Source organism: Yersinia sp. 2553 StPb PI, assembly GCF_052217105.1.
Lineage (GTDB): Bacteria > Pseudomonadota > Gammaproteobacteria > Enterobacterales > Enterobacteriaceae > Yersinia > Yersinia enterocolitica_E.
The window spans coordinates 284,806-342,476 of record NZ_JAZGPX010000002.1 but is presented as its reverse complement, the minus strand read 5'-3'; the positions used below and the strand labels follow the sequence as shown (position 1 = coordinate 342,476).

Sequence of the window (57,671 nt, the reverse complement as noted above, 5' to 3'; positions counted from 1 at the left end):
CATAACCGTATCTGAATCTGATCCCCCAAACTCACTACGTAGTTTGGATTGAAACCGATGCTGGAACCACTATCTGCCGCCGAGACCGAGGTAAAGAGTTGCGCGCCAAACATCCGACTCATCACCACCGGGATCACCGGAGGGGGGGTATCGTCAAACTGGCTATCGCTATAAGGTCTCTGGCTTTGACCTGAAATAATCGACGGTAACGGTGCGGCCCCGGTCATATTGGGATCGGCATTCAGATCAACGGCCTGAGCGGGTGTTGCCTGTATGGCAATAATCAGAAGAACAGATTTCAATAATTTCATAGCATGCTCTGAGTTACTGCCTGCGGTGTCATTCCGACAAGCTAGAAATAGCGTTAAAACGGCGTCAATCTTTATGATCGTCAATCACCGCCAGCAATAATTTGACAGTACCAAAAAGTAAGCCACAAACCAGTAACCAACTGATAAGCAGATACAAACTGTTGGGGAACTTTGACTCCTGCGGTAGCTGAGGAGAGCTGATCACTGACAACATTTTCAGTTTTCTTGCCGCATCAACACGGGTTTTTTCAATCGATGTCAGGGTCAATTTGTAGATATCAGTATCGAACTGTACCTTGGCTTTAATCTCTTCAAAATCTACCGCCATACGGTTCAATTTGTGACCATCGGGCGCAGTAATTTTGCTTTTTTCATTATCAATCTGGCTGGAGAGCGACTTGAGTGCGTTCTTCGCACTGATGACCTGAGGTGCATCTTCACGGAGAAAAGTCAGTAGGTTACGCAATTCTGCTTCCATCTGAATGCGTTGGCTAACCAAGGTGTTAATCAACGTAGTGGCAGCCAAAGCCTGAGCTTCAGGGTCAAGAATATTATTGCTGTTCTGGTAAGTGAGTAGTTCGGTTTTGCTGCTATTCAAACGAACGCGCGCTTCCTGCATTTCGTTTTCGGCAAACAGCAACTGCTCGCGGGCAATTCGGTGTGAGATCTCATTGATAAATCTTTCGGATTCTTTCAAAACAGCCTGATTGAACCGTTGAGCAAATTCAGGCGAGAATCCTTGGGTACCAATGGTGAGGAAACCTGTTTTGTCATCGTAAGAAACGGAGATACGGTTACGGTAATAATTAAGGAATTGCTCGCGAGTGGCACTATCTGACAAATGATAGAAAAAATCCCAGCCGCTATGACCGAATGCCTGACGAAAATCGAGCTGTTTATCCAAGACCGCCAACATATCAGGAGAATTAATATATTCCTTCAGATATAAGGCATCTTCCGCAGAACTAGGGCTGCCAGCACCCATCAGCAAAGCGACATTCAGATTACTGCCATTGATATCGTTGGAATGTTTGATGGCGACTTTAGATTCACTGAGATAGCGTGGTTGGCTAAAAATTAACAAGTAGAGAATCAGCAGCAACATCGGTATCAGAATCATAACCTTACCTAAATGGCGCTGTAGCTTGGACAGAGTTAAGTGTGACATGCGCACGCGCTTCAACATATCACCTGGCCAAGCCGACTTTATTTTTTCAATAAACATGGGTTTCATCATTTGTTATTTGCGCGGGCATTTCCCCATCACGTCTAATGCAATCATCAACAGAAAATTCGAGTAATAAAATGATCATTACCCAGCTCAGGTAAATTAAGTTCGTCGATCGTCCGTATCATGTTCAATCAACACATGTCGCAACATACGACTAGCCCAGAGGAATAAGCCCACATTGGGCTAAAATACAGACGTTTTGCCAGCAAAACTCTAAATGAAGGGGTAAATCAATAAAAATTGCGGCTACAACACTGTTGATAATTATAATTTACATTTAACGAGTTTTAATAAATATTACAACCCGTTAACTTGCTAAAATCAGTGAAATAAATACTCATACAACTAAAACATCAAATAAAATCTATATGTGATTCCAATAGAAAATATAAGCAAAATACGAACAGCAGCAGTATAGGAAGAATAGACAGCTAACACCAATTGGTTAAATGTTACAGAATGTAACCATTGATAGCCAAATAAATTAGATATAGTTAGTTGATTTATAAGAAATTTCTCAAAATTAAATTAAAATACCCTTATAACTCATACCTGTAAACAACTCACATTCAAATTCACCACGGAATCAATGAAGCTAATTGTACGAATATTCCTACAATATTTATTCTAACAATGTGACGTGAATTAACTATATTAGCAAAGCAGGCTTGTACTAATAGCCACAGTTGATTGCATAAATTTCATTTACCACTAGATAGCCTCTAGCAGACAATTTGCTTACAGGGAAAGGACAGCAACGGGGTTCTGAGGCTTTTAAATATGATTAATTATAAATCAAAATCTCTGGCACCAAAGCTCCGTTCCTTTTTATAATTTATAGGTTCAAAACTATAAAAGTTGAAGTATTGCGAGGAAGGCAAAATATCATATCAACCCCATCTGATAGCGCGATCAGATAGAGTTGATACGTAACGCTCGGCCTACTTAATCAAAAACACCTGTCGACAAGTATCGGTCACCACGGTCACAAATAATCGCCACGATCACCGCTGCGGGGTTCTGTGCCGCCACTCGCAGCGCGCCGGCAACCGCACCGCCAGAACTGACACCACAAAAAATGCCCTCTTCCGTGGCCAGCCTTCGTGTCGTTTTCTCTGCTTCGCTCTGGGTGATATCCAGTACCTGATCAACCAACTCCGGGCGGAAAATCCCCGGCATGTATCCCGGTGACCAACGGCGGATACCAGGAATACTACTTCCTTCTGCCGGTTGCAGGCCGATAATGGTAACTTGCGGGTTTTGGCTTTTCAGATATTGGCTAACGCCGGTAATCGTCCCGGTAGTTCCCATGCTGGACACAAAATGGCTCACTTTACCCGCGGTTTGTTGCCAGATTTCTGGCCCAGTACCGGTGAAATGTGCGTAGGGGTTATCGCTGTTATTGAACTGATCCAACACCTTACCCTGCCCTTCAGCCTGCATCCTTAGCGCTTCATCGCGCGCCCCTTCCATTCCTTGCTCACGACTAACCAGAATTAACTCCGCACCGTAGGCACGCATTGCGGCCTGCCGCTCTTGACTCATATTTTCCGGCATCAGTAGCTTTAGCTTATAGCCCTTCATCGCGGCGATCATCGCCAGCGCAATACCAGTATTGCCGCTGGTCGCCTCGATCAACACATCACCCGGAGCTATTTCTCCACGTAATTCTGCCTGCCGGATCATGGTTAGTGCCGCACGGTCTTTGACCGAGCCTGCCGGATTATTTCCTTCCAATTTGACCCAAATCTGCGCATCCAGCCCTTGGCTTAAACGTTGCAGTTTGACGAGTGGGGTGTTGCCGATGCATTGTTCGAGGGTTGTCACTGTAAATACCTATTAAATACCCTTCCTCCTTGAAGTGGCAGCTATGTTCACTGCTCTCACGAACCCGAATCACTTACTTATGTAAGCTCATCGGGATTCGCTCGTTAGCTGCCTTGCTGCCACTCCAATGACGTTGGGTATAATTCTATGTTTACCAAAAGAAGAAAAACTTATCAGGCGCTTTGGGCTAAAGCAATGGGTTGTAATAATTGGTCGCCAGAATATAAGCGTGCATTTAACCCGCCCACATAATAACGGTTACCGCGCACCGGGGCGTCAATTTCGCCTTCCGGCAGTACCACGCTGATAGGATCCTGATGCCAACCAATAGGTTGCACCGTCAGTTGCCAGAAGTGACCACGCGGGCTGACTTCAAGCACTTGTACTGGCAGTGGGCAACGATCACTGGCGTGTGTATTGACTTCCATCTCCCACGGACGCAAGAATAAATCAACACTGCCCTGATGCATTGGGGCCAAATCCAGCGGCCAGTGGTGCGCGCCAATATAGAGTTGTGAGCCTCGAATCTCCCCACTCAAGCGATTAACTTCGCCCAGGAATTCCAGCACAAAGCGGGTCGCAGGGTAGCGCCACACTTCATCTGGCGTCCCGACCTGCTCGATATTACCCTGACTCATCACCACCACCCGATCAGCAACTTCCATGGCTTCTTCCTGATCATGAGTGACGAAGACGCTGGTAAATTTCAGCTCTTCATGTAACTGACGCAACCAGCGACGTAACTCTTTACGCACCTGTGCATCCAGCGCACCGAATGGCTCATCCAGCAACAGAATTTGTGGCTCGACGGCCAACGCCCGCGCCAGGGCCACACGCTGTTTCTGCCCACCAGAAAGTTGTGATGGGTAACGGCTGGCAAGATGACCTAATTGCACCATCTCCAACAGTTGCTCCACCTTCTGTTTGATAGCTGCCGCATTCGGCCGTTCACGGCGCGGTAACACCGTCAAACCAAATGCAATGTTATCGAATACTGTCATATGGCGGAACAAGGCGTAATGCTGAAAAACGAACCCGACACGTCGATCACGGGCATGCAGGCGGCTAACGTCAGTGCCATGGAAACTTAAACGTCCAGCGTTCTGGTTCTCCAGCCCGGCAATAATGCGCAGAAGGGTCGTTTTCCCCGAGCCGGAAGGACCAAGCAAAGCCACCATCTGGCCAGAAGGAATATCAAGCCGGATGTCATTCAGTACCTTGGTGCGACCAAAATACTTGCTGATATTATCAATCTCAATGCTCATGCTTTTGCTCCTGTTCGAGACGAACAACCTGACGCGCTAAGCGCCATTGCAGGCCGCTTTTCAGAAAAAGGGTCAATATTGCCATCAGGGTCAGTAACGCCGCGGCGGTAAATGCCCCGGCAGTATTGTAATCCTGATGCAACAACTCAACTTGCAGTGGCAAGGTGTAGGTTTCGCCACGAATAGAACCGGATACCACCGAGACTGCCCCGAACTCGCCAATGGCGCGGGCATTGGTCAACACCACGCCATACAATAATGCCCAGCGAATGTTCGGTAACGTTACCCGGCGGAACATCTGCCAGCCGGATGCACCCAGTAATACTGCGGCTTCATCTTCCTGGCTGCCCTGACTCATCATCACCGGCACCAGTTCACGCACCACAAATGGGCAGGTGACGAAAATGGTGACCAACACCATACCGGGCCACGAGAACATCAATTGAATGTCGTGAGAATCTAACCAGCCCCCCACCACACCATTTGAACCGTAAAACAGCAGATACATCAGGCCGGCGACTACCGGTGAGACCGCAAACGGAATATCAATTAGGGTCATCAATAGCTGGCGGCCGGGAAATACAAACCGCGTCACCAACCATGCCAGTACCACACCAAACACCAAATTCACCGGCACCGTAATCAGTGCCACCAGCACTGTCAGCCAAATGGCATGCAACATGTCCGGGTCTAATAAATTCTGCCCGACCACCGCTATCCCTTTGGAAAAAGCAGTGATAAAGATCCACACCATCGGGATCACTAACAGTAAAAATGAGAACACCGCGCCGATGGCGATCAGGGTCCATTTACCCCAATTGATGGGTGGGCGAGCTACGCCGTTAAATTCAGTGATATCAGCCATCAGTGCCCGCCTATCCGCCGACCAAAGCGGCTTTGTAACGTGTTAATACCAAACAGCAATACCAATGAAACGGCCAGAATAACGGAAGCAATTGCACTGGCAGCCGGGTAATCAAATTCTTGTAGTCGGATGAAGATCATCAGCGAGGTCACTTCGGTCTTCCAGGCAATGTTACCGGCGATAAAGATAACTGCGCCAAACTCCCCCAGACTGCGGGTAAAGGATAAAGCAGTGCCTGCCAGTAATGCCGGAGCCAGTTCTGGCATCACCACCAGCCGGAAGCTCTGCCAACGGCTGGCGCCGAGAGTTTCCGCGGCTTCTTCATATTCGGGACCCAATTCTTCCAACACCGGTTGTACTGTGCGCACCACAAACGGCAAGCTGGTAAACGCCATCGCCACGGCAATCCCCAACCAGGTAAAGGAGACTTTAATCCCCAGTTCGTTCAACCAGGCACCGTACCAACCGGTGGTCGAAAATAGCGTTGCTAATGTCAGACCCGCCACCGCCGTGGGTAAGGCGAACGGCAAATCCATCAAACCATCCAACAAACTGCGGCCGGGGAACTGATAGCGGGTCAGAATCCACGCCATCAACATACCGAAAACCGCATTAAATACGCTGGCGACGCCTGCGGCCAGTAAGGTCACTTTATAAGCAGCGACCACTTGGGGGTTAGTAATCACCTCCCAGTACTGGGTCCAACTCATCTGTGCAACCTGCATGACTAACGCGCTGAGCGGTAATAATAAGATCAGGCAGGTGTAAAGCAGGCTGCTCCCGAGACTGAGGGTAAATCCGGGCAGAACCCGTTTACTGGATGCCGACAACATTACTGATGCCCTTGCGCTAACAATTTATCCAGCACGCCGCCAGTCACGAAATGAGTACTCATCACCTGCGGCCAGCTACCGAATTGATCTTCAACACGGAATAGTTTGGTTTGTGGGAATTGAGACTTGGCCGCTTCCATTGCCGCTTTGTCGTAAACCCGATAATTAAAGCTGGTGATCACTTGCTGTGCTGGCGGACTGTAGAGATAGTTGAGATAAGCTTTAGCCGCTTTCTCAGTGCCATTCTTCTCGACATTTTTATCCACCCAGGCCACCGGGAATTCAGCCAAAATATCTACCGGCGGGACAATTACTTCGTATTTATCACTGCCATACTCTTTACGGATATTGTTAACTTCCGATTCAAAACTGATCAGTACATCACCCAACCCGCGTTCAACGAAGGTGGTGGTAGCACCACGGCCACCAGTATCAAACACCACTACATTGGTCAGGAAACGCTTCATCCAGTCGCGGGTTTTAGCCTCATCCTTACCATTCGCTTGTTGGGTAGCACCCCATGCCGCCAGATAGGTGTAACGGCCATTACCGGAAGTTTTTGGATTCGGGAACACCAGTTTGACGTCTTCACGCACCAGATCATCCCAGTTGTGGATATTCTTTGGATTACCCTTACGTACTAGGAATGCCATGGTGGAATAAAACGGTGAGCTGTTATTAGGTAACCGCGCCTGCCAGTCGGCCGGGATCAGATTGCCCCGGTCATGTAGGATCTGCACATCGGTGACTTGGTTATAAGTCACCACATCTGCTTTCAAGCCCTGTAAGATAGCCAGTGCCTGTTTAGACGACCCAGCATGAGATTGTTTGATGGTCAGCTTGTCGCCGGGATTTTGCTGCTCCCACTGTTGCTGGAAGCCGGGATTGAGGGCCGTGAATAACTCGCGGGAAACATCATAAGAGCTGTTAAGCAACTCAGTAGCAGAGGCAGTTGCACTGCCGAAAATTAACGCGCTTAATAAGGCAACACGGTGCCATCCTTTACGTGTACCGTTCTTCACTGAAGTCTGTTTCATGCTGCACCTTATTCACTGAGTTCATCCGACAGGCATGTCATTAAATGTGAACAGTGCCTTTAATATCTTCAGTGTATTTATAACTAGGTGCATACCTATAATGCTTTTATATACCGTTTAGTGATGTTCAAGTATCAAATGCTCTAAGCCAGCAACAACGCTGGTCGCAAGCCACTCCCTTTTGCCCATTAAAAAACCCGGCCAACCGGCACCGGGTGATAGAAAAGACTTATTGAGTAAAAATTGTCGGTTGCGAAAAACCGGCCCTTCAGCCTTTCGTCATTACAACGATAATAATTGAGTCAGCGACGGTGCGAAGTAATAACTACCGGTCACTGGCTTACTGAAACCTAATAACAGATCGTGCTTACCGTCTATCGAGCCAAACATACTTAATAATTGTTGTTCGATATTATGTAAGCGTGCGCAATAAGCAATAAAGTACAAACCGTGTTTGCCACTGGCGGTACCGTAAGGCAAGCTTTGACGCAGAATTTTCAATCCTTTGCCATTTTCTTTTAAATCGACCCGGCTAACATGGGAGGTCTCCGGGCGCTTATCTGATGGCAATTCTTCGCTGGCATGCTTGGTACGCCCAACAATTTGCTCTTGCTTATGTTCAGGAATACGCTGCCATTTTTTCAGGTCGTGCTCATAACGCTGTACTAACACATAGCTGCCACCGGCATCTTCTTCACCGTCCGCAATCACCGCCACTTCCGAGCGGCTATCCCCTTGTGGGTTTTCGGTGCCATCAATAAAACCAGTAAAATCACGTTCTTCTACCCAGCGAAAGCCATGTGTCTCTTCTTCAACGGTGATCACATCGCCAAAAGCAGCCATCGCGGCCTGGGCTAAAGTAAAGTTGATATCCTGACGCAATGACTGAATATGAATCAATAAATCGCGTTGTGTTGCGGGGGCAACCATTGGTGCTTTGCCTAATGGCACAAAAGGTTTTAACTCATTAGCCCCTTTACCACCGGATAGGTCATGCCAAATATCAGAACCAAAAGCAATCACAGCACCTAAATACTCGTTAGGAAATTTTTGCTGTAACTCCTGCAATGACTGACAGAATTGTTTGCACCCCTGACGAATAGCATCTAGCTCGCCCTGTACTTTTGCTTCCATAAAAATGGCAAAACGACAATGTTCCATCAGAATGCCACTCTGAACTTGAGTCATGTTTGGTTCCTCACAAAATATCGGTGTTAATTATGGCGAATATAATAGCTGAACCGATTAGGATTACCTTGCGGCAACGCAAAATAAATTTAGGCGGAGGAAATGAGACCAAAGGTGGGAATATTATTAGCTAATTCACAGAAGAGAGCCAAAGTAATGATAAATCTGCCAGAAGCCAATTTGGACGCGGTTTGCAGCGGCCTCACCTTCAGATGCCCAAATAATGGGCCGAGTAATGAGTGCCGCTAACACTGCTATAACGTCAGGAACTAAGGGATGGTTATTCGCCTTTAGCTCGCCAGATAATCTTGCTCACTTTCCAACTTTGCAATGTATCATCGGATGGCATTAAACCTTCAGGACCATGCCAGTCGCCATCAAATAAATAGCTGACGTGCTTGCTGTCCGGTGCCGCACACTCTATTTGCGCACTATCATCACCGCTACCTTTGCGGCAAACACCAAAGGCTTTTTTATATAGTTCACTAAATGGTGTACCAATCGTAACACCCCATTGGCTGGGAATAGACTTATCCAAAACATCAATGCGCTCTACCGTGCCTTTCGGTTGCCCTGAGATAACCAGTTTGATTTGGTTCTCTTTCATCGCCTGATAGAAGGAAATCAATTTACCGTCGTTGGTCGCCATACCGCTACGCAGCCGGAAATCGCCTTTTAACCCCTCTTTGATGTCACTCTCAGTCAACGCAGTAGTGGCGGTAATTCCGCCAACACCCTGATCAGTCACCTGCATACTGCTGCTGCCAAACCAATTCAGTGGTGACAGACTGGACCAGGAAAAACCTGACATGGTTGAGCACCCGGCTAACAACAAAGGGGCACCCAGTAATAACAATCTCACCCCAGATAACCGTGGGCGAATATTCATCTAAAGCTCCTTATAAAACCACCGCATCCGGTAAGCTGTTCTGCATTGTACAAGCTACAGAGGGCATCTACATGCGCAGTTTAAAAATGATAACCAGTGGTTTGAGTCCACACAGCTAAAAAAGTGCCATAACACTACCGGCTTTAATTGTTATAACCAATAAATAGGTCTAATCGGATAGACTCGCGGCCATCGTATTGCAATACTTCAGCACGCCTTAACGCAAATTTGGTCTACTATTGGGTACCACAAAGGCTTGTGTAATTTTTGTTTTCAAACCTAATAATTCATGCATTGAAGGAGCAATAAAATGAAGAAATTAACCTTAGCGGCAGCCTTGGTTATGTTATGCAGCACGCCATTGCTGGCACAGAGTGCCACAGCACAAGGGGGCTTCGATGGCCCGGCAGCAACACAGACACAACCGACGACTCATGGCGGATTCTCGGGTCCAAGTGCGACCAATACCACGGTAGATAAAGTCAAAACCATGCGTGATGACACCCATGTCACTCTACAAGGGAATATTGTCGAGCGCCTTGGCCACGATACTTACACCTTCCGCGACAGCACCGGTACCATTACCGTTGATATTGATAACAAGCGCTGGAACGGTCAAACCATCTCGCCACAAGATAAAGTCCAAATCGAAGGCGAAGTTGATAAAGACTGGAACTCGGTAGAGGTTGATGTGAAAAGTATTACCAAGATTAAGTAATTAATCTTTACCCTATCCTCTGCGGCTTTATCAGCTTTTGGGGATAGGGTTATTGCCATATTAAGGGTGAGGCCAATAGGGCGACCTCAATATTCCTGATCCACAATCAGCCGTTTGCCCAGCATGATGCTGTCTTGGGTTTCGTAATCGAGCTTTTCATACATGCCAATGACCGCGTCGTTATCTTCGCGCACCATGATATTGAGTTTTGGGCAGCCGCGAGCGATAAGTTTCTTTTCCAGCCGGCTGATCAGCGCATTGGCAAAGCCACGGCCACGGAAGTCAGGATGGACCCCCAGATAATAAGCCGAGCCACGGTGGCCATCGTAACCGCCCATGATTGACCCCACAATCGCCCCACTCACTTCCGCTACTAAAAACAGTTCGGGCGAGTGATTCAACTTACGCTCAATATCCATTTCTGGATCATTCCAAGGCCGCAGTAAGTCGCAATGCTCCCACAGCAGAATCACTTCTTCAAAATCGTCTTGCTGGAATACGCGGATTTCCATGGATGTTCGCACCCTTGAGTAATATGGATATTCTGATTATCGTGGCAATATTATATCACGCAATATTAAAGTGATATTTCCCACCGTGATAGTGAGTAATGATATTTGAGAAGAAGCAGATAAATCTTGCCGATCTTGTAGCTTAATAGCCGCTAATCCACACAGAAAGTACAATAATGGCGGCGAATCGGGGTATACTTGGCCCCTAAATATTTGCAAGCTAATAGAACCCTCGCTGATGAATTCACCCGATATCACCCAAATCAAAACCTACCTGCTAGCTTTGCAGGATAAAATCTGTGCCGCACTGACACATGCCGATGGCGGTGCAAGCTTCACAGAAGAGAGCTGGACCCGCGAAGAAGGCGGCGGCGGGCGCAGTCGGGTATTGGTTAATGGGGTGGTATTTGAACAGGCGGGGGTTAATTTCTCTCAGGTATCTGGTGCAGCATTACCCGCATCCGCTACTGCGCATCGCCCCGAATTGGCCGGTCGTAGTTTTCAGGCACTTGGGGTGTCGCTGGTGATTCATCCACTAAGCCCTTATCTGCCCACCAGCCATGCCAATGTGCGTTTCTTTATTGCTGAGAAACCTGGCGAAGATCCAGTGTGGTGGTTTGGTGGCGGTTTCGATTTAACCCCTTACTACGGCTTTGAAGAAGATGCTATTCACTGGCATCAGACCGCCCATCAGTTGTGCCAACCTTTTGGTAAAGAAATCTACCCACGCTATAAAAAATGGTGTGACGATTACTTCTATATCAAGCATCGCAATGAAGCGCGAGGTATTGGTGGCCTGTTTTACGATGACTTGAATAGCCCTGATTTTGATACCTGTTTCCGCTTCACTCAGGCGGTAGGTGATGGTTTCCTTGATGCTTATATGCCAATTGTTGCACGGCGCAAAGCATTGAGTTGGGGGGAGCGCGAGCGTCAGTTCCAACTTTATCGCCGTGGCCGTTATGTGGAATTTAATCTGGTGTGGGACCGTGGCACCTTGTTCGGTTTGCAAACCGGTGGTCGTACCGAATCTATTTTGATGTCGCTACCACCCCTGGTGCGCTGGGAATATAACTATCAGCCGGCAGAAGATAGCGCTGAAGCGGCGCTGTATCGCGATTTTCTGCCCGTAAAAGAGTGGCTAGCGACCGGAGAACAGCACTGATGCAAATTTGGGTTGATGCGGACGCCTGTCCGAATGTGATTAAAGAGGTGTTATTTCGCGCCGCAGATCGTACCGGCATGATGGTCACGCTGGTGGCTAATCAGCCATTGAAAACCCCGCCATCAAAATTTATCCGTACCTTACAAGTCGCCTCCGGTTTTGATGTTGCCGATAATGAGATCGTGCAACGGGTGGAGAAAAATGATCTGGTTATCACGGCAGATATTCCCCTGGCCGCCGAAGTGATAGACAAAGGCGGTATCGCCCTGAATCCACGGGGTGAGCGCTATACGCCAGATACCATTCGTGAACGGCTGAATATGCGTGACTTTATGGATACCATGCGCGCCAGCGGTATTCAAACCGGTGGGCCTAACACCTTAAATCAGCGTGACCGCCAGCAATTTGCCAACGAACTGGATAAGTGGTTACAGCAAGCGGCCAGAAGCCTATAAGCAAAAACCCGCCGAAGCGGGTTGAGGTTAGTAATAGGAATACTCAAAGTCATTGGCATTGCAGTCAGGCAGCAGTTGAGTAAATCCCGATGAGCTTACACAGGTAAGTGACTCGGGTGAGCGAAAGCCGCTAACAACGCGGCAATGCCAAGGATAAAGCATATTTATAAAGGCTCGGTTTGTGCTTCAACCACCGCTAACGCCACCATATTCACGATCCGACGCACTGAAGCAATTGGCGTCAAGATATGCACCGGTTTCGCCACCCCCATCAGCACTGGCCCAACCGTCACCCCTTCCGATGATGTCACCCGCAGCAGGTTGTAACTGATACGTGCCGCTTCCATATTCGGCATAATCAACACGTTGGCAGCACCTTTCAATGGGCTGTCTGGCATCAGGTTATGGCGAATACTTTCCACCAGCGCGGCATCACCATGCATCTCACCGTCAATTTCCAGCTCTGGTGCCATCTGATTAACCAATTCCAACGTGCGGCGCATTTTACGCGCGGCTGGGCAGTCTGAGGTGCCAAAGCTGGAGTGAGATAACAGTGCCACTTTCGGTTCAATCCCGAAGCGACGCACAGTTTCAGCGGCCATTAAGGTAATCTCAGCCAACTGCTCTGGTGTCGGATCATCATTGACATAAGTATCCGCAATAAAAGTGTTACCGGTGGGTAGCAACAGTGCATTCATCGCACTCGCCACATGAGCACCTTCACGGAAACCGAATACTTTCTCTACCACATCGTAATGTTCATGGTAGGTACCGATAGTGCCACAAATCATTGCATCAGCTTCACCACGATGCACCATGATCGAACCAATCAGTGTGGGATTACCAATCACTGCACGACGGGCTTGCTCTTGCGAGACGCCACGACGTTTCATGATTTGATAATACTCTTGCCAGTACTCGTTAAAACGCGAATCGGATTCATTGTTAACCACCTCAAAGTCTTTACCTGCTGTAATTTGCAGGCCCAACTTCTTCAGTCGGGTCTCAATCACACTCGGGCGGCCAATCAGAATAGGATAAGCCAGTTCCTGCGAGATCAACTCCTGAGTAGCATGCAGCACCCGCTCTTCTTCCCCTTCCGCCAATACCACCCGTTTCATCTCTTTCTTCGCCTGCGAGAAGATAGGTTTCATAAACAGGTTAGTTTTGTAGACAAACTCAGACAGCTTTTCGATGTAAGCACTAAAATCGGCAATTGGCCGGGTTGCCACACCAGAGTCCATCGCCGCTTTGGCCACTGCCGGTGCAATTTTTACAATCAGACGCGGGTCGAATGGTTTAGGAATTATGTACTCAGGGCCAAAGGAGAGGTCTTGCTCACCATAAGCGGATGCCACCACATCACTCTGCTCAGCCAGCGCCAGATCCGCAATGGCATGCACACAAGCCAGTTTCATCTCTTCATTAATGGTGGTGGCACCGACATCCAGCGCGCCACGGAAGATGAATGGGAAGCACAGTACGTTGTTAACCTGATTTGGATAATCCGAGCGGCCAGTGCAAATAATCGCATCAGGGCGCACCGCTTTCGCCAACGGCGGCAGGATCTCTGGTTCCGGGTTCGCCAGTGCCAAAATCAGTGGGTTCGGTGCCATGGTTTTCACCATGTCCTGAGTTAAAACCCCCGGGCCAGAACAGCCGAGGAAGATGTCCGCACCTGGCATCGCATCACCCAGCGTGCGTTGACCGTTATCTTCAATCGCATACGCCGCTTTGGTTTGTGCCATATTGGCCTCACGGCCTTTATAAATCACACCTTTGGAATCGCATGCAGTAATATTGTGATGTTTTAATCCCAGCGCCACCAGCAGGTTTAAACAGGCAATCGATGCCGCCCCTGCCCCTGATACCACCAGTTTCACATCGCTGATGTCTTTCTTCACTACCCGCAGGCCATTGAGTACCGCAGCGGTGCAGATAATCGCCGTGCCATGCTGATCATCGTGGAATACCGGGATCTTCATGCGTTCACGCAATTTTTGCTCAATATAGAAACATTCCGGTGCTTTGATATCTTCCAGATTAATGCCACCGAATGTCGGTTCCAGCGACGCGATAATATCAATCAATTTGTCTGGATCGAGTTCATCCACTTCAATATCAAATACATCAATACCTGAAAATTTCTTAAACAGAACGCCCTTACCTTCCATTACCGGTTTACCGGCCAATGCGCCAATATTGCCCAGTCCCAGCACCGCAGTACCATTGGAAATCACAGCAACCAGATTGCCGCGCGCCGTGTATTTGTAAGCAGCCAAAGGATCAGCGGCAATTTCTAAACACGGAGCCGCCACACCAGGCGAGTAAGCCAGCGCCAAATCCCGTTGGGTTGCTAGCGGTTTGGTTGGCGACACCTGAATTTTCCCTGGGGTTGGATATTGGTGAAAATCAAGCGCACTCTGTTTCAACTGTTCGTCCATTGTAGGTTCCCTTTGATTTTATTCTTCGAGGTTATACCCAATAAACTTGAAATTGCAGGTAGGCAGCAAGTGAACCAATCCCGATAAGCGCACGATGATAAGTGATTCGGGTCAGTGAACGTAGCTAACACCACGGTGGTTTCAAGGTCGAAGGGTATATATGACCAATAACAGAACCAGTATAGTGAGTGATTTATCACAATCTATGAAGCAGGCCATACTCTGCATAACATTTTTGCTTCAATTGAAGAATTTACTTATCAATCAGAGAGGATGGTCAACAATCGGGGGAGTGAATGCCGCTAACATCACGGCAATATTGGTAAGAAAGGTATTTATTTGAACCAATTATGAATTTGGGCGTATTGCAATAACATAATCGTCTTACCATCTTTAATGCGGCCATCAGCAATCATGGCAATGGCTTCGCTAAACGATAATTCAACCACGTCGATCACCTCATCCTCCACGCCGACATCATCAGTAATTTTCTGATCTGGATGATATTCCGCCGCAAAGAAATAGACGATTTCAGTCACGCCACCTGGCGACATATAAGCTTCAAACAGCTTCTGCACTTTATCAACCTGATAACCCGTCTCTTCCATCGCTTCACGGCGGATACACTCTTCCGGTGAGTCGTTATCCAGCAAACCGGCACAGGCTTCCAGCAACATGCCACTAGGATTGCCATTCACATAGGTTGGCATGCGGAATTGTTCAATCAGTACCACGGTACCCTTCTGGCGGTTATACAGCAGAATGGTTGCGCCGTTACCCCGGTCATACACTTCGCGAATCTGTTGTACCGGAGTCCCGTTATCAGTTATTAAATCAAAGGTGTATTTGTGTAGTTTGAACCAGTTTTTGGATAATAATTCACTCTGAATATTTTCAATTTTGACTGACATAAACCCTTCTCTAATCTGGTTAATAGTCATTAGCGTAATCGGTCACTTGCAAGGTTATACACCTCGCTACGATCTCTTTTTCCTACTGCAACCACAGCAACGATCAACACATCATCGATAACTTCATACACTAATCGAAATCCAGAGGATCGTAATTTAATTTTGTAGCAGTTTTTCATACCACGTAGTTTAGCGCTTTCAATATGTGGATTATCGCTGCACTTTTTTAATTTCTTGGCAAATTGCTGTTGTATCGTCTTATCCAGTTTGTGCCATTCCTTTAGCGCTTCTTCTCTGAACTTAACGGCATAGGTCATAGATAGCTATCCAAATCGATATCAAGCAAGGGTTGATGGCGCCGCCTGTTAACCAACTCAGCTAATTCGTGATCATCAAGCGCTTCCATTATTTGTTCATACAGTTCTGCGGGTACACAATAGAATGCGGGTTGATTGCGGTTCAGGATAGCTACGGGGAAACCGGCCCCAGCGTTCACTGTTGCCATTGGATTTTTTTTCAGTTCGCTCACGCTGGCACTGGTATCAGTCAAAATTATACTTGGCATAGGCACCTCAAAAAGACCTGTTAACAGGTCTCATTATGCGAGCAGTGACACAATAAAGCAATAAAAATGCCCTGTCGACACAACGTCAACAGGGCATCTCAACAGCGAAAAGCACGACGAAAGAGGTCGGTTAGAAGCCGGTAGGAATATCCTTCATATCCGGTAACTTATGGGCTATCCCTTTGTGGCAGTCGATACAGGTTTTCCCTTCGGTTATCGCCTTACTGTGCATTTTCGCCGCGACCGTTTTTTGTGCGGTGAAGTCCATATTGTCGAAATTATGGCAGTTACGGCACTCTTGCGAGCCATTGGCTTTCATTCGCGCCCACTCATTTTCGGCCATGGTTAGGCGGTGAGCCTCAAACTTTTGCGGGGTATCAATCAGGCCGAAAGCCTTGGCATACAGCTCTTTACTCGCTTTGATTTTACGCAGCATCTTTGGCCCCCACTCATGGGGAACGTGACAATCCGGGCAGGTCGCCTTCACACCACTGCGGTTGCTGTAGTGGATGGTCCCCATATATTCCTGATAAACGTTATCTTTCATCTCATGACAGCTAATACAGAATTTCTCGGTATTCGCCATCTCCATGCCGGTGTTAAATCCCCCCCAGAAAATGATGCCACTGACAAAGCCAATTAGCAGTAAAGTCCCGAGCGCCAGCCGGCTTGGCCTGCGCCACCACTGCCATATACGTCTGATAACACCGGGCTTTTTAGTTTCGCTCATAACTTATCTCGCTTATCGCTCATTTCGGTTATTGGCCAAAGCCAGGGGCTGGCTGGAAGCTGTTACCGACAATCGGTGCGGCATCAGTTTGTGGCACATGGCATTGCAGGCAGAAATAGCGACGTGGTGAGACTTCACTCGATACTTTGCCATCACGGTCAATAAAGTGAGTTGGGCTGACACGCGGTGCTCCAGTGGTGCGATAGTGCTCCACACCATGGCATTGCAGGCAACGGTTGGTATTTTTACTGACTTGATAGCCATCCACGCTATGCGGGATCAGCGGGGGTTGGTTAACATAGTTCAATGCCATACGCTGTTGTTGTTTCGGCATTTTCACTTTGCCTTCAGCCGTGCCAGAGACTTCTGGTGATTGAGTCAAGTCCATTTCGACATTGCTGGCAGCAGTGGCTGCACCGGTGATCACCAACACCGCCAGCAGCGATATAACTGACAAAAACCGGCGGTTTAATGATTTAAAAATCGTGTTATTCATTATTTTCTCCTGAGTACACCGTCTTTATCCTGAGTATCCCTGGATGAGGGTATCACTGGCTGCTCATGCCTGCCCCGCAGGGCAGGCAATCTCAATTACGCCACTACCCGTGCCAACTTCACTGCACATTTTTTGAAGTCAGTTTCTTTGGATAACGGATCGGTGGCATCCAGCGTCAGGTTATTGACCAACTGTGCAGCATCGAAGAACGGCATATACACCAGTCCTTGCGGTGGGCGGTTACGGCCACGGGTTTCCACCAATGAGGTCACTTCGCCACGCCGTGAAATCACTTTCACTTTGTCACCACGCCGCAAATCACGGGCTTTGGCATCCAGTGGGTGAATGAATAGCACCGCTTCAGGGAAAGCGCGGTGTAACTCAGGGACGCGACGGGTCATGGAACCGGTATGCCAATGTTCCAGCACACGGCCGGTAGAGAGCCACAAGTCATATTCCTGATCCGGGCTTTCAGCCGCAGGCTCGTAGGGCAGCGCAAAGATTACTGCCTTGCCATCAGGTTTACCGTAGAAACGCACGTCTTCGCCTTTCGGCACGAAGGGATCGAACCCCTCACGGTAACGCCAGAGCGTTTCTTTACCATTCACCACCGGCCAGCGCAGGCCGCGCTCTTGGTGATAACGGTCAAACGGTGCTAAGTCATGGCCGTGTCCGCGACCAAAATCGGCATACTCTTCAAACAGCCCTTTCTGAATGTAGAAGCCGAAATCGCGTGCTTCGTCGTTCAGTTGGTCGGCGGGGATTTCACTCAGTGGATATTTGCTGACCACATCGTTGGCAAACAGCACGTCATACAACGTCTTACCGCGATACTCCGGTTTTTTATCGACCAACTCAGCAGGCCAAACATCTTCCACTTTGAAGCGTTTGGCGAACTCGACAATCTGCCATAAGTCAGATTTCGCCTCACCTGGCGCTGGGACTTGCTGACGCCAGAATTGGGTGCGCCGCTCTGCATTGCCATAAGCCCCCTCTTTTTCCACCCACATCGCAGTCGGTAAAATAAGATCAGCAGCCAGTGCACTGATAGTGGGATAAGGGTCAGATACCACAATAAAGTTGCGCGGATCACGCCAACCCGGCATGCGCTCTTCATTGATATTCGGACCCGCTTGCATGTTGTTATTACACATCACCCAGTAAGCATTAAGGGTGCCGTCTTTTAGCGCGCGGTCTTGCGCCACCGCATGCAGCCCCACTTTCTCAGGGATAGTGCCGGCAGGCAGTTGCCACTTGGTTTCAGCAATCTGGCGATGTTTTTCGTTGGTCACCACCATATCTGCCGGTAGACGATGGGAGAAGGTCCCCACTTCACGGGCTGTGCCACAAGCAGAAGGCTGGCCGGTCAGAGAGAATGGGCCAGACCCCGGTTTAGAGATTTTGCCGGTTAACAGGTGCAGGTTGTAGCACATGTTGTTGGCCCAAACCCCGCGGGTGTGTTGGTTAAAACCCATGGTCCAGTAGGAGACTAATTTTACTTTCGGATCAGCATACAACTGCGCCAACGACACCAGTTGGTCCTCCGGCACGCCGCTCATTTTAGCGGTTTTCTCTAGGGTATATTCCGCGACAAAGGCTTTGAAATCATCAAAACTCATCGGCTCGGAGGCATCACTACCCGGATTCGTGGCGGCTTTTTCCAACGGATGGGTTGGGCGCAGACCATAACCGATATCGGTGGCACCACGGCGGAAATTCACATGGCGGTCGAGGAAACCCTGATCAACAGCATTATTCTGGATAATGTAATTGGCGATGTAATTCATGATGGCCAGATCGGTCTGTGGCGTGAAGACGATCGGGTTATCTGCCAGCTCAAAACTACGGTGCTCAAAGGTAGAAAGGACGGCGATCCTGACATTGTCATCGGTCAGGCGGCGGCTGGTCATGCGCGACCACAAAATCGGGTGCATTTCGGCCATATTGGATCCCCAGAGCACGAATGCATCTGCTTCTTCAATATCATCGAAGCAACCCATAGGTTCATCCATACCAAAGGTACGCATAAAACCCACCACCGAAGAGGCCATACAATGACGAGCATTCGGGTCCAGATTGTTGGAACGGAAGCCTGCTTTCAGCAACTTGGAAGCCGCATAGCCCTCCCATACCGTCCATTGGCCGGAGCCGAACATACCCACCGAGGTTGGGCCTTTTTCTTTTAGCGCGTTTTTGAACTTCAGTTCCATGATATCAAAGGCTTTTTCCCAACTTATCGGGGTAAAATCACCTTCTTTATCATACTGACCGTCTTTCATGCGCAGCAGCGGTTGAGTCAGTCGGTCTTTGCCATACAGGATTTTCGGCAGGAAATAGCCTTTGACGCAGTTTAGCCCACGGTTAACCGGTGAGTCGGGATCCCCTTGCGACGCCACGATACGGCCATTTTGTGTTCCGACCAATACACCGCAGCCCGTGCCACAGAATCGGCAAGGTGCTTTGTCCCATTTTATTGCATTTGTTGTTTCACCCACCACGGCTTTAGCGACAGTAGGTATGGTCAATCCGGCGGCTGCGGCTGCGGCTACCGCAGCATTGGCCTTCATAAAATCCCGGCGGCTGAGTTTCATGGCATTTCCTCACCTTGGCTTTCCTGCTGGTGATAAACCAGCGATACAGCCAGCACACCATCCAGATTACGTGCTGACTCAATATGATTCAGGAGCACGTCTGAGCGCGCCGCCTGCATAACCACCACCAACTTGCCCAGAGTGGCATCACTGGTGGGTATTTCTGTTCCCGGGATAGCCAACAGGTCGTCGATCAGTTGTGCAATTCGCGCCGGTTTGGCTTGCAGCACCAATCCACAGACATGCCATTCTTTATCGTCCATCTTCACTCCGGGTAAGGGTTACTGCCTGAACCGGACAACTGGGCACACAGGCACCACATCCGTTACAAGCAGGAAGGTCTAATTCGGGCTGAGCAATGCCGTTTACGCGCGGACGAAATCGAATTGCCCTACTCTCACAGCTATCCTGACAGCTACGGCATTCAATATTGTGGAAAGGTAAACAGCGCTCTGAAATGTTGATTTTAAGTCGCCAGGGCGTCAGAGCTGTTGCGGTAAAAACACCCGCCTCACACACCTGTACACAGGCCTGGCAAAAACTACATTCAGCACGTTGGAAATCTATTTCGGGGAATCCGCCACTGCCAACCACCAATACGCCGGTTTCACAGGCAGTCACACAGGCATGACAGCGGGTACAGCCAGCAATAAAATCGGCTTCCATCACCGACCAGGGGGGCCTATGCGCTGAAAGTTCTCGTTTATCTGCTTGCCAAAGGCCAGTCAGCAATTTACGCCGTGATAAATCAGTCATACTGATATCCTTAACATCTACTGGCGCGCCCGCATGTGCGATAGAGAGAGTTCATTCAAAGCCCAGAGGTTTACATTGGCTGGTGATAATAATTCTTATTTTTATTAAAGGATTTCCCCAGTGTTTAGGTATTAGATACAGAATAATGAGTAATAAAATAATTACTCTTTAGGGTTAATCGGTGGTAGATATTGAGCAAGATCAATTAATTTAGTGGTTATTTACGCAGTTTGTCACTGTTAAATCTATTTGCGTTATTACCTTTTTTATATAACGATTTGTTTAATGAGAATAGCTATCAAACAAGATGATACTTTGGTAATTATTTCTTCAGGTAAACTGTTGCGGTTAAATGAATTTGGCCTCAGTTTTGAGGTACACTTAGATCGCAGTTTTACTAACAATAATGGATAACGTAGCCTGCTAAATTGGCTATCGAAAATAATCTGTATTCAACAGCCAAAATATTTAACGTCTATACCCAATAGATTACAAAGTGCAGGAAGGCGGTCAGGAACAGATGTGCTCACCGCTCACAGTGGCCGAGTAACATCAACCGCCAATCCCCCGATGCAATTTGCAAGATAATGGGCATATATCGGTTACAGGGACATTACTTATATGACCAAAAGTCACACCATTATGATCGTTGATGACCATCCCCTTATGCGCCGTGGTATTCGGCAATTACTTGAGATGGACCACAGTTTTGATGTCGTTGCCGAAGCTAACTGCGGCAGTGAGGCTATTACCGAAGCGGCCAAATGTCAGCCGGATGTCATTCTGCTCGACCTGAATATGAAAGGGATGTCTGGGCTAGATACCCTAAAAGCATTACGACATGACGGGATTGATGCGCGAATTATCGTGCTGACGGTTTCTGATGCGCGCAGCGATGTATATGCCATGATTGATGCCGGTGCTGATGGTTATCTGCTCAAAGATAGCGAACCGGAAGTATTACTGGAAAATATCCGTCAGGCAGCGCGTGGCGAGAATGTATTCAGCAATGAAGTTGCACAATACTTATCCTCCCGCCATGAAGAGATTAATCCTTTCTCCGAGTTAACCGAGCGCGAATTAGATGTGCTGCAAGAAGTGGCGCGCGGTATGTCCAATAAGCAAGTCGCATTTGAATTACACATTTCAGAAGAAACCGTAAAAGTACATATTCGTAATTTATTGCGTAAGTTAAATGTGCGTTCGCGAGTGGCAGCAACCATTCTGTTTTTGGAAAATAAAAAGTACTAACCACCACCCAATTATTTAATAGCCACCAAACTACTCGCTGGCTATCAGGCTACTCAATGGCCGCTAAAATAAAATCATGGTTATCGTATATCCATTTTTTGTTCAGTGGCCCCCAACTATCTAACTGGTAATAACCCGCGTTATTGCGCACGCCACACTGCACAAAAGTCAGAGTGATACCCAAACCGGGTAGCGCCTTCAAGACATCTTGCAAGGTGCGCCGTGGCCAGCCGGTCAATTCCATCAAGCGCGGTACATTAAGCGAGTCACCACTGCTGATTAACCAGCAGAGATAGATACGGCGGGCAAACACTGGATTTAGCTCCATAAAAATTCCTATTTTGAGTGACTGCTATTCCCTACCCATTTAACATCGCAACAAGGCTGCCACGCTAAATTCTTGGGATATAATCAGTTTACCTGATGCCAGAAAAAACACCTGTTTATCATTATTTTCTACATTGAGGTGGATTAACTCAGTTTTATCGAGGTTTTTTACAGGTTCTCCATATTTTCTTCACGTTTCCACCCGCATTCCCGCGTAAAGTGCACAGTAGATTCTGCTGGATATGATTTTTTATTTATAGAGGCTGGCACTGCATGGCTAATTTTTTCATCGACCGCCCGATCTTTGCTTGGGTATTGGCGATAATTTTGTGTCTTACCGGGGCTTTAGCAATCTCGACGCTGCCTGTTGAGCAATACCCGAATCTGGCACCACCTAATGTCCGCATCAGTGCCTCATATCCAGGAGCCTCGGCACAAACACTGGAAAATACCGTCACGCAGGTTATCGAGCAAAGCATGACCGGCCTTGATAAGCTGCTGTATATGTCATCGCAAAGCAGCAACTCTGGCAGCGCATCAATAACCCTGACATTCCAAGCGGGTACTGATCCTAACGAAGCGATGCAGCAGGTACAGAATCAGTTGCAGTCTGCCATTAAAAAACTGCCACAAGATGTGCAACAGCAAGGGGTTTCAGTCTCGAAATCTGGTGATAACACCTTGATGATGGTGGCCTTTGTCTCCACCGATGGCAGTATGGATAAACAAGATATTGCCGACTATGTCGCCAGTAATCTGCAAGACCCACTTAGCCGTATCGAAGGGGTCGGTAGCATTGATGCCTTCGGTTCCCAATATGCTATGCGTATCTGGCTCGACCCCAATAAACTCAATAATTATCAACTGACCACCCAAGATATTGTCAGCGCTATCCAATCGCAAAATAGTCAGATTGCGGTGGGCCAATTAGGCGGAACCCCTTCCGTCGATAATCAGGCATTAAATGCCACCATTAATGCTCAATCTCAATTACAGACACCAGAGCAATTTAGGGAAATCACGCTGCGGGTCAACCAGGACGGCTCGCTGGTCACATTGGGTGATGTGGCTAAAATTGAGATGGGTGCTGAAAGATATGATTATCTGAGTCGCTTTAATGGCCAGGCGGCATCAGGGATGAGTATCAAGCTCGCCTCCGGTGCCAATGAACTGCAAACCGATGAGTTGGTTAAGGCCCGGATAGCAGAACTGGCCCCGTTTTTCCCGCACGGTCTTGAAGCCAAAATCGCTTATGAAACCACACCGTTCGTTAAAGCCTCAATCAAGGATGTGGTAAAAACATTGTTGGAAGCCATTTTGTTGGTTTTCCTGGTGATGTATCTCTTTTTGCAGAATTTCCGCGCCACCCTTATCCCAACAATCGCCGTCCCAGTGGTGCTATTGGGCACGTTCGCAGTACTGTCGGCGTTCGGATTCAGTATTAATACCCTAACCATGTTTGCCATTGTATTGGCGATCGGGCTGTTAGTTGACGATGCCATCGTGGTGGTGGAAAACGTCGAACGAGTGATGAGCGAAGAAGGACTAGGGCCACGCGAAGCGACTCGTAAGTCTATGGGGCAAATTCAGGGCGCATTGGTGGGTATTGCGCTGGTGCTGTCTGCCGTGTTTATCCCGATGGCATTCTTCGGTGGGACCACCGGGGCCATCTACCGCCAATTCTCCATTACCATCGTTTCTGCCATGGTGCTTTCGGTGCTGGTCGCCTTAATTCTAACCCCAGCACTTTGCGCCACCATGCTCAAACCCATTCAGCAGGGCCATCATCACGCCAAGCGTGGCTTTTTCGGTTGGTTTAACCGTATGTTCGATAATAACACTCGCCGTTACGAGAAAGGTGTGGCTCAGGTGTTACATCATAGTCTGCGCTATATGTTGCTCTATTTTCTGCTGTTGGGCGGGCTGGCTCTGTTGTTCATCAAGTTACCGACGTCGTTCTTACCATTGGAAGACCGTGGTGTGTTTATGGCGCAAGTCCAGCTCCCAGTGGGATCAACCCAGCAACAGACACTGAAAGTGGTTGAAAAAGTAGAGAACTACTTCCTGACGGAAGAAAAGAATAATGTGTTGTCGGTATTCTCAACGGTGGGGTCCGGCCCAGGTGGTAACGGCCAAAATGTGGCACGCCTCTTCATCCGGCTGTCTGATTGGGATCAGCGTAAAGAGAGTAATAACTCTTCTTTTGCCATTATTGAACGTGCCACCAAAGTATTTAATAAAATTGCCGAAGCCAGAGTGTCAGTCAGTAGCCCGCCGGCCATTTCAGGCTTGGGTGGCTCATCAGGTTTTGATATGGAATTACAAGATCACGGCGGTTTGGGCCATGACAAATTGATGGCTGCTCGCGATCAGTTATTACAGATGGCGGCTAAAGAGCCAGCCCTGACCCGGGTGCGACATAACGGATTGGACGATAGCCCGCAGTTGCAGATAGATATCGATCAACGCAAAGCACAAGCATTGGGCGTAGCACTGGATGATATTAATAACACCCTGAAAACGGCCTGGGGTTCGACTTATGTTAACGACTTTGTTGATCGTGGGCGGGTGAAGAAAGTCTATGTGCAGTCTGAGGCCACCGCCCGTATGCTGCCGGAAGACGTTAACAAATGGTATGTCCGTAATAAAAGCGGCAGCATGGTGCCCTTCTCGGCGTTCTCTACTACCCGCTGGGAATATGGCTCACCACGATTGGAGCGCTATAACGGTTATTCTGCACTGGAGATTGTCGGTGAGGCGGCACCAGGTATCAGTACCGGTACTGCAATGGATGTTATGGAGAATCTGGTCAAACAGCTACCGAATGGTTTTGGTCTGGAGTGGACAGGCATGTCCTATCAGGAGCGGCTATCGGGTTCACAGGCCCCGGCCCTCTATGCCATCTCGTTACTGGTGGTGTTTTTGTGTTTGGCGGCATTGTATGAGAGCTGGTCAATACCGTTTTCTGTGATGTTGGTGGTGCCTCTCGGGGTTATAGGTGCGGTGGCGGCCACTTGGATGCGTGGGTTGGAGAATGACGTTTATTTCCAGGTCGGGTTGCTGACCATTATTGGCTTATCGGCCAAAAACGCCATTTTAATCGTCGAGTTTGCCAGCGAATTAAACAATAAAGGTAAAGATTTAGTCGAAGCCACTCTTGAGGCTTCCCGCCAGCGGTTGCGGCCTATTTTGATGACCTCGCTGGCATTTATCTTTGGTGTATTACCCATGGCTATCAGCCAGGGTGCAGGCTCAGGTAGCCAACATGCCGTAGGTACTGGTGTGATGGGGGGGATGATTTCAGCTACCGTGCTGGCGATTTTCTTTGTACCGCTGTTCTTTGTTCTGGTGCGTCGTCGCTTCCCAGGCAGGCCACCGCGCGCGAAAGAGTAACGAGAGCCGCTACCCCCCAAGGATGGGCCGGGTAACTAGAGACGCCAACACACCTACGGTTGGAAAGATGACTTCTGATTATGCCCAATAGATTTCAAGCTGTAGGCAGACGGCAAGCAAGAGAATCCCGATGAGCTGACATCAAGTCAGTGATTCGGGTGAACGAGAGCCGCCAACACACCTACGGTTGGAAAGATGACATCTGATTATGCCCAATAGATTTCAAGCTGTAGGAAGACGGCAAGCAAGAGAATCCCGATGAGCTGACATCAAGTCAGTGATTCGGGTGAACGAGAGCCGCCAACACACCTACGGTTTGAAAGATGACGGGCATAAAAAAGGCAGAGCCAATATGGTCTCTGCCTTTCTGGCGAGCGATTTTTCGCCCCTGGGTGTAATAAGTCAATCGTTAAAACAACAAAAAGATAGTTACTCTTACTGCCGGTTTATTCGCTTATGCCTTACGCAGCATAGCATCGATAAACTCTTTCCACGTGCTTAACTCAAATTCAACCATAACATCCTCTCTAATTATCGCGGCCAATTATACGCCTATTTTTTGAACAGTCAAAATTGAAAGTAAGCTACCTAACGGTTGAAATGAGATCTGTCGCAGAGATCTTGAATTTTGCCCTGTCACTGAGTTTCCTCAGCCAGCATTACATCACTTGCCTGTTTTATCATTCGAGAGTAGCGTGCTCAGATATATAGGGGTAAACGCCGTTTTTGACAAAACCCGTTATTGGCAAAATACAGAGCACAACCATGAAACACTCCATCGACTCATTAAAAGAGCTGGGCCGTTATGATGATGCGGTGGCAATGGCGCTGGACTTACTGCGTCGTTCACCAGATAACGCCAGTCTGCTGTATAAGATTGCCTCACTGTATGATGTGCAGGGGTTGGAGTTGCAGGCAATCCCATTCTATCGGGCCGCTATTGAGCACAATCTGGTAGGTAAAGAGTTGCAGGAGGCTTATTTGGGGCTGGGCAGCACTTATCGCGCTCTGGGGTTATATCAAGAGTCACTGGATACATTTGACCGCGCGTTAGCCCATTTCCCACAAGCGAAAGAGATTACCTTATTCCGCGCCATGACACTGTATAACCTCGGTGAAACCAAAGAGGCAGTCGCTGCGTTATTGATATTGCTGGCTGAAACCTCAAACCATCAGGACATCAGCCTCTACCAAAAAGCAATTCGCCAATATGCCGCTAACCTTGACCGTATTGGCTAAATCAACAGCTCAGTTCTGATTACCGCCGCGCTCAACAACGCATAGCCGTCTGGATTCAAATCACATTTTCCCGCATTATGGGCAAATTGCTCCCCTTGAGCCGGGCAGTCGTCTATACGGCTGACCTGATTTGCCATTCTAGCCGAGGTATTATTTTTCCATGTCAGATAGCCTAGCCACTCCATCATTGCGCCTTTATGGCATTAAAAATTGCGATACCATAAAAAAGGCCCGCCGCTGGCTGGAAGAGCAAGGTATTGCCTATCAGTTTCACGATTATCGTGCAGACGGATTGAGTGACGAACGCCTGCAAGGTTTTATCGATCAACTGGGTTGGGAACCATTGCTCAATACGCGCGGTACCACCTGGCGTAAATTGCCACAAGCCCAACGTGATGCAATAACCGATGCTCTGGCCGCCAAAGCGCTGATGCTAGAACAGCCAGCCATAATTAAACGCCCGCTACTGGAAGCCACCAATGGCGAAATGCTGCTGGGCTTCAAAACTGAAAGTTATCAACTTTTTATTCAACAACATAATATTAAACAACACGTTATCGAGGTGCAATAACATGATCTGTCCGGTAATCGAACTGGCCCAACAATTAATTAAACGCCCGTCGCTCAGCCCTTCTGATGCGGGCTGCCAGGCGATCATGATTAAGCGCTTAGAGGCTATCGGTTTTACGGTAGAACCTATGAATTTTGGCGATACCCTTAATTTCTGGGCCTGGCGCGGCGAAGGTGAAACCTTGGCATTTGCCGGTCATACCGATGTGGTCCCCACCGGTGATGAAAGCCATTGGAGCAGCCCACCGTTTGAACCGACCATTCGTGATGGCATGCTGTATGGCCGTGGTGCCGCCGATATGAAAGGTTCACTGGCTGCAATGGTGGTCGCCGCCGAACGTTTTGTCGCGGCTCATCCAGAACATAAAGGCCGGCTGGCATTTATGATTACCTCCGATGAAGAAGCCAAGGCCATTAACGGTACGGTCAAAGTCGTGAATGCGTTGATGGCGCGTAACGAGCGGCTGGATTACTGTCTGGTTGGCGAACCCTCCAGTACTGACCGAGTCGGCGATGTGGTGAAAAATGGCCGCCGGGGTTCTATTACTGCCAACTTGCGTATCCATGGAATTCAAGGGCACGTGGCCTATCCTCATTTAGCGGATAATCCGGTTCACCGTGCCATGCCAGCCCTGAATGAGCTGGTTGCTACACAATGGGATGAAGGCAATGAGTTCTTCCCCGCCACCAGTATGCAGATCGCCAATTTGCATGCCGGAACCGGCAGCAATAATGTGATTCCCGGTGAGTTCTATGTGCAGTTCAACTTCCGTTTCAGTACAGAACTGACTGATAGCATGATTAAGCAGCGCGTAGAGGCGCTGTTGAAACGCCATCAACTAAATTACACCCTCGAGTGGGTGTTGTCTGGTCAACCCTTTCTTACCGCAAGGGGTGCGCTGGTCGATGCAGTAATTAATGCTGTTGAGCACTACACTGAAATCACGCCGCAACTGTTAACCACCGGGGGCACCTCTGATGGCCGTTTTATCGCGTTAATGGGTGCTCAAGTGGTGGAGTTAGGGCCGGTTAATGCCACTATCCATAAAGTGAATGAATGTGTTCACGCCGCTGACTTGCAACTACTGAGCCGGATGTATCAGCGAATTATGGAGCAGCTCATCGCATGACAGCTAATACATTAACACCAGAGATGCTTACCGGCCGTTCAACCGATCATCTGACGGTGTTAAGCGGCAACCATCGCCTGCAACCACAAGCTGTTGCGGCCTTTCAGGCTATGCAACAAGCCGCTAAACGAGCGGGGTTTGATTTACAACCTGCCAGCACTTTTCGCGATTTTGACCGCCAATTAGCGATCTGGAATGGTAAATTTCGTGGTGAGCGACCAGTATTAGATAAAGACAGCCAGCCGATAGAGATTTGCCAACTTGATGCTCAGGCTCGTTGTGAGGCTATTTTACGCTGGTCTGCCCTGCCGGGAGCCAGCCGCCATCACTGGGGCAGTGATCTGGATATTTACGATCCCTCCCTGTTGCCCGCAGAGACTAAATTACAGCTGGAGCCATGGGAATACCAAGCGAGTGGCTATTTTTATCCGTTGACCCAGTGGCTGGATGTTCATATGGCTGAATTTGGTTTTTACCGGCCATTTAGCGAGGATAACGGCGGTATTGCAGCAGAACCTTGGCACCTAAGTTATCGCCCGTTAGCTGCGGCGGCGGAACATTTACTGACACCCAACATTCTACTAGAAGCTTGGCAATCACAGGATGTGGCAGGCAGTGAGTGGCTGACAAGCCATTTACCCATGATTTTTTCGCGATTTATTCATACCCTATAGATTCCAAGATGCAGGAAGTCGGCAAGCGAGAATAAGGTTGATTAATCCCGACGTGCTTACGCAGTCAGGTGATTCAGGTTCTTGAGTGCAGCCACACCGGCAGTTTGAAAGATGACAGGTATATCAACGGAAGGAACTTAACCATGCACTGGTTAGCAGATTATTGGTGGATCATACTTATCCTGCTTGCGGGTATTATCTTAAACGGCATCAAAGAGTTACGCCGTCTTGATCATAAAAGCTTTTTAAAAAACAAACCAGAATTACCACCTCATCGCGATAACAATGCGCAATGGGACGACGATGACGACTGGCCGGATAAGAACAAGAAAAAATAAGTAAAGCTCGAGTCACATCAAACGAAGGGGCCAGCCCCCTTCGTCAGGGTGAATTACCTCGCTGCAATATCGTCACGCAAATGGTCGATAGCCAGTTTGAGCATTGGTTGATTAATACCATGCCCAGTATTGGCATCCAGACTCAGTGTTACGCGGCAGCCCAAAGCCATTAAGCTACTGGTTGCAGCCTTGGCATGTTCCACACGAATCACCCCATCCTGCTCACCATGAATAAAATGGATCACCACGTCAGCGATGGGTTGCTGTGGTAACGTCGCAAAACGGCCACTAAACGCAATAACTTGCCCGGCTAACTGCGGCTGAGCTTTCACCCCCTCCAATGACATAATCGTGCCCTGCGAAAAACCGACCAGGGTGGTCTGCTGTGCCCCAAGGCCACTCTTCTGTTGCCAATAACGTATAATATCAATGAATTGCGACATCACCGCATTAACTCGCTCCTGACGATTATCCTCAGTAACACCTTGCACTGAGAACCACTGACGCCCACTCCCCATGTTGCTGGCGAATATACCATCAACACTGACGACCAGCGCCTGAGGAAAGGCTTGTGCAAAATGGCTACCGACCGGTGCCATTCCAGCGGCGCTATCACCAACACCATGAAACAATAATATTAATTGTTCTGGCGTTGCCGGTTGCTGCACTACGATAGAAGTCTGATTCATCAAGCGGCCTTTAATCATTAAATGACAATAACGTTACTATACGCTGCAGGTTTCGGAGAGATATTGGGTTTTATTGATGGAGTTGGTGGGAATTATTGAAGGTAACGGCGGATGCGGGATCTGACTCGGTGGATAGTCGATTGCTCGAGTAATTTATTATCAACAAAACAGGCCAATTAGCCTGTATTCATTATCATTATAAGCAGATGAGATCAAAGCGGTTTTACTATCACTTCACCTTTGCGCTCAGCAACTTCTTTAGCAGCCATAAATCGTTTGAACATTTCGACTTTGCCATCATGAATCGCTTTAAAATCAATTTTACCCTTCGTGTGGGTAGTGCCGCGTTCGTATCGCATAACAAGCCCCATCATTTAGGTAGGTGAGATTACGCTCTCTGGCAAACCGCTTAACATACCTTGGATATATCGTATTAAGGCTTCGTTCTCAGCAGAGAAATACAGACGTTGTGTGCTTTCAATGTCAACCACCCTAAGCATGAAGTCAACTAACGCGCTATAGAGATAATGTAACTCATGTAGCAATAGGTCAATTGAGCCTTCAGGCTTTGCAAATATCTGTGTCGGGTTTAGCTCTTCCTGCTGCCACAGGATCTAAAGAGGGGGGGGACAGAACATTAGCCTCACGGTGATGGAACGTTTTTCATCTCCCGCAAAAACAAATTCAATATCAATGTACCCCATGCCATCTTCAATTTTTACTAATCCTTCAGTGACCAATCTGTGCGTGTGCATCTAGCCTGGTATCCTCGCTATACTCATCCTGAATATGGCGAATACCTTACCTTAAGAGCCTCTTCGACACATCATGAGAAATTGAGTTTTAAGACAATAAAAGATAACTGTCATCAACCCTCTGCCATCCCCTCGGCTGCCTCTTGCCGCCACCGTGCTACTAATGCTTTTCGCCCTGTGAGGGCTAGATTATTAACAATCTGCGCGGGCGAAATACCTTGCTGTAAATAATACCGTAATGCAGGAAGGGGTAATTGGCTGCGTAATAATAAACGCTGTAGAGCGGGTAAGCTCGCTTCTAACGGCCGAAAAGCAAAGGCAAAACCAGCCAGTTCACGCCAGTCGTCGTCATTTAAGGAAATGTCAGGTTGTTGAGGCGGGGATAACGATAAGGGCGTTGGGATGTCTACCCATTGTTGCAACCAATACCAATCACGCTCTAATTGCTGCCGTGCTGCCTCACAGAGCGATTGCCCCGCCGGACTCAAGGGTGATACCGCCATTGCCGCGTAACAGCCGCTGCTGGCTTCCTTATGGCTACCAATACGCACCAGATGAAAGCCACAGGCACGCCAGAAGCATTCTAATTCGGGGGTATAACCAAAACTGACTGAAATATAATCAAGCCTCTCGCGCAGCCCACACGCAAGCTCGGCGGCAATCATCTGCCGGGCTATCCCCTGCTGCCGCCATGACGGTGCGACGGCGACTCGACTGATTCGCCGCGACCGTAAGGTGGGTGCATGCCATTGCCCACTATGTGCCGCCAGTGACTGAGCCACCAAACTCCCCTTTGGCCGCCGTTTCCCTGCCCAAACGGCATGGGCTAATGCACTGCTAAGCCCCCCCTCATCCACCAGCCACAGTGCACCAATGACTGAATCAGCCACCTTGGCCGCAGAAAAATGCATCCCCGGCGCATCCATCAAACGCCGCAAATCAAGAGGGGTGGTGCGATAATGCGCACTGGCAAGCAAACCATAAAAACGTCGCAGCAATTCGGGGTAGTGCAGCCAATCGCGCTGCTTACAGGGCATAATATCGACTGACGCTGAGAGAGATTCGCGGCACGGTAGCTCATCGTCAAATAGCATAACTTCATCCACGACACGCTCTAGCGGATCACCGCTGGCCCAACGAATAGGGTCTGTTAGCGCCAAAGGGTGCCAATCGTGTAGTGTTGTACAGAACTTCAACAAGAAACCACGCCCGGTGCCTTCGTAACCCTGTACGGTGGTGGTTAATAATGCCCGTGGGAAGTACACCAATAACGCCGATAGGAGTGTGGCAGGGATAGCCGCAGCCTCATCAATCAATAACCAGTCAATGCCGCTGACATCGTTTAACCGACAGTAGTCTAATAGTGCATCCGGCGCCCAGAAGTGCGCTCGTTCTCCCGCGCACTGATTCAGCACTTGTGTGGCCGCTTTACCCGGCCCGGTAACCCAGCAGCGACCGGGCCACTGCGCTACCAACATACCGGCCAGCGTCGATTTACCGCGCCCACGGGCTGCCGTCAGCACCCAAGTGCCGCGTTCTGCCTGCATTAGGCGTTGAAGGATAGTTTGCTGTTCCGTGGTAGGAGAACCGTCGGGCTGCTGCCAGTCTGGGCGAGAGTACACCATAGGCATAGCTAGCGGCTGGTTCTGTTGCCACAAAATAACATCAGGATCAGCCTGAAGTTGACGTTGCAGATGGTGAATAAAATTCGGTGTAGTGATGGGGGTTAGTTGTTCACTCCAGCGCAAACTATCAGCGTCTGGTAAGCACGGCCACCTATCCCACTGCGGCACTAATAGCACCAGCCAGCTCCCAGCTTGCAATGCGCCGGCCAGCACCGCCAGTGCTTCGGTATTCAAACCATCGGTGGCATCAAATACGCCATGTAACCCTTCCTGCCCGAGTAAGGTTTTTGCCGCTGTCGGGTGAATTGCATTGCCAGTGTCAGGGGCCTGTTCTGCTATCCATAACCAATCACCCGGCAATTGCTGACGCAGATTTAATGCCTGCTGGCGCGACCAATCCGCGCAACCGCTGAGGACCAGTAAACGCCGTATCCCCTGCCGTGCCATTAGTGGTTGGCTGAGCACAATTTGATGGATCACGTTACGATTTACCGATCACCAGTGAAAGCAAGCCCGCGGCGATCAACGGCCCAACCGGAACGCCTCTGAATAACGCAACCCCCAGTACCGTTCCGACCAATAGCCCTGCCACCACGGACGGTTGGTGAGTCATCAACGACACGCCACGCCCGCCTAACCAAGAGACCGCAACCCCGACCACAATGGCTAATATCGATTTCCACTGCACAAAGGAGTGCAGCACCTCGCTGGCGCTAATTTTACCACTAGCAATCGGCGTCATCACGCCAATGGTCAGAATCAAAATACCGATAGTTAAGCCATACTTTTCTATCCATGGGAAAAACTGATTTAACGGAGTAATACGAATGGCGAGTAGTGTCAGAATAGCTAATGTGACGGTCATATTGTGGCTAATGATGCCAAGCGCAGCCAACGCCAATAGAATCAATAAAGTTGGATCAAGAGCGGCCATGGTTATCCCTGCCTTGCAATAAATGCCGGCAGCTAGCGTGCCGGTAAGAGGAAAGTGGTCTTATGATAATCTATTTATACTTTTCGTACCTGACGTTACAGCGCTGTTCGCTGTAACGCCAATGATTTTAGCTGATCAGTTTAACGGGTGGAGAACGTGTTGCAGCTATTAGGATCACCGCTATCGAAACCACGTTTAAACCAGGTATAGCGCTGTTGTGATGTGCCATGAGTGAAGCTATCGGGGACGACACGCCCTTGCCTTTGCTGCTGTAAGCGATCATCCCCAATCGCCTGTGCCGCATTTAGTGCCGCTTGTAAATCACCCACTTCCAACACCTGCTGGTCTTCCATCGCTTTGCCCCACACACCGGCAAAGCAGTCCGCCTGCAATTCCATTTTGACCGAGAGACGATTAGCTTCAGCCTGAGATGCACCCTGCTGCTGCTGACGCACTTTAGTATCAATACCCATCAAATGCTGCACATGGTGGCCAACTTCATGAGCAATCACATAGGCCTGAGCAAAGTCGCCCCCCGCCCCCAGTTTATTCTTCATATCTTCATAGAAAGATAAGTCGATATAAACCGTGCTATCTGCTGGGCAATAAAACGGCCCCATAACGGACTGACCGGTACCGCAACCGGTGCGCGTTGCACCACGATACATCACCAGTTTAGGCTCCTGATAGGTGCGCCCCATCTTTTGGAAAATAGGTTTCCAGGCGTCTTCTGTATCCGCCAGAACGACCGAGGTGAATTTGGCATATTGGTCATCTTTAGTGCTGACTGAACTTGGAGAACGTGGCTGTGTTTGAGTTTGTGACATCGGATCACTGCCATTTAACAGCGGGGTCAAGTCAACCCCGTAGTAGCCCGCAACCAACACCACAATCAGAATAACAATACCGCCCTTGCCGCCAATCGGAGGCCGGAACCCACCACCGCCCCCGGATGCGTCCCCGCGCCTATCTTCTACATTGTCACTTTCACGACGACCTTGCCAACGCATAGCAATACTCCCAGATATTTTCCTTACATATTATCGTAGGAAATCTGTCGAGCTAATACCATTAAAAGCTTAAATGATTGGTGTTATTAGGGGAGTTGGGCATTCAAATACATGCTCAAAGTACTTAGCGGCACAACCAGACGGCAAGTGAGAGACAAATCTGTCTGGAGCAGAACTAAACGCTGCTTGCTGCGGCTGGCCCAAAGAGGGGCTGAGTGGTGAACATAGCTAACAATGCTGTAGCGTTAAGAAAGAAAAGCATGGGGGAGATAGCGACTATCTCCCCTGCGCCAGACAAAACGGAATCGATTGCGCGGTTAGTCTAATTTTACGCCGATACGGTGTGCAACTTCTTCGTAGGCTTCAATCAAACCACCCAGGCTTTGACGGTAACGGTCTTTGTCCATCTTGTTCAGGGTTTCCTTATCCCATAAACGGCTGCCATCAGGTGAGAACTCATCACCCAACACCACTTCATCACCGAACAAACCGAACTCCAACTTGAAGTCCACCAGGATTAAACCGGCATCATCAAACAGTTTACTCAACACATCATTCGCCAGATAGCTCAGCTCTTTCATGCGGGCCAATTGTGCTTCTGTCGCCCAGCCAAAGGTCTTGCAATAAGACTCATTGACCATTGGGTCATGCATGGCATCGTTTTTCAAAAACAGGTCGAACAGTGGTGGGTTTAGTTGCAAACCTTCTTCTATTCCTAAGCGTTTTACCAACGAGCCTGCGGCACGGTTACGGATAACACACTCAACTGGGATCATTTCCAGTTTTTTGACCAACACTTCGGTATCTGACAGCAAGCGTTCCATTTGCGTTGGAATACCGGCTTCTTCCAATTTAGTCATAATGAAATAGTTAAATTTGTTATTTACCATTCCTTTACGATCGAATTGTTCAATGCGCTGACCATCCAGTGCTGACGTATCGTTACGGAACTCCAATACCAATAGGTCAGGATTTTCGGTGGTATAGACGGTCTTCGCCTTCCCACGATACAACTCAGCTAGCTTTTGCATCTTATTACTCCAGTGATATGCGATAAACAGACCTTTCGTGCTTGAAGCCGCAGGGGTTAGCGCGTTCGCTCACCCGAATCACTTACCGATGTAAGTTCATCGGAATTTGTTCACTTGCCGCCGTCCTGTAACTCCAGTTACTTTAGGTATAAATAAGGAAAGGGGCCGAAGCCCCTTTGATTTTATTTGGTACTTGTAGCACCAGTTTGGCTAAATGCTGCCTGGAACACCGCGACCAGAGCATCGTTCTGAGACTGAGTCAGAGTATGCCCTTTCGGACCGATGAACTGTAAGCTACTGCGGTTATCGAGATCACCGACCTGTAACTTATAATCGCCTTCTGGCAATTCAGGGTCTTTGGCACCCAACGCATCCCAACTGCCGCTACTCATGGATTTATTGGTAACGTTAATCGAACCTTGTGGGCGGCTACGATCAGTAACCTTCATGCCAATCTTCTCAAGGGCGGCTGGCAGACGTTCCCACAATACAGCATAAGGGGCACGTACAATCAGTTGCGGTAAACCAGTATCATCGCTGCCGCTTTGAACATCTAGCGTGCCGACTTTACGGGAAGCCTGACTGCTTTCGCTATCAGAACGCACCTTATCCAGACCTTCGATAATGGCATTCAGCATTGCACCGTTGTAGCGCTGGATTTCGGTATAGCTGGTGACCGGTTGCCCACCTTGCTGTAAAGCAAGAGATTTCACCACTAACACCAACTGATAACCTTGCTCCTGCACGCTTATCTGATAACGGCCTTCAAACTGCACGTCTTCATCTGCACGGTTCCATTTGACCCAGTCAGTTGTCAACGTTTGGCTGGCATCCTGACGGCTGGCTATCGCCCAGTTTTTATCCTGTAGAACGCGGGTAACTTGCGCCCAAAGATTACGGTTTTGCGGGCTATTCTCTAACAATAGCTTACTGGTATCGTTAGCATTTTCAGCGCGAGAACCGCTAAGCAATGCCAGTGGTTGTACCGGAGGACGGATGTCCAACTGTTTGCCCACAGCACCTTGAGAGTTGACGGAACGGATATCAAACTCACCATTTTGTATCGGCAGAATCATCCCTGCTGGTGAGTTAAGCGGCTTTAGCCCCGGAGCTTCAAGATAAGACTCGTCACCGCCAACCTGGCGTTTGTAGCGTTGGTCAGTGGAGCAACCTGCCAGCAGCATTGCCAGCGAAACACCCACTACCGTTACCACCGTCGACTTTTGCAATGTTATTGCCATCAAATTTCCCTAAGAGTTACAGCAAACCAGCGCTTTTCAGCGCATCTTCCACAATCCGTTTAGCCGGGTCAGTCAGTGGGGTCATTGGCAGACGAAGAGTGTCATTCGCCATTAATCCCAGCTTCTTCGCGGCCCATTTCACCGGAATTGGGTTTGCTTCTACAAATAAATGCTGATGCAACGGCATCAAGCGCTGATTCAAACGGCGTGCTTCTGCAAAGTTACCCTGTGCAGCCAAGGCACAAAGTTCAGCCATTTCGCGCGCAGCAATGTTAGCTGTCACCGAAATAACCCCTTTACCGCCCAGTTGCATAAAGTCCAGTCCGCTCGCATCGTCACCACTGAGCAGGATGAAATCTTCATCATCAACCAGCACTTGGATCTGACTAACCCGACTTAAGTTCCCTGTTGCTTCTTTAACAGCAACAATATTTTTAATTTTGGCTAAGCGAGCAATGGTCGGCGGTAACATATCGCAACCGGTACGCGAAGGCACATTATAGAGAATTTGTGGCAAATCGGTACTTTCAGCAATCGCTTTGAAGTGTTGATATAACCCTTCCTGCATTGGCCGATTATAATATGGCGTGACAGTCAAACATCCCACCACACCGGTATTATTAAACCGTTGGGTGAGAGAAATTGCTTCGGAGGTGGCATTAGCGCCGGTTCCGGCAATGACTGGGATTCGGCCGTCGGCCAGTTCGAGCGTCTGCATGACCACATCGACATGTTCGTCATGGTTCAGTGTTGCAGACTCACCAGTTGTGCCCACGGAGACAATCGCCGCAGTACCACTGGTTACATGGTAATCAATCAGTTTCTTCAGGCTTGCACGATCGACCGCACCTTTGTCGTCCATCGGCGTTACCAGTGCAACTATGCTTCCTGTAAACATTGGACTTCCCGTAAACATTGCCCACCCCCTCCTTAAACAAGTTCCTCATGGTACTTTTGACCTCTATCCAAAAGCAAGCAAACAACTGTGTTGTAAGCGCTTGGCAGCAGGTTTTTTTTATGTTTACCATGGTAACCCCAAAGAGCATGACAGGAAGAGCGATTTTGCCGCAGCTTGATGAACATTATCTGGTCATTACCGCACTGGGTGCTGACCGCCCAGGAATCGTGAATACCATCACCCGCCATGTCAGTAGCTGCGGTTGTAATATTGAAGATAGCCGGCTAGCCATGTTCGGTGAGGAGTTCACATTTATTATGCTGCTTTCAGGCAGTTGGAATGCGATTACCCTACTGGAGTCCACCTTACCGCAAAAAGGGGCAGAGCTTGATTTGCTAATTGTGATGAAGCGAACCAACGCTCAGGACCAAAAAGCAATGCCTGCCACAGTATGGGTAAAAGTTGAAGTCAATGACTCCCCCCATATTATTGAACGGTTTACCAACTTGTTTCATTGTCACAATATGAATATCGCCGAGTTGGTTTCCAAAACTCAGCCGGCTGAAGGCGGCAACCCCCCTCGGTTGCATATCCAGATTAGTGCGCACAGTCCCGCCAGCCAAAACAGTTCGATAATTGAACACGCTTTTTATCAGCTATGTACAGAACTCAACGCGCAAGGCAGTATTAGCGTTGTGAACTATCCACAGCATGACTCACGAATGGAGAGTTAGTAATGAGCCCATTGAAAGCCGGTGATATAGCGCCGAAGTTTAGTTTGCCCGACCAAGATGGCGAGCAGATTAGTTTGGCCGACTTCCAGGGACAACGTGTCTTGGTCTACTTCTACCCTAAAGCCATGACACCAGGCTGTACTGTTCAGGCCTGCGGTCTGCGCGACAACATGGATGAATTGAAGAAAGCGGGTGTCGAAGTGCTCGGTATTAGTACCGATAAACCTGAAAAGCTGTCACGTTTCGCTGAAAAAGAGCTACTGAACTTCACATTGCTGTCTGATGAAGATCATCAGGTCGCAGAGCAGTTTGGTGTCTGGGGCGAAAAAAGCTTTATGGGTAAAACCTACGATGGTATCCACCGTATCAGTTTCTTAATTGATGCCGACGGTAAGGTGGAGCATGTGTTTGATAATTTCAAAACCACCAACCACCACGATATCGTAGTGGATTACTTGCGCCAAAGTGCCTGAGTGATTAGTTAGTCAGAAGAGCAAAAAAAGAGCGCTCAAACGCTCTTTTTTATTCGTCATATCTTCATATACTCTAAATAATTCGAGTTGCAGGAAGGCGGCAACTAAGTGAAGCCCCAAGAGCTTACATAAGTAAGTGACTGGGGTGAACGAAGGCAGCCAACGCAGATGCAGCTTGAAGTATGACGAGTATAAGTTAATCTGCGTCGGGGATAAACTCCTCCGGCCAGGCATGAATAACCGCTTTCACCAGCGTAGCTAACGGGATGGCAAAGAATACCCCCCAAAAGCCCCACATGCCGCCAAAAATGATCACTGACAGAATAATCACCAAAGGATGTAGGTTTACGGCCTCAGAGAACAGTACCGGCACCAGCAAGTTACCATCCAGCCCTTGTACTACCAGATAGGCGATAAAAAGTGTCCAGAAATCGGCCCCAACCCCCCACTGGAATAACGCCACCAACACTACTGGAATAGTGACAATCACTGCGCCAATATAAGGGATCAGTACCGAGAAGCCGACTAACACCGCCAATAACAGCGCGTAATTCATACCCATAACAAAGAACACTAAATACGTGGCGATGCCAACAATCACCATCTCCAATACTTTGCCACGAATATAATTGGTTATCTGCTGGTTCATTTCCAGCCAGACTTGTCCAGCCAGACCGCGATTACGCGGTAAAATACGCCGTACTGCATTCAGCATCTGCTCTTTATCTTTGAGCAGGAAAAACAGCATCAGTGGCACCAGAATCAAATAAATTGCCAATGTCAGTAAACCTATCAATGAAGCGAGAGAGATTTTAACCACGGACTCCCCCATCCCCGACAGCTTGCTTCGCAGATTTTCTGCCATCATATCGACAATGCCGGCATCCACCAGCGCGGGATAACGCGAAGGTAATGTCTGAGCAAACGCATTGAATTTATTAAGCATTTTCGGCATATCTGATATCAGATTATTGCCCTGTTGCCACACCGTTGGCGCCACAACAAATACCGCCAGTAGTGTGATACCACCGAAAATCACCAGTACGATACTGGCCGCCCATGGGCGCGAACAACCAATACGTTGTAATCGGGCGGTTGGCCATTCTAACAAATACGCCAACACGATCGCCGCCAGCAGAGGAGCCAAAATGCCACTGAAGAAGTAGAGAATGCAGAATCCAGCCAACAGAATAACCAATAAAGCGATAACCTGCGGGTCGGTAAAACGCCGACGATACCACTGTAACAACAGCTCTAGCATCCGTAATTGCTCCTTAAGTGCCATGAGAGATCGACAAATTAGTCGATCCCTTTAACCGCCCCGACATGCAGGGACATAACGAAGGTAAATTGTTTTCGTCAGACGTTCCCTTATCTCCACATGCTGGCTAAGATAGTTGCGGGCCTCAGCACGGATGTTGAGCTTAACCTTTGACGTATTTGATGCTATTTATGTGATCTATACCCAATTGTACTGGAGAGTAGAGTAAGGAAGAAGAACTCTTACACATCTCGGAGTCTAATTGTCATTACATTAGCAAGGGCAGCCTCGTTTATGACTTATCGGTTAACTAAAACAGGTCGGTTAAGTAAGACAATGATCGCCACACTACTCAGTAGCTTGCTGCTCACTGGCACAATACCTGCCAGCGCTGAGACACAAGACCTGCTGCCCGATATTGGTACCTCTGCGGGTGCCACTTTGAGTATCGATCAGGAAAAGGCAATGGGGGATTTTTATGTCCGCCAAATGCGCGCCAGCACACCGCTGATTTATGACCCGCTATTGACTCAATATATCAATACGCTGGGTAATCGGCTGGTCGCCAATGCCTACTCAGTACGTACGCCGTTTCATTTCTATTTAGTGAATAACGATCAAATTAACGCTTTTGCTTTCTTCGGTGGCAATGTGGTGATCCACTCTGCCCTGTTCCGCTATACCGAAAACGAAAGTGAACTAGCATCTGTATTAGCACATGAAATATCTCATGTGACTCAACGCCATCTGGCGCGCGCGATGGAAGAACAGCAAAGAATGGCGCCGCTGACGTGGGTCGGGGTACTAGGTTCTATTCTGTTAACCATGGCCAGCCCACAAGCAGGGATGGCGGGTTTGAGCGGCACGTTAGCAGGCGCTCAACAAGGCGTCATCAGCTTTACTCAAGGCAACGAACAGGAAGCTGACCGTATAGGTATTCAGGTATTACAGCGTTCGGGGTTTGATCCGCAGGCCATGCCTAACTTCCTGCAAAAATTAGCCGATCAGTCACGATATACATCAAAACCACCGGAAATGCTGCTGACTCACCCCTTACCAGATAGCCGTTTATCTGATGCGCGTAACCGTGCTAATCAGATGAAACCGCACCCTATCGCGTCATCACAAGATTACTTATTCGCCAAAGTTCGTATTCTGGGCATGTATGGCTCAACTGAGAACAGCCTCACGCCAGACCTGCTGGAAACATTGAGTAAAGGCACGGTGCGCGAGCAATTGGCGGCCAAATACGGTCAGGCCATTTTATGGTATCAGGCCAAAAAGTACGATGAAGCCCGCAATCTGTTACAGCCCCTGTTAGCGCAACAACCGGGCAATATTTGGTTCCTTGATTTGATGACTGATATCGATCTGGGGCAAAACAAAGCCGCCGCCGCCATTGCCCGCCTTCAAGCGGCAACCGCTAAACAAAATGATGAGCCGGTGTTGCAATTGAACCTGGCCAACGCTTATGTCCAAGGTGGCCAACCGGCGGCAGCAGTCAAGATACTAAATCGCTACACCTTTGCTAATCCAAACGACCCTAATGGCTGGGATCTGTTAGCCCAGGCAGCAGCTGCACTGGGTTTACGTGATCAGGAACTGGCTGCTCGGGCAGAGAGCCTGGCTTTGAGCGGCAAATTGCCACAGGCCATCGGCCTGCTCAGCGATGCCAGTGCTCGGGTGAAATTGGGGAGTCTGGAACAGGCGCGTTATGATGCGCGCATTGACCAGTTACGCCAGCTAGATAAGCGCTTCCAGAAATACCAGAAGTCTTAAGGAAATTTATCATGAAAGATGTCACGTTTTATCATAATCCACGCTGCTCTAAAAGCCGGGAAACCCTCGCGCTGGTTGAACAGCAGGGGATTCAGCCACAGGTCATATTATATTTAGACAATCCACCGTCTGTGGCGGGGTTAAAAGCGTTACTGCAACAACTCGGCTTTCATGACGCGCGGCAGCTTATGCGCACCAAAGAAGATCTCTACCGAACACTGAATTTGGCAGATGAGACACTGACTCAGGATCAGTTACTGCAAGCGATGAGCGATAATCCAAAACTTATCGAGCGCCCAATTGTGGTTTATAACGGCCAGGCACGTATCGGCCGCCCGCCTGAGCAGGTGCTTGAGATTTTACCGTAACTTGATTGCAACCCATGATTGAACGCTGCGTATCGAAGCGAGGCCGATGGAAGGACCGAGTCACCAACGCAGCGCCCCCTACCACTTGCCAAAGGAAGGGGATTAAAGGCTAAGAGTTTCTTTTACAAAAGGAATGGTGAGCTTACGCTGGGCGGTGATAGAGGCCCGATCAAGTTGATCCAGGGTCATAAACAGTGTGCGCATTTCCCGATCCAACCGTTTTAGCAAGAAACGGCCGACGTCTTCGGGTAATTCAAAACCACGCAATTTGGCACGTAACTGTAAAGCCTGCAATTTTTCATCATCCGACAACGGCTGCAATTTATAGATCTGCCCCCAATCCAAGCGTGAAGCTAAATCAGGCAAACCGAGATTTAATTGCCGTGGTGGGCGATCACCGGTAATCAATAAACGGGTACGGCCGGTTTCAACAATGCGGTTATAGAGATTAAAGATCGCCATTTCCCACTGCTCATCGCCCGCGATACACTCAATGTTATCAATACAAACCAGCGCCAACTGCTCCATACCATCTAATACTTCGGGTACAAAATAGGCACGTTTATCGAGCGGGACATAGCCTACCGCCTCGCCTTTTTGCGATAACTCCGCACAAGCTGCATGTAATAGATGGCTCCGGCCACCGCCTTCGCGCGACCAAAAATAGATATAACTGCCGTGGGACTGATGAACAGTGGACTGGATCGCCGCTAACAGGGACGGGTTCTCCCCCGGATAAAAACTGGCAAAAGTTTCATCATCGGGAAGATAGAGTGGCAGTGAAAGCTGTGCCGGCGTATTCAGAAGCACCTCAACCAACAAAACGGGCGGGAAAACGTGGCAAGCTTACCACAAAAATTAACAACAGCATAAAAACCTGATCTGAAGCGAAAAACTGGCCGAACCCACAATAACTGCCCGGCCAGATATCACTTTTTATTGCACCGATATTAACGTGTGGACTCGTCTTCCTGGGCGTCAATAATCTCTTCTTCAGGGCGAATCAGACTGATCACTTTAAACAGCAAGCTCAAGCCAATCCCCACAACCGTTGCTAAAGCCATGCCTTTCAGTTCTGTTGCGCCGATGTTCACTTTCGCGCCACTCACCCCGATGATCAGGATAACGGAGGTTAAGATCAGGTTTTGTGCTTTGTTATAGTCAACTTTTGACTCGATCAGCACGCGGATACCTGATGCGGCAATAACACCGTACAGCAGTAGTGAAACACCGCCCATCACCGGTACTGGCACCGCTTGAATGGCAGCAGCCAATTTACCGATACAAGACAGCATGATCGCCAGAATCGCCGCGCCACCTATCACCCAAGTACTGTAAACACGAGTGATCGCCATAACACCGATATTCTCACCATACGTGGTATTGGGGGTTGAGCCAAAGAAGCCGGAAATCACCGTCGAAATACCGTTGGCAAACATCGAGCGATGCAGACCAGGGTCACGAATCAAATCCTTTTTCACAATATTCGCCGTGACCACTAAGTGCCCAATATGCTCGGCAATAACCACCAGCGCCGCAGGCAAGATGGTTAAAATAGCGAACCATTCAAAACGTGGGGTATAAAACGTCGGTAAGGCAAACCAATGGGCCTGACTAATCGGGGTTAAATCAACCACCCCCATCACGAATGACAAAGCATAACCGACCAACACACCGATCAAGATAGGGATAATGGCGAAGAAGCCACGGAACAGCACCGATCCCAGAATGGTTACCCCTAACGTCACCATTGAAATGATAATAGTGGTTGAATCTACTGTCACACCTTGGGAGGGCAATAATCCGGCCATACCCGCAGCAACGCCAGCTAACTCAAGGCCGATAACGGCAACAATCGCCCCCATCGCCGCGGGCGGGAACAGCACATTCAGCCAACCCGTTCCGGCTTTTTTCACAATCAGCGCCACCAGACAAAACAGCACGCCGCACATGATAAAACCACCCAAGGCAACTTCGTATCCCAAGGGCAATAGCAGCAGTACCGGTGAGATAAACGCAAAACTTGAGCCGAGGTAAGCCGGGATTTTTCCCTTACAAATAAACAGATAGAGCAAGGTTCCGATACCGTTGAACAGCAGCACCGTGGCCGGGTTAATTTTAAATAGAATAGGAACTAAAACGGTGGCACCAAACATGGCGAACAAATGTTGAAAACTCAGGGGGATCGTCTGGAGCAGCGGTGGACGCTCGCTGACACCAATGGTGCGACGGCTCATTTCTCTATCCTCTTAATGGTGTGTTTAAAAATGATTATGCTAAAAGTTATTCAAAAAAAAGCCGACTATCGAGTCGGCTATCATCAGTTATTTGGTTCCGAAAATCTTATCCCCGGCATCACCCAAACCTGGAATGATATAACCGTGTTCGTTCAGGCACTGATCGATGGCGGCGGTATACAGCTCTACGTCTGGGTGCGCTTCTTCTAGCGCTTTGATACCCTCCGGTGCGGCAACCAATACCAACACTTTAATGCTCTGGCAGCCGGCTTTCTTCAGCAAATCGATAGTCGCAATCATCGAACCACCGGTTGCCAGCATAGGGTCAACAACCAACGCCATACGTTCGTTGATATCAGCAACCAGTTTCTGGAAATACGGTACCGGTTTTAGTGTCTCTTCATCACGATAGACACCCACCACGCTAATGCGGGCACTCGGTATATTTTCCAACACCCCTTCCATCATGCCTAAACCAGCACGTAGGATCGGCACCACCGTAATTTTCTTACCTTTAATCTGTTCAATCTCTACCGGCCCGTTCCAACCCTCAATGGTGACTTTCTCAGTTTCCAGATCGGCGGTTGCCACGTAAGTCAGCAAACTCCCTACTTCAGACGCTAACTCGCGAAAACGCTTCGTGCTGATATCATTCTCACGCATCAAACCAAGTTTATGTTTTACTAGCGGGTGTTTCACCTCAACGATCTTCATTATTTTTCTCCTGGTTAGGCGGTTGACGGCCAAAAAAATCGCGAGATTATACCGCCTTTTTTTTTGAACGCCACAATGAATAGCCTGATTCAGATCAATAGAAAATCAATCTTAAGTCAAGAAAGCTAAAAATCAGCGTGATATCATAAGCTACTCGCAAACGTTTGCCTGCGCTGTTAGAATTGTCGCGTTTTCTTCCTATAGCCAAAGTAATTGGCGTTGCAGGTAGGCTGCCAGCAAGCGAACTGCGATGAGCTGACTAAGTCAGTGATTTGGATAAGTTCGTGCAGCGAGCCCTCTTGCGGCTTCAAGTATGAAGGATATAAGCTCAAACAGCCAACCGCCGTGGGGACCTCGCTGTGACCAACAAAACCTCTCTCAGCTATAAAGACGCAGGCGTAGATATCGATGCCGGTAATGACCTTGTTGATCGCATAAAAGGTGTGGTTAAACAAACTCGTCGCCCAGAAGTGATGGGTGGATTGGGCGGGTTCGGTGCCCTGTGTGCTTTGCCACAAAAATACCGTGAACCTATTTTAGTCTCAGGCACCGACGGCGTAGGCACTAAGCTGCGCCTGGCGATGGACCTGAAACGCCACGATACCATTGGTATCGATTTAGTGGCCATGTGTGTCAATGACCTGGTGGTTCAGGGTGCTGAACCGCTGTTCTTCCTTGACTACTTTGCCACCGGTAAACTGGATGTGGATACTGCCGCCAGTGTGATTACCGGTATCGCCGAAGGGTGTAAACAATCAGGTTGTGCACTGGTTGGCGGCGAAACCGCAGAAATGCCGGGGATGTACCACGGTGAAGATTATGACGTTGCCGGTTTCTGCGTTGGTGTAGTTGAAAAGTCTGAAATCATTGATGGCAGCAAAGTGACACCGGGTGATGCGTTGGTTGCCTTAGGTGCCAGCGGCCCGCATTCCAATGGTTATTCACTGGTACGCAAAATTCTGGAAGTCAGCAACACCAATCCTGAGCAAACTCAGTTGGATGGTAAATCGCTGGCTGACCATTTGCTGGAACCGACCAAAATCTACGTTAAATCCATTCTCAGCCTGATTGAGCAGCTTGATATTCATGCTATTGCTCATCTGACTGGCGGCGGCTTCTGGGAAAACATCCCACGGGTATTACCCGCAGGGACTCAAGCGGTTATCGACGAAGCTAGCTGGCAGTGGCCTGCGGTATTTAGTTGGTTGCAGCAAGCCGGCAATGTCAGCCGCCACGAAATGTATCGTACCTTTAACTGTGGTGTCGGCATGGTTGTTGCGCTCCCGGCAGAACTGGCTGATATTGCCGTTGAGTTACTGACCGCATCCGGTGAGAAAGCCTGGAAAATCGGTGTGATTGCGGCGGCGACTGACGGTGCAGATCAAGTCATCATCAATCCATAACATTGCTGACTCAGCCTGCAGCTTCAAAATCCCGATGAGCTGACTCAAGTCCGTGATTCAGGTGACAAATCTGCCGGGAGCAGATTTCAACGCTGCTTGCAGCGGCCTCAACGAGGCGAGGCCCACGGATGGGCCGAGTAATGCGCGCAGCCAACACCCCGCAGCTTCAAGTACGAAGGGTATATGAAAAAGATAGTGGTTTTGGTCTCCGGCCAGGGCAGTAATCTACAAGCGTTGATCGACGCCCAACAACAAGGGCGTATTTCAGGCACCATCAGTGCCGTGTTCAGTAATAACCCTGATGCTTATGGGTTGGAACGTGCTGAATTGGCGGGTATTCCCCACCATGCTGTGGATGCCAAGTCCTATGCGGATCGCGCCAGTTTTGATTTGGCATTGGCGCAAGCCATTGACTACTATCAGCCTGACTTACTGGTGTTAGCCGGTTATATGCGCATTCTCAGTGCAGAGTTTGTTCAGCACTATGCTGGCCGGATGTTAAATATCCATCCGTCACTGTTGCCGAAATACCCCGGTCTGCACACTCATCGTCAGGCACTGGAAAACGGTGATCCGGAGCATGGCACCTCAGTGCATTTCGTTACTGAAGAGCTGGACGGCGGCCCGGTTATTCTGCAAGCCAAAGTACCGGTTTTCAGTGAGGATAGCGAAGAGGATGTGGTCGAAAGAGTACAAACTCAGGAACACAGCATTTATCCGCTGGTAGTCAGTTGGTTTACCGATGGCCGTCTTGCTATGCGTGATAATGCCGCCTGGCTGGATGGTGAACGCCTACCTGCCCAAGGCTACGCGGCTGAATAAAACAAGTTAATAAATATTGATTAAAGGCGCGGCCATTAATGGTTAGCGCCTTTTTTAATTCCCCTGTGCTTACCTCTTGTGCTAATAGTATAATTTTTAGGGCAGCAACCGCTGTCGCCAATGAGGAATATGTATGTCTACCACTAACAGCGTCAGGTTACGCCCACTGGAACGGGATGACTTGCCGTTTGTTCACCAGTTAGATAACAATGCCAGCGTGATGCGCTATTGGTTTGAAGAGCCTTACGAGGCCTTTGTTGAACTGTCTGATCTGTATGATAAACATATTCATGACCAGAGTGAGCGCCGCTTTATTATTGAAAGCCAGGGGACAAAAGTCGGTCTGGTGGAGTTAGTTGAAATTAACCATATTCACCGCCGTGCTGAGTTTCAGATAATTATCGACCCGGCTCATCAGGGTCAAGGCCATGCAGGGGCTGCCGCAAGACTGGCGATGGAATATGGTTTTTCGGTACTGAATTTGTACAAACTTTATCTGATTGTTGATAAAGAAAATCAAAAAGCCATCCATATCTATACAAAATTAGGCTTTGAAATAGAGGGTGAATTAAAGCAAGAGTTCTTTATCAATGGTGAATACCGTACTGTAATTCGTATGTGCATTTTCCAACCACAATATTTGGCAAAATATAAAACACCATCGATAAAGAGTGCTTAATCCACTGGGGCCAGTTCAGTTGGCCCCAATATCAATTCAACATATTCAGTAAAGAAAAATCATCACTTTCATTGACTTTATCTATGTTAGATAACAGGATACTTTGAGCATTACTCTTGTGCAGCTTAAAGATACTGTATGAATAGACGATATTAATGATATCATCTTCACTCAACGTGCCATTGTGTATTACAAATGCACTGATAACTGATTTTATAATAAAAAAATCGATAACGTAGGAATGAAAATCCTTATCAATATCATCAGTTTTACTAAGTGCAAACTGATTATGGTAGAAATTATACTGAAAAAAATTACGTAGAATATGGGGGTGTTGGTTAAGCAACGGCATAACTCTGTCATTCCAGGTAGCGCTTAACATCGCCATACGTTCTTCTAGCTGGTTAACATCTACTTCATTCATCAAATGATGAATGAGAAAAGCCATATAATTAAATAGCGTTTTATGTCCCCTAGTACCCATAGCGCTAACCGTATTCCTTTGATATATCATTAGGAAATGCCAACGTGCGTTAGCATTAAAAGTGATCTTTGCAACCTCTTCTCGTATATCGCCAGCCTGCAACTTGGCTCGAATGGTGGTATATAATTCAAATATCATCTGTAATTTGTCATCGACGGTGCTATCGATATTTTTACAGCAGTGCATAAAAACATGAACCGCATAAATATTCTCTTCAAAATTATCATTCGGCATAGTCACTATTTGGTTACAGTAATAGTGAATAAATTGCCCCTCGGTGTTTATTTTTTCGTCATTGAAATACTGTTTTTGCTGAACAGTTTCCTCATGCAGAGTAAATGCATGCGGATTAAACAATACCAACCGGGTAACCTCTGGGCAGGAAAGTGTCAAAGTATTAAATTGTTCTGTTTTGTACTTATGGCTACTGCGTGGATATGTCGAGCAAGTATGACTAAGCGCCTCGCTCCCCAAGCGTTTATGTACTTCACACAGACGAGACTCGTCAAGATAAGGGCAGTTGCCATCGCTTTTAAGGCGTATTTTAGCCCAATTGGATGGGTTTGTTCGTGTAACTGTAATATTCTTAACTGCTATGTTTCTAATACTTTGGTTTTGGCTATTTTTATATTTTCGGTAGGTGTTTTTATCGAGACTGATACTCCAACCACTGCAACAGTGGTCACGGCAGTCTGACCCAATACAACTGAAATTATTAACGAATTCAGGTTGGATAATCTGTAATTCCTTCACTGAATAGATCCCTATTAGTTACTGATAATTTACAGATAACAAACGACACAATCCGCCACTAAGTTAAATACTATTTCACGCCAACAACGATAATAATGAAAAATCTTCTTTTAGCGCCCAAGCCATAACGTCTTGTTTAAATTTCTGGCTTGAGCTGTCCGTGGATTCCCGACACGCATGATAAGAATAGATAATACCAATCACGTCATCTTCGGTTAGCTCCCCATGCTGGCTGGCATAGGCTGAAATGAGTGCTTTCAAATAGAAGAAATCTATAGCTTGTAGATTAAATACTGTAACCGCCGCTTGCTCATCCCCCATCGCCAATTGGTCATGATGAATGCGTAACAGAAAATAATTGCGCCATACTGACGGGTATTTGGTAAAAAAGGGCAATGCATACTGTTGCCATGCATTGTTTAATTGTTGCTTATTATTATTTTGCTCAATCAGGTCATTAGTGGCGTAGCTCAGCAACGGTTGAGCATAAGCCGCCAGTGTATTTCGCCCCCGAATATCAGCCAGTTGTGCAATAAAATCAGCCAAGAAATTTAATCGCTCATCACCGATAGTCGGCTCTCTCTTCGCCGCAGCCAGTTCATGGGCTGCTTGCCCCACCATCATGGTGGCGATAAGTTCAGTGCGCAGGTTGTCTATCTCAACCATTTTAATTTTACTCACGTCATCCCAGGCTTGATAATTATGTAATAAACAATTTATCGCCCAAAGATTTTCTTCAATATTCGGTTGCTGGCTGGCTGCAATTGCCGCACAAGCGCGATTAACCAACCGCTCTTCAATAACAATATCCGGTGCTTTGTAATAGTCATATTGGTTGATAGTAGAAAAACGCAACGTTAGCGCGTCATCGGAAAATAACGCCTGCCGGGTTACTTCAGGGCAAGAGAGTGACATACTTTTAATTTTCTGATTTTTATAAACATGTTCAACGCGGGGGAAAGTTGCGCAACTGTGACTCAGTGCATGAGCGCCGGCATGTTTGTGAATTTGACATAACCGTTGTTCATCAAGAAAGGGGCAATTCCCCTGACTATCTGGGTGAATATTGGCCCAAGAGGCAAGGCTGGCTTGAGTAACAGAAATCTGGTTAATGGCAATACGTTTAATTTCTGCGTAAGGGCTTTTAATGTATTTTTGATAACGATTTCTATCAAGCGTGACATTTTGGCCTTTGCAGCAGTGTTCGCGACATGCTGTGCCGACACAACTAAATGTCTCCATAAAATCAGGCTGAGTTATCAATAGCTCTTTCACTTAACGCTTCCATTCAATAGTCACCTAAATAACGAGCGGCACATGAAAGTGTAAACTTAAATCGCAATTGATAAATAAAGCAAACACCTTAGAAACTGCTGTACTGGCGCTAAATGTTCAACCGTAACGCCCGGTAATATAATCTTCCGTCCGGCGCTGACGCGGTGAAGTGAACAACGCATCGGTATCGTTATATTCCACCAGGCTCCCTTGATGAATGAAGGCGGTGTAATCCGAGACTCGCGCCGCCTGCTGCATATTATGGGTGACCAGTACCACGGTGTACTGCTGCTTGAGTGTGGTTATCAACTCTTCGATGGTTAGGGTGGATATTGGGTCCAGAGCGGATGTCGGCTCATCGAGCAATAACACCTCAGGTTCAATAGCAATGGCTCTGGCGATGACCAAGCGCTGCTGCTGGCCGCTGGAGAGGCGAAAGGCATTTTCCCGCAACCGGTCCTTCACTTCATGCCACAATGCTGCGGCCCGCAATGAGCGCTCAACAGCATCATCAAGCACCCGACGGTCACGAATCCCCTGCAAGCGCAGGCCATATACCACATTCTCATAAATTGACTTAGGGAATGGGTTGGGCCGCTGAAACACCATGCCAACCCGCCGACGCAATGCGGCAACGTCAGTGGTTTTATCGGTGATAATTTCACTACCTAGCCGGATTTCACCCTCAAGATGGCAGTTATCCAGCAAATCATTCATGCGGTTAAAGCAGCGCAATAAGGTAGATTTACCACAACCAGACGGGCCAATCAGCGCAGTAACACGGTGCTTAGGCACATTAAATGAAATATCGTGCAACACCTGTTTGTCACCATAAAATAAATTGAGCTTTTCGACCGCCAGCGCTGTTTGCTCGTCGGTCAATTGCTGCACATCAAGCAGCGGCAGCGAATCTGGCGTCAAAAGTCCCATATTTCGTCCTGCGGGTTAAAAAGTTCAGTCACAACAATAAACCTCGATATTTTTCACGCAAATGATGGCGAATACCAATAGCCGCTAAATTAAGGCCGACCACAATGATCACCAGCAGCAGAGCTGTGGCAAAGACTAATGGGCGAGCCGCTTCCACATTGGGGCTTTGAAATGCCATATCGTATATCTGGAAGCTCAAATGCATGAACTTACGTTCTAAATGCAGGAACGGGAAGATACCATCGACTGGCAAGAGCGGCGCTGATTTCACCACCCCTACCAGCATCAGCGGCGCGGTTTCCCCCGCAGCCCGTGCCACCGCCAAAATAAGCCCGGTAATCATCGCCGGTGCCGCCATCGGTAACACAATATGCCACAGTGTCTCAGCCTTAGTGGCTCCCAGCGCTTGCGAGCCTTGCCGCAAGCTGGCCGGAATGCGTGATAGCCCCTCTTCGGTGGCAACAATCACCACTGGCAACGTCAGCAGTGCTAGCGTTAACGCCGCCCATAAAACGCCAGGGGTACCGAATGTCGGGTTGGGGAGCGCCTCTGGGTAAAACAGTTTATCCAGTGATCCACCAATCAGATAGACAAAGAAACCGAGGCCAAACACGCCATAAACAATAGAGGGCACCCCAGCCAGATTCACCACAGAAATACGGATCATTCGGGTCAACCAGTTTTTGCCGGCATATTCATGTAAATACACCGCAGCAATCACCCCTAATGGCATGACCACGATAGACATCAATATCACCATCAGTACCGTACCAAAAATCGCTGGGAACACACCGCCCTCGGTATTGGCATTGCGCGGATTATCGGTCAGGAATTTCTGAGTTTGTGCTGCCCAATGATGTAGTTTTTGCCCGAAAGTCATGTCATTGGGATACCAGGCGCGGTTAATCTGGCTAAGTGACAGTGGGTGGATTTGCCCATTCATGTCGCGCAATAACAGCGTGTAGCGACTTTGCTCGGTTTGTAGCTCGCGTAATGTTTCCATCATGGCTTGATGGCTACGTTGCAGCGCCCCCCACTCCGCCTCGATACGGTCCTGCGATTTACTGTCAAGGTCGCCATTCATTTGTAGCCGTTTCTTCTCTAACCGCAACGCCTCAAACTGTTGATTGAGCATATTCATTTGGCGGAACTGAATATCCTGCGCGCGCTTGACCAGACCTTGTATCACAGGAATACGTTTTTGCAGTTCCTGAGCCAAATCATTGCCCACTAACGGTTGGCCGTTATCCAACATGCCAGCGAGGAAACCGTATGCCGTACCATTGTTTTGGCGATCCAGCACCAGCAGATCTTTAGGCAAAGTGCGTTGCTGGATATCACTGTCCAGCAGGCGATGGAAATCCTGACTCTGAATCTCACGGTTACCGGTTTTAATCAAATAGCGGGTTACTGTCTCACCGGCCTGCGACGGTAACATCACGCCGGCTTGTTCTAATTGCTGACGTGACAGCGTCTGCTGTTGATAAATTTCACCAATCATTTTGACCGGGCCTGCCGCCGTTTGCTTAAGCTCAAACAGATAGACCGGGGCGGGCCAGAAATATCGCATCCCTTGGCCTGCCAACAATAATATGATCCCAAGCAACGCCAGCAGGCTGATACTGACAGCACTAGCGGTTAGCCAGATCCACGGGGAACCCGATGCAAACCACTTTTTGGTCACGCCAGACACATTAGGCTTAATGTTCATCACGCCGTCCGCTCCATCTGATAGCGTTCACGCAACCGCAGACGAATAGCCTCGGCCAGTGTATTGACTAAAAAAGTGAAGCAAAACAGCACCAGTGCGGTCAGGAATAGCACCCGATAGTGGCCGCTACCGACGACCGCTTCCGGCATCTCGATAGCGATATTGGCGGCCATCGCCCGTAACCCCTGAAAAATGCTGCCATCAATAATGGGTGTATTGCCGGTCGCCATGAGCACAATCATGGTTTCCCCCACCGCACGGCCAAAACCAATCATCAGTGCAGAGAAGATACCAGCGTAGGCTGAGGGCAGAATGACCCGGGTTAACGTCTGCCACGGGGTCGCCCCTAGTGCCAATGAGCCTTGGCTGAGTGACGGCGGCACACTGAATAGTGCATCCTCTGCCAGCGAAAAGATGACCGGGATCAGAGCAAACCCCATGGCGACACCGACCACCAGCGCATTACGTTGAGAGTAGTTGTCACCCAACCACTCATGTAACGGCCCTCCTAGCACCCACTGCGCCAGTTGTGGTCCCAACCATAATGCGAACCAACCGGTCAGCAGGATAACCGGCAACAGCACAATCACGTCCCAGCCCGCAGGTAACCGCCATTGTGTCTTTTCCACCAGACAACTACTCCCCCAGCCACACAATAAAATAGCCAGCGCCAACAGCGGCGGAAGTAGCAGAATTCCCGTCAGATAATGTTCAATTACCGGAGCCAACCAAATACCAGCAATCAAACCTATAACCACGGTTGGGAATGCCCCCATCATCTCAATGGCCGGTTTAACCACTCGCCGCAAACCTGGCGACATAAAATAGGCCGTATAAATTGCCCCCGCCAAGGCTAATGGAACGGCGAATAACATGGCATAGGCGGCCGCCTTTAATGTGCCGAAAATAATCGGTACCAAGCTGAATTTAGCCTGATAGCTTTCTTCGGCCGAGCTTGATTGCCAAACATAGGCTGGCTCAGGGTAATTCTCATACCACACCCGTTGCCACAAGCTACGCCAGCCAATGTCTGGATAGCGATTGTCCAATTGATAGGTAGACCAACCGGCAGCATTCTCAAGCAGCAAACTATCTCCCCAAGGGGAGAACGCGGCGTCGGTAACGCCGTCAGCTAATTTATGTTGCAGCAAAGGCGTTGACTGGATACTGGAGAAGAGTGATAGCTCGCCTTGTGGCGATAATGAGGCAAAGACCCGACGCGCGCGCTCCGTGGTCAATAAGCCCTTACCTGTTGGAGTGAAACTGCGTATGCGCGTCAAGTGAAATTGATTATCCGGCCCTTTCTGCACATCAAACCATTGGCTGATTACGCCGCCCGGCGCTTGCACCAGCAACGACTTGCCACCTGGTAGCAAAGAGAGGGTCAATGGCCCATCAGACGCATGCTGGTCATCCAGTAACGACACAGTTTCACGCAATTTCAGTTCTGGGCCAAATTGATAGATAGATAACTGCTGGCCGGATAACAGATAGAGCAAACGCCCGTCAGGTGCCAATAACAGTTGACTGACCGTTTTCGGCACATCCGTCAGTTCAGTAACCTGCTGCCCTTGGGCAGTAAACGTCCCTGCCAGCAAGCGGCCATCATCGGTAACGGCGGCAATGGTAAATTGCTGTGGTTGCGGTTCAGCCAGCACCAAATGCTGCAAGCGTTGGCCTTTCAAATCCATAAAACGCGGCTGTTCACCCAGCGGAAATTGCCAGCGTGGCGGTGTGGCTGAGAAATCGGGTTGCAGTAGAGTAAGACGGCCATTGCTCAGGCCAACGCCATACAAAGGTTGCCCATTGGCTGCACGGCTGATTGATACCGGTGGGGGCGATAACCGCTGTTCGCTTATCAGACTACCTGCTGGGGATGCCCCCAGTGCATTGAGCCGAATAAAGTAGCCATAGCCTTGATTATCAATGCGATATCCGATCTGCCCTTGAATATCAATACCCAGCGCGGCCGTCGGCGCACTGCGAGTGACAGCGAACTGATTATGCAAACTGATAGAGGCCGGTTTAAACAACGGTAATACGGCATACAATAGGTAAACGAAAATCAACATCAGTGTCAGCAGCACTAACAAGCCACTACTCGTCACCGCCATGTGCACTAAACGATCAATGGCAGCCCGGCGCTTATCTCTCCCTGATGGTGTTGCTTTGCCTGTTCGCTGCATACTCTTCGATTGCCCCATGCCCCGTCTACTATTATCAATCCAAGCGTATATCTATACCGCCAGATGACCGAGCATCTTATGTCACTTTTGTGGCGTTTGCATGACAATGTTTTATACCCACCATCTTTCAAAATGCAGGTGTGTTGCTCAAACCCGTCTTTGACCAATCTGTCTGTTACTTGCCGCTTTCCTGCAACTTAAGATCGATTGGGTATAAGGTTTAACGGACAAAGTTAACTAATGATATCTGTTGGACTTTCTTGTCAAACTTTCGCAATAATGATTGAGGACACTAAATACTCCCACAATAATCTTACTGGAGTTGCAATGGGTCAGGAAAAGCTCTACATCGAAAAAGAACTTAGCTGGTTATCTTTTAATGAGCGGGTATTGCAGGAAGCAGCAGATAAGAGCAATCCACTCATCGAGCGGATGCGATTTCTTGGCATTTACTCCAATAATCTGGACGAATTCTATAAAGTCCGATTTGCCGATCTGAAACGGCGCATTTTGATCAGCGAAGAGCAAGGCTCTGCCGTGACCTCTCGCCATTTGCTGAAAAAAATTCAGAGCAAAGTGGTGAAAGCCGATCAAGAATTTGATGGGTTATATAATGATCTTTTACTGGAAATGGCGCGTAATCAGATCTTCCTGATTAATGAACGGCAGATTTCCGAAAATCAGCAAGCCTGGCTAAAAATCTATTTTAAACAGCATCTGCGCCAACACATTACGCCGATCTTGATTAACCATGACACCAACCTGGTGCAGTTCTTAAAAGACGATTACACCTATCTAGCGGTGGAGATTATCCGCGGGCAGGAAATTGCCTATGCCCTGCTGGAGATTCCTTCAGATAAAGTCCCGCGTTTTGTCAATTTGCCACCAGAAGCACCTCGTCGCCGCAAGCCAATGATATTACTTGATAATATATTGAGATTTTGCCTCGATGAGATTTTTAAAGGCTTCTTTGATTACGATGCGCTAAACGCCTACTCCATGAAGATGACCCGTGATGCCGAATATGATTTGGTCACTGAAATGGAATCCAGCCTGCTGGAGCTGATGTCGTCGAGCCTTAAACAGCGCCTGACGGCAGAGCCGGTGCGCTTTGTTTACCAACGTGATATGCCCGATGAGATGGTGGAATTACTGCGCAATAAATTGGGTATCTCTAATGATGACTCGGTTATTGCAGGTGGCCGTTACCATAACTTCAAAGACTTTATCAGCTTCCCGAATGTGGGCAAAAGCAATCTGGTTAACCGGCCAATGCCGCGCCTGCGCCATATTTGGTTTGATAAATTCCGCAATGGCTTTGATGCTATCCGTGAACAAGATGTCCTGCTGTATTACCCTTATCACACCTTTGAACACGTATTGGAATTACTGCGTCAAGCCTCTTTCGATCCCAGCGTATTAGCGATTAAAATCAATATTTATCGGGTCGCCAAGGATTCACGCATCATAGAATCGATGATCCATGCCGCCCATAACGGCAAGAAAGTCACGGTAGTGGTAGAGTTACAGGCGCGCTTTGATGAAGAAGCCAATATCCACTGGGCCAAAAGCCTGACCGCCGCTGGTGTACACGTTATTTTCTCAGCACCTGGTCTGAAGATCCACGCCAAATTATTCCTGATTTCCCGCCTTGAAGGCGAGGAGATCGTGCGCTATGCCCATATCGGTACCGGCAACTTCAATGAGAAGACCGCCCGAATCTATACCGACTACTCATTACTGACCGCTGATGCCCGTATTACCAATGAAGTACGGCGGGTGTTTAACTTTATCGAAAATCCTTATCGCCCGGTCAAATTCGATAATCTGATGGTGTCACCGCAGAACTCGCGCTTAATGTTGTATCAATTGATTGATCAGGAAATTATTCATGCTCAGGCCGGAGAAAGCGCCGGTATTACCCTGAAGATAAATAATTTAGTAGATAAAGGTCTGGTAGATAGGTTA

At 48.5% G+C, this 57,671-nt stretch carries 55 protein-coding genes (2 of these 55 only partly in view); 18 read left to right on the top strand and 37 right to left on the bottom strand.

Annotated features, from left to right (window positions below; genetic code table 11):
- The 9 genes from V2A84_RS02685 to V2A84_RS02645 form a co-directional block, all read right to left on the bottom strand.
- Positions 1 to 311, bottom strand: partial view of a polysaccharide biosynthesis/export family protein gene (locus tag V2A84_RS02685; RefSeq protein WP_420073822.1) — the 5' portion only. 1,366 nt of this gene lie to the left of the window's left edge; only the first 311 of its 1,677 coding nucleotides appear in the window; the start codon lies at positions 309 to 311; its stop codon lies beyond the left edge, outside the window.
- Between the two features lie 64 nt (positions 312 to 375).
- Complete coding sequence (locus V2A84_RS02680) at positions 376 to 1,548, bottom strand: capsule biosynthesis protein (RefSeq protein WP_442848571.1); 1,173 nt, start codon at positions 1,546 to 1,548, stop codon at positions 376 to 378.
- A 939-nt stretch (positions 1,549 to 2,487) separates the two neighbouring features.
- Entirely contained in the window at positions 2,488 to 3,369 is an 882-nt protein-coding gene (gene cysM / locus V2A84_RS02675) for a cysteine synthase CysM (RefSeq protein ID WP_083163406.1), read from the bottom strand.
- A 173-nt stretch (positions 3,370 to 3,542) separates the two neighbouring features.
- Entirely contained in the window at positions 3,543 to 4,634 is a 1,092-nt protein-coding gene (gene cysA / locus V2A84_RS02670) for a sulfate/thiosulfate ABC transporter ATP-binding protein CysA (RefSeq protein ID WP_083163403.1), read from the bottom strand.
- Positions 4,624 to 5,499, bottom strand: a complete 876-nt coding sequence (gene cysW / locus V2A84_RS02665; RefSeq protein ID WP_083163401.1) for a sulfate/thiosulfate ABC transporter permease CysW — start codon at positions 5,497 to 5,499, stop codon at positions 4,624 to 4,626. Before cysW ends, cysA begins: the two co-directional genes overlap by 11 nt.
- Positions 5,499 to 6,332, bottom strand: a complete 834-nt coding sequence (gene cysT, locus V2A84_RS02660; protein WP_083163399.1) for a sulfate/thiosulfate ABC transporter permease CysT — start codon at positions 6,330 to 6,332, stop codon at positions 5,499 to 5,501. Before cysT ends, cysW begins: the two co-directional genes overlap by 1 nt.
- Positions 6,332 to 7,369, bottom strand: coding sequence for a sulfate ABC transporter substrate-binding protein (locus V2A84_RS02655; RefSeq protein ID WP_083163396.1), 1,038 nt, complete (start codon positions 7,367 to 7,369; stop codon positions 6,332 to 6,334). The genes cysT and V2A84_RS02655 overlap by 1 nt, the downstream gene beginning before the upstream one ends.
- 282 nt (positions 7,370 to 7,651) lie before the next feature.
- The gene (locus tag V2A84_RS02650; protein ID WP_083163393.1) at positions 7,652 to 8,557 is read right to left on the bottom strand and encodes a Dyp-type peroxidase; all 906 of its coding nucleotides are present in this window, start codon (positions 8,555 to 8,557) and stop codon (positions 7,652 to 7,654) included.
- Between the two features lie 280 nt (positions 8,558 to 8,837).
- A complete protein-coding gene (locus V2A84_RS02645) occupies positions 8,838 to 9,446 on the bottom strand; it encodes an RpoE-regulated lipoprotein (protein WP_083163391.1) in 609 nt (202 codons plus the stop codon).
- A 310-nt stretch (positions 9,447 to 9,756) separates the two neighbouring features.
- On the opposite strand from V2A84_RS02645, the gene V2A84_RS02640 reads away from it, so the two are divergent.
- Complete coding sequence (locus V2A84_RS02640; RefSeq protein ID WP_442848570.1) at positions 9,757 to 10,164, top strand: YgiW/YdeI family stress tolerance OB fold protein; 408 nt, start codon at positions 9,757 to 9,759, stop codon at positions 10,162 to 10,164.
- Between the two features lie 86 nt (positions 10,165 to 10,250).
- On the opposite strand, the gene V2A84_RS02635 is transcribed toward V2A84_RS02640, so the two are convergent.
- A complete protein-coding gene (locus V2A84_RS02635; protein WP_005183815.1) occupies positions 10,251 to 10,676 on the bottom strand; it encodes a GNAT family acetyltransferase in 426 nt (141 codons plus the stop codon).
- A gap of 238 nt (positions 10,677 to 10,914) precedes the next feature.
- Between V2A84_RS02635 and hemF the strand changes: the two genes are divergently transcribed.
- Together hemF and V2A84_RS02625 are read left to right on the top strand one after the other, a co-directional pair.
- Positions 10,915 to 11,841, top strand: a complete 927-nt coding sequence (gene hemF, locus V2A84_RS02630; RefSeq protein ID WP_083163361.1) for an oxygen-dependent coproporphyrinogen oxidase — start codon at positions 10,915 to 10,917, stop codon at positions 11,839 to 11,841.
- Positions 11,841 to 12,296 carry a YaiI/YqxD family protein gene (locus V2A84_RS02625; RefSeq protein ID WP_083163358.1) on the top strand — a complete coding sequence of 152 codons (456 nt, stop codon included), beginning with the start codon at positions 11,841 to 11,843 and terminating at the stop codon, positions 12,294 to 12,296. Before hemF ends, V2A84_RS02625 begins: the two co-directional genes overlap by 1 nt.
- Before the next feature lie 164 nt (positions 12,297 to 12,460).
- On the opposite strand, the gene maeB is transcribed toward V2A84_RS02625, so the two are convergent.
- From maeB to napF, 9 genes are all read right to left on the bottom strand, one after another.
- The gene (maeB, locus tag V2A84_RS02620; RefSeq protein WP_442848569.1) at positions 12,461 to 14,740 is read right to left on the bottom strand and encodes an NADP-dependent oxaloacetate-decarboxylating malate dehydrogenase; all 2,280 of its coding nucleotides are present in this window, start codon (positions 14,738 to 14,740) and stop codon (positions 12,461 to 12,463) included.
- 335 nt (positions 14,741 to 15,075) lie between these two features.
- Positions 15,076 to 15,651: a GDP-mannose pyrophosphatase NudK gene (gene nudK / locus V2A84_RS02615; RefSeq protein ID WP_083164148.1), complete on the bottom strand. Its 576-nt coding sequence runs from the start codon at positions 15,649 to 15,651 to the stop codon at positions 15,076 to 15,078.
- Between the two features lie 29 nt (positions 15,652 to 15,680).
- Positions 15,681 to 15,968 carry a type II toxin-antitoxin system RelE family toxin gene (locus V2A84_RS02610; RefSeq protein ID WP_042568392.1) on the bottom strand — a complete coding sequence of 96 codons (288 nt, stop codon included), beginning with the start codon at positions 15,966 to 15,968 and terminating at the stop codon, positions 15,681 to 15,683.
- On the bottom strand, positions 15,965 to 16,216 hold the full coding sequence (locus V2A84_RS02605) for a type II toxin-antitoxin system Phd/YefM family antitoxin (protein WP_032905973.1): 252 nt from the start codon (positions 16,214 to 16,216) through the stop codon (positions 15,965 to 15,967). The genes V2A84_RS02610 and V2A84_RS02605 overlap by 4 nt, the downstream gene beginning before the upstream one ends.
- A gap of 130 nt (positions 16,217 to 16,346) precedes the next feature.
- Positions 16,347 to 16,946 (bottom strand): cytochrome c-type protein NapC, encoded by a 600-nt coding sequence (gene napC, locus V2A84_RS02600; RefSeq protein ID WP_372559613.1) that lies wholly within the window; start codon positions 16,944 to 16,946, stop codon positions 16,347 to 16,349.
- A gap of 28 nt (positions 16,947 to 16,974) precedes the next feature.
- Entirely contained in the window at positions 16,975 to 17,442 is a 468-nt protein-coding gene (gene napB, locus V2A84_RS02595) for a nitrate reductase cytochrome c-type subunit (RefSeq protein WP_102970546.1), read from the bottom strand.
- Positions 17,443 to 17,537: 95 nt separating this feature from the next.
- A complete protein-coding gene (gene napA, locus V2A84_RS02590) occupies positions 17,538 to 20,033 on the bottom strand; it encodes a nitrate reductase catalytic subunit NapA (RefSeq protein ID WP_442848568.1) in 2,496 nt (831 codons plus the stop codon).
- A complete protein-coding gene (gene napD / locus V2A84_RS02585) occupies positions 20,030 to 20,296 on the bottom strand; it encodes a chaperone NapD (RefSeq protein ID WP_083163344.1) in 267 nt (88 codons plus the stop codon). Before napD ends, napA begins: the two co-directional genes overlap by 4 nt.
- Positions 20,286 to 20,789, bottom strand: coding sequence for a ferredoxin-type protein NapF (gene napF / locus V2A84_RS02580; protein WP_083163341.1), 504 nt, complete (start codon positions 20,787 to 20,789; stop codon positions 20,286 to 20,288). Before napF ends, napD begins: the two co-directional genes overlap by 11 nt.
- A 621-nt stretch (positions 20,790 to 21,410) precedes the next feature.
- On the opposite strand from napF, the gene narP reads away from it, so the two are divergent.
- A complete protein-coding gene (narP, locus tag V2A84_RS02575) occupies positions 21,411 to 22,040 on the top strand; it encodes a nitrate/nitrite response regulator protein NarP (protein WP_372569445.1) in 630 nt (209 codons plus the stop codon).
- A gap of 49 nt (positions 22,041 to 22,089) precedes the next feature.
- Here narP and V2A84_RS02570 read toward each other — a convergent pair whose 3' ends face one another.
- Positions 22,090 to 22,368, bottom strand: coding sequence for a winged helix-turn-helix domain-containing protein (locus V2A84_RS02570; protein ID WP_083163336.1), 279 nt, complete (start codon positions 22,366 to 22,368; stop codon positions 22,090 to 22,092).
- A gap of 272 nt (positions 22,369 to 22,640) precedes the next feature.
- On the opposite strand from V2A84_RS02570, the gene acrD reads away from it, so the two are divergent.
- From acrD to V2A84_RS02540, 6 genes are all read left to right on the top strand, one after another.
- Positions 22,641 to 25,760 (top strand): multidrug efflux RND transporter permease AcrD, encoded by a 3,120-nt coding sequence (gene acrD / locus V2A84_RS02565; protein ID WP_083163334.1) that lies wholly within the window; start codon positions 22,641 to 22,643, stop codon positions 25,758 to 25,760.
- 765 nt (positions 25,761 to 26,525) lie between these two features.
- Complete coding sequence (locus V2A84_RS02560) at positions 26,526 to 26,999, top strand: tetratricopeptide repeat protein (RefSeq protein WP_083163331.1); 474 nt, start codon at positions 26,526 to 26,528, stop codon at positions 26,997 to 26,999.
- A 160-nt stretch (positions 27,000 to 27,159) separates the two neighbouring features.
- Positions 27,160 to 27,570, top strand: a complete 411-nt coding sequence (locus tag V2A84_RS02555; protein WP_083163324.1) for an ArsC family reductase — start codon at positions 27,160 to 27,162, stop codon at positions 27,568 to 27,570.
- A 1-nt stretch (position 27,571) separates the two neighbouring features.
- Positions 27,572 to 28,699 carry a succinyl-diaminopimelate desuccinylase gene (gene dapE, locus V2A84_RS02550; protein ID WP_083163321.1) on the top strand — a complete coding sequence of 376 codons (1,128 nt, stop codon included), beginning with the start codon at positions 27,572 to 27,574 and terminating at the stop codon, positions 28,697 to 28,699.
- On the top strand, positions 28,696 to 29,373 hold the full coding sequence (locus tag V2A84_RS02545; protein ID WP_083163318.1) for a M15 family metallopeptidase: 678 nt from the start codon (positions 28,696 to 28,698) through the stop codon (positions 29,371 to 29,373). Before dapE ends, V2A84_RS02545 begins: the two co-directional genes overlap by 4 nt.
- A gap of 143 nt (positions 29,374 to 29,516) precedes the next feature.
- The gene (locus V2A84_RS02540) at positions 29,517 to 29,711 is read left to right on the top strand and encodes a YpfN family protein (protein ID WP_083163315.1); all 195 of its coding nucleotides are present in this window, start codon (positions 29,517 to 29,519) and stop codon (positions 29,709 to 29,711) included.
- A gap of 53 nt (positions 29,712 to 29,764) precedes the next feature.
- Here V2A84_RS02540 and ypfH read toward each other — a convergent pair whose 3' ends face one another.
- The 8 genes from ypfH to dapA form a co-directional block, all read right to left on the bottom strand.
- Positions 29,765 to 30,400, bottom strand: coding sequence for an esterase (gene ypfH, locus V2A84_RS02535; RefSeq protein ID WP_083163312.1), 636 nt, complete (start codon positions 30,398 to 30,400; stop codon positions 29,765 to 29,767).
- A 212-nt stretch (positions 30,401 to 30,612) separates the two neighbouring features.
- On the bottom strand, positions 30,613 to 30,759 hold the full coding sequence (locus V2A84_RS02530) for a hypothetical protein (RefSeq protein WP_005183905.1): 147 nt from the start codon (positions 30,757 to 30,759) through the stop codon (positions 30,613 to 30,615).
- 509 nt (positions 30,760 to 31,268) lie between these two features.
- A complete protein-coding gene (locus tag V2A84_RS02525; protein WP_102970584.1) occupies positions 31,269 to 33,227 on the bottom strand; it encodes a tRNA(Met) cytidine acetyltransferase TmcA in 1,959 nt (652 codons plus the stop codon).
- A gap of 34 nt (positions 33,228 to 33,261) precedes the next feature.
- Complete coding sequence (locus V2A84_RS02520) at positions 33,262 to 33,714, bottom strand: DUF441 domain-containing protein (protein ID WP_004876835.1); 453 nt, start codon at positions 33,712 to 33,714, stop codon at positions 33,262 to 33,264.
- A gap of 140 nt (positions 33,715 to 33,854) precedes the next feature.
- Positions 33,855 to 34,724 (bottom strand): KPN_02809 family neutral zinc metallopeptidase, encoded by an 870-nt coding sequence (gene ypfJ, locus V2A84_RS02515; RefSeq protein ID WP_083163309.1) that lies wholly within the window; start codon positions 34,722 to 34,724, stop codon positions 33,855 to 33,857.
- Between the two features lie 317 nt (positions 34,725 to 35,041).
- Positions 35,042 to 35,755, bottom strand: a complete 714-nt coding sequence (gene purC, locus V2A84_RS02510; protein ID WP_083163306.1) for a phosphoribosylaminoimidazolesuccinocarboxamide synthase — start codon at positions 35,753 to 35,755, stop codon at positions 35,042 to 35,044.
- Between the two features lie 182 nt (positions 35,756 to 35,937).
- A complete protein-coding gene (gene bamC / locus V2A84_RS02505; RefSeq protein ID WP_083163303.1) occupies positions 35,938 to 36,996 on the bottom strand; it encodes an outer membrane protein assembly factor BamC in 1,059 nt (352 codons plus the stop codon).
- Between the two features lie 16 nt (positions 36,997 to 37,012).
- A complete protein-coding gene (gene dapA, locus V2A84_RS02500; protein ID WP_083163301.1) occupies positions 37,013 to 37,894 on the bottom strand; it encodes a 4-hydroxy-tetrahydrodipicolinate synthase in 882 nt (293 codons plus the stop codon).
- A 164-nt stretch (positions 37,895 to 38,058) separates the two neighbouring features.
- On the opposite strand from dapA, the gene V2A84_RS02495 reads away from it, so the two are divergent.
- Together V2A84_RS02495 and bcp are read left to right on the top strand one after the other, a co-directional pair.
- Positions 38,059 to 38,628 (top strand): glycine cleavage system transcriptional repressor, encoded by a 570-nt coding sequence (locus tag V2A84_RS02495; RefSeq protein ID WP_083164144.1) that lies wholly within the window; start codon positions 38,059 to 38,061, stop codon positions 38,626 to 38,628.
- A gap of 2 nt (positions 38,629 to 38,630) precedes the next feature.
- Entirely contained in the window at positions 38,631 to 39,101 is a 471-nt protein-coding gene (gene bcp / locus V2A84_RS02490) for a thioredoxin-dependent thiol peroxidase (protein WP_083163299.1), read from the top strand.
- 196 nt (positions 39,102 to 39,297) lie between these two features.
- Here the strand turns inward: bcp and V2A84_RS02485 are convergent, their stop codons facing one another.
- Positions 39,298 to 40,362 (bottom strand): AI-2E family transporter, encoded by a 1,065-nt coding sequence (locus V2A84_RS02485; RefSeq protein WP_050084783.1) that lies wholly within the window; start codon positions 40,360 to 40,362, stop codon positions 39,298 to 39,300.
- A gap of 336 nt (positions 40,363 to 40,698) precedes the next feature.
- Between V2A84_RS02485 and V2A84_RS02480 the strand changes: the two genes are divergently transcribed.
- Positions 40,699 to 42,141, top strand: coding sequence for a beta-barrel assembly-enhancing protease (locus tag V2A84_RS02480; RefSeq protein ID WP_083163293.1), 1,443 nt, complete (start codon positions 40,699 to 40,701; stop codon positions 42,139 to 42,141).
- 11 nt (positions 42,142 to 42,152) lie between these two features.
- On the top strand, positions 42,153 to 42,509 hold the full coding sequence (gene arsC / locus V2A84_RS02475; RefSeq protein ID WP_083163291.1) for an arsenate reductase (glutaredoxin): 357 nt from the start codon (positions 42,153 to 42,155) through the stop codon (positions 42,507 to 42,509).
- A gap of 102 nt (positions 42,510 to 42,611) precedes the next feature.
- On the opposite strand, the gene hda is transcribed toward arsC, so the two are convergent.
- The 3 genes from hda to upp form a co-directional block, all read right to left on the bottom strand.
- Entirely contained in the window at positions 42,612 to 43,319 is a 708-nt protein-coding gene (gene hda, locus V2A84_RS02470) for a DnaA inactivator Hda (RefSeq protein WP_032906019.1), read from the bottom strand.
- Positions 43,320 to 43,459: 140 nt separating this feature from the next.
- The gene (uraA, locus tag V2A84_RS02465; RefSeq protein ID WP_083163289.1) at positions 43,460 to 44,746 is read right to left on the bottom strand and encodes a uracil permease; all 1,287 of its coding nucleotides are present in this window, start codon (positions 44,744 to 44,746) and stop codon (positions 43,460 to 43,462) included.
- 87 nt (positions 44,747 to 44,833) lie between these two features.
- A complete protein-coding gene (upp, locus tag V2A84_RS02460; RefSeq protein WP_005183956.1) occupies positions 44,834 to 45,460 on the bottom strand; it encodes a uracil phosphoribosyltransferase in 627 nt (208 codons plus the stop codon).
- 359 nt (positions 45,461 to 45,819) lie between these two features.
- Here upp and purM point away from each other — a divergent pair, with 359 nt between their 5' ends.
- The 3 genes from purM to speG all read left to right on the top strand — a co-directional run bounded on the left by purM (position 45,820) and on the right by speG (position 48,364).
- Complete coding sequence (gene purM, locus V2A84_RS02455; RefSeq protein ID WP_083163287.1) at positions 45,820 to 46,863, top strand: phosphoribosylformylglycinamidine cyclo-ligase; 1,044 nt, start codon at positions 45,820 to 45,822, stop codon at positions 46,861 to 46,863.
- A gap of 183 nt (positions 46,864 to 47,046) precedes the next feature.
- Entirely contained in the window at positions 47,047 to 47,685 is a 639-nt protein-coding gene (gene purN, locus V2A84_RS02450) for a phosphoribosylglycinamide formyltransferase (protein WP_083163285.1), read from the top strand.
- A gap of 133 nt (positions 47,686 to 47,818) precedes the next feature.
- Entirely contained in the window at positions 47,819 to 48,364 is a 546-nt protein-coding gene (gene speG, locus V2A84_RS02445) for a spermidine N1-acetyltransferase (RefSeq protein ID WP_083163283.1), read from the top strand.
- Between the two features lie 31 nt (positions 48,365 to 48,395).
- On the opposite strand, the gene fliB (V2A84_RS02440) is transcribed toward speG, so the two are convergent.
- The 5 genes from fliB (V2A84_RS02440) to V2A84_RS02420 all read right to left on the bottom strand — a co-directional run bounded on the left by fliB (V2A84_RS02440) (position 48,396) and on the right by V2A84_RS02420 (position 55,703).
- A complete protein-coding gene (gene fliB, locus V2A84_RS02440; protein ID WP_083163281.1) occupies positions 48,396 to 49,601 on the bottom strand; it encodes a flagellin lysine-N-methylase in 1,206 nt (401 codons plus the stop codon).
- Positions 49,602 to 49,676: 75 nt separating this feature from the next.
- Positions 49,677 to 50,876: a flagellin lysine-N-methylase gene (gene fliB, locus V2A84_RS02435; protein ID WP_083163279.1), complete on the bottom strand. Its 1,200-nt coding sequence runs from the start codon at positions 50,874 to 50,876 to the stop codon at positions 49,677 to 49,679.
- 117 nt (positions 50,877 to 50,993) lie between these two features.
- Positions 50,994 to 51,806, bottom strand: a complete 813-nt coding sequence (pstB, locus tag V2A84_RS02430; RefSeq protein WP_083163277.1) for a phosphate ABC transporter ATP-binding protein PstB — start codon at positions 51,804 to 51,806, stop codon at positions 50,994 to 50,996.
- Between the two features lie 28 nt (positions 51,807 to 51,834).
- Positions 51,835 to 53,517 (bottom strand): phosphate ABC transporter permease PstA, encoded by a 1,683-nt coding sequence (gene pstA / locus V2A84_RS02425; RefSeq protein WP_083163275.1) that lies wholly within the window; start codon positions 53,515 to 53,517, stop codon positions 51,835 to 51,837.
- Positions 53,517 to 55,703, bottom strand: coding sequence for an ABC transporter permease subunit (locus V2A84_RS02420; protein ID WP_083163273.1), 2,187 nt, complete (start codon positions 55,701 to 55,703; stop codon positions 53,517 to 53,519). Before V2A84_RS02420 ends, pstA begins: the two co-directional genes overlap by 1 nt.
- Before the next feature lie 327 nt (positions 55,704 to 56,030).
- On the opposite strand from V2A84_RS02420, the gene ppk1 reads away from it, so the two are divergent.
- Positions 56,031 to 57,671, top strand: the 5' portion of a protein-coding gene (gene ppk1 / locus V2A84_RS02415) for a polyphosphate kinase 1 (protein ID WP_083163271.1). The gene runs 429 nt beyond the window's last position; only the first 1,641 of its 2,070 coding nucleotides appear in the window; the start codon lies at positions 56,031 to 56,033; its stop codon lies beyond the right edge, outside the window.

What these genes read in the sequence shown, in the direction of transcription:
- V2A84_RS02680 (WP_442848571.1), bottom strand. Translation starts at nt 1,548, where the DNA reads ATGATGAAACCCATGTTTATTGAAAAAATAAAGTCGGCTTGGCCAGGT.
- cysA (WP_083163403.1), bottom strand. Translation starts at nt 4,634, where the DNA reads ATGAGCATTGAGATTGATAATATCAGCAAGTATTTTGGTCGCACCAAG.
- cysW (WP_083163401.1), bottom strand. Translation starts at nt 5,499, where the DNA reads ATGGCTGATATCACTGAATTTAACGGCGTAGCTCGCCCACCCATCAAT.
- cysT (WP_083163399.1), bottom strand. Translation starts at nt 6,332, where the DNA reads ATGTTGTCGGCATCCAGTAAACGGGTTCTGCCCGGATTTACCCTCAGT.
- V2A84_RS02655 (WP_083163396.1), bottom strand. Translation starts at nt 7,369, where the DNA reads ATGAAACAGACTTCAGTGAAGAACGGTACACGTAAAGGATGGCACCGT.
- V2A84_RS02650 (WP_083163393.1), bottom strand. Translation starts at nt 8,557, where the DNA reads ATGACTCAAGTTCAGAGTGGCATTCTGATGGAACATTGTCGTTTTGCC.
- V2A84_RS02645 (WP_083163391.1), bottom strand. Translation starts at nt 9,446, where the DNA reads ATGAATATTCGCCCACGGTTATCTGGGGTGAGATTGTTATTACTGGGT.
- V2A84_RS02640 (WP_442848570.1), top strand. Translation starts at nt 9,757, where the DNA reads ATGAAGAAATTAACCTTAGCGGCAGCCTTGGTTATGTTATGCAGCACG.
- V2A84_RS02635 (WP_005183815.1), bottom strand. Translation starts at nt 10,676, where the DNA reads ATGGAAATCCGCGTATTCCAGCAAGACGATTTTGAAGAAGTGATTCTG.
- hemF (WP_083163361.1), top strand. Translation starts at nt 10,915, where the DNA reads ATGAATTCACCCGATATCACCCAAATCAAAACCTACCTGCTAGCTTTG.
- V2A84_RS02625 (WP_083163358.1), top strand. Translation starts at nt 11,841, where the DNA reads ATGCAAATTTGGGTTGATGCGGACGCCTGTCCGAATGTGATTAAAGAG.
- maeB (WP_442848569.1), bottom strand. Translation starts at nt 14,740, where the DNA reads ATGGACGAACAGTTGAAACAGAGTGCGCTTGATTTTCACCAATATCCA.
- nudK (WP_083164148.1), bottom strand. Translation starts at nt 15,651, where the DNA reads ATGTCAGTCAAAATTGAAAATATTCAGAGTGAATTATTATCCAAAAAC.
- V2A84_RS02610 (WP_042568392.1), bottom strand. Translation starts at nt 15,968, where the DNA reads ATGACCTATGCCGTTAAGTTCAGAGAAGAAGCGCTAAAGGAATGGCAC.
- V2A84_RS02605 (WP_032905973.1), bottom strand. Translation starts at nt 16,216, where the DNA reads ATGCCAAGTATAATTTTGACTGATACCAGTGCCAGCGTGAGCGAACTG.
- napC (WP_372559613.1), bottom strand. Translation starts at nt 16,946, where the DNA reads ATGAGCGAAACTAAAAAGCCCGGTGTTATCAGACGTATATGGCAGTGG.
- napB (WP_102970546.1), bottom strand. Translation starts at nt 17,442, where the DNA reads ATGAATAACACGATTTTTAAATCATTAAACCGCCGGTTTTTGTCAGTT.
- napA (WP_442848568.1), bottom strand. Translation starts at nt 20,033, where the DNA reads ATGAAACTCAGCCGCCGGGATTTTATGAAGGCCAATGCTGCGGTAGCC.
- napD (WP_083163344.1), bottom strand. Translation starts at nt 20,296, where the DNA reads ATGGACGATAAAGAATGGCATGTCTGTGGATTGGTGCTGCAAGCCAAA.
- napF (WP_083163341.1), bottom strand. Translation starts at nt 20,789, where the DNA reads ATGACTGATTTATCACGGCGTAAATTGCTGACTGGCCTTTGGCAAGCA.
- narP (WP_372569445.1), top strand. Translation starts at nt 21,411, where the DNA reads ATGACCAAAAGTCACACCATTATGATCGTTGATGACCATCCCCTTATG.
- V2A84_RS02570 (WP_083163336.1), bottom strand. Translation starts at nt 22,368, where the DNA reads ATGGAGCTAAATCCAGTGTTTGCCCGCCGTATCTATCTCTGCTGGTTA.
- acrD (WP_083163334.1), top strand. Translation starts at nt 22,641, where the DNA reads ATGGCTAATTTTTTCATCGACCGCCCGATCTTTGCTTGGGTATTGGCG.
- V2A84_RS02560 (WP_083163331.1), top strand. Translation starts at nt 26,526, where the DNA reads ATGAAACACTCCATCGACTCATTAAAAGAGCTGGGCCGTTATGATGAT.
- V2A84_RS02555 (WP_083163324.1), top strand. Translation starts at nt 27,160, where the DNA reads ATGTCAGATAGCCTAGCCACTCCATCATTGCGCCTTTATGGCATTAAA.
- dapE (WP_083163321.1), top strand. Translation starts at nt 27,572, where the DNA reads ATGATCTGTCCGGTAATCGAACTGGCCCAACAATTAATTAAACGCCCG.
- V2A84_RS02545 (WP_083163318.1), top strand. Translation starts at nt 28,696, where the DNA reads ATGACAGCTAATACATTAACACCAGAGATGCTTACCGGCCGTTCAACC.
- V2A84_RS02540 (WP_083163315.1), top strand. Translation starts at nt 29,517, where the DNA reads ATGCACTGGTTAGCAGATTATTGGTGGATCATACTTATCCTGCTTGCG.
- ypfH (WP_083163312.1), bottom strand. Translation starts at nt 30,400, where the DNA reads ATGAATCAGACTTCTATCGTAGTGCAGCAACCGGCAACGCCAGAACAA.
- V2A84_RS02530 (WP_005183905.1), bottom strand. Translation starts at nt 30,759, where the DNA reads ATGCGATACGAACGCGGCACTACCCACACGAAGGGTAAAATTGATTTT.
- V2A84_RS02525 (WP_102970584.1), bottom strand. Translation starts at nt 33,227, where the DNA reads ATGGCACGGCAGGGGATACGGCGTTTACTGGTCCTCAGCGGTTGCGCG.
- V2A84_RS02520 (WP_004876835.1), bottom strand. Translation starts at nt 33,714, where the DNA reads ATGGCCGCTCTTGATCCAACTTTATTGATTCTATTGGCGTTGGCTGCG.
- ypfJ (WP_083163309.1), bottom strand. Translation starts at nt 34,724, where the DNA reads ATGCGTTGGCAAGGTCGTCGTGAAAGTGACAATGTAGAAGATAGGCGC.
- purC (WP_083163306.1), bottom strand. Translation starts at nt 35,755, where the DNA reads ATGCAAAAGCTAGCTGAGTTGTATCGTGGGAAGGCGAAGACCGTCTAT.
- bamC (WP_083163303.1), bottom strand. Translation starts at nt 36,996, where the DNA reads ATGGCAATAACATTGCAAAAGTCGACGGTGGTAACGGTAGTGGGTGTT.
- dapA (WP_083163301.1), bottom strand. Translation starts at nt 37,894, where the DNA reads ATGTTTACAGGAAGCATAGTTGCACTGGTAACGCCGATGGACGACAAA.
- bcp (WP_083163299.1), top strand. Translation starts at nt 38,631, where the DNA reads ATGAGCCCATTGAAAGCCGGTGATATAGCGCCGAAGTTTAGTTTGCCC.
- V2A84_RS02485 (WP_050084783.1), bottom strand. Translation starts at nt 40,362, where the DNA reads ATGCTAGAGCTGTTGTTACAGTGGTATCGTCGGCGTTTTACCGACCCG.
- V2A84_RS02480 (WP_083163293.1), top strand. Translation starts at nt 40,699, where the DNA reads ATGATCGCCACACTACTCAGTAGCTTGCTGCTCACTGGCACAATACCT.
- arsC (WP_083163291.1), top strand. Translation starts at nt 42,153, where the DNA reads ATGAAAGATGTCACGTTTTATCATAATCCACGCTGCTCTAAAAGCCGG.
- uraA (WP_083163289.1), bottom strand. Translation starts at nt 44,746, where the DNA reads ATGAGCCGTCGCACCATTGGTGTCAGCGAGCGTCCACCGCTGCTCCAG.
- upp (WP_005183956.1), bottom strand. Translation starts at nt 45,460, where the DNA reads ATGAAGATCGTTGAGGTGAAACACCCGCTAGTAAAACATAAACTTGGT.
- purN (WP_083163285.1), top strand. Translation starts at nt 47,047, where the DNA reads ATGAAAAAGATAGTGGTTTTGGTCTCCGGCCAGGGCAGTAATCTACAA.
- speG (WP_083163283.1), top strand. Translation starts at nt 47,819, where the DNA reads ATGTCTACCACTAACAGCGTCAGGTTACGCCCACTGGAACGGGATGAC.
- pstB (WP_083163277.1), bottom strand. Translation starts at nt 51,806, where the DNA reads ATGGGACTTTTGACGCCAGATTCGCTGCCGCTGCTTGATGTGCAGCAA.
- pstA (WP_083163275.1), bottom strand. Translation starts at nt 53,517, where the DNA reads ATGAACATTAAGCCTAATGTGTCTGGCGTGACCAAAAAGTGGTTTGCA.
- V2A84_RS02420 (WP_083163273.1), bottom strand. Translation starts at nt 55,703, where the DNA reads ATGCAGCGAACAGGCAAAGCAACACCATCAGGGAGAGATAAGCGCCGG.